The sequence below is a fragment of the Paenibacillus sp. 1001270B_150601_E10 genome, from assembly GCF_015558675.1.
Classification (GTDB): Bacteria; Bacillota; Bacilli; order Paenibacillales; family Paenibacillaceae; genus Paenibacillus_B.
Window position 1 is genome coordinate 298,157 of the sequence record NZ_JADMOL010000004.1, and the last position, 57,671, is coordinate 355,827.

Here is a 57,671-nt window from a genome sequence, read left to right on the forward strand (position 1 = left end):
TGTGCCTCCAGCGCTCGTCCTAACAGACGCCAAGCTTGTAAGTGCTAAGAGCGACGGTGTGGTACTTGTAGCGAGAGCGGAGAAGACGAAGTCCCACATGATTCTGAAGACGAAGATTCAGCTTGAGCAGATCAAAAATAATGTGATGGGCGTTGTCCTGAACCATAAGCGCATTCGCAATAAACATATTTTAAATGGCTATTACTAAGAGATTATAGAAACCGGCAACGGTCGCATTTCTTATAAATCGAGAGTTTATAGGAAGACAAGGTCATGTCTACTGTACCTTTATCATGGTAGGCACTCGGCTGCACTGTGGGCGTCAGGGACGCCTTAGACGTAAATCGTCAAGGGTGCGGCGTGAGGGAGGGTTAAATGCCCTGGATTCTTTCATTTTTTCTTTTCTAAGAGTGTGCAACGGCAAGGTTGTGCCCTGTTCGAAAGGAAGATGATGAGATGTTAAAGCAGATTATTCTATATTTTTTCTCGCATGGGATACCAGGTGTAATCACCTTTTTGAGTGTCGCCGTATATTCCCGGTACATGCTGCCGGAGGAATATGGCGTCTTTGCTCTAGCCATGACCGTGGTAAGCTTTATGAACTCTGTCATGTTCCAATGGCTGAGACTCGGATTCCTGCGCTTCCTACCGAGGGATATTGAGACAGGCGACATCAGCCGATCCATATCAACCGTTACAGCAGCGTTCTTGGTTACCGCTGGATTAACGGCTACATTGGGGAGCATCGGCTATGCCTTTATGGGAGACGCTTCGAGCCTAAGCGGATTATGGCTGTTAAGCCTGCTGGTTGGTTGGGCTCAGGCCTGGTTCGAGCTTCAGCTCACCTTCTTTCGCTCCCGCATGCAGGGCGTAAAATACGGGATTCTATCTCTCATTCGAGCGGTGCTCGTCTTTGTATTCAGCCTTATCGCGATCAGCTACGGGTTCGGTGCGTACGGCTTGCTTGGAGGCTTGCTTGCGGGCTTGCTTCTTTCTGCCAGCTTTCCGACCGTTGCAATTTGGATGAAGCAGCTGCGAATTCGAAGCATCGATCGAAAGCTGCTTAAGGAATTGCTTAGCTACGGTTTGCCGCTAACGCTTACCTTCGCGTTAAGCACGATCATCCATATTACAGACCGAATTGTCATCGGCAATGTCCTTGGATTGGATGAAGCGGGAGCATATGCGATGTCCTTTGACTTTACGGAGAATTCGCTAACGACTATCTTCATGATCATTAATTTGGGGGCTTTGCCGCTTGTGATCCGAACGATGGAGCAGAGTGGGAAGGATGAGGCCTCGTTATCGATCGGGATGAACATCGGTTGGCTGTTCAGTATTGGACTACCTGCTGCAGTGGGCTTGTCCGTGCTTGCCCCGGGTCTTGTTCATACGATGTTTGGCGCCCAATATCGCGATATCGCCGTGTCAATCATTCCGATCGTTGCGTTTACAGGCTTCATTCGCTGCATGAAGATGTATGGGGTTGACGTCGTGTTTCAAACGATGAAATCAACCAAGAAGCAGCTGCTTCCAACAGCGATTGCCGCAATTGTGAACTTGGTGCTTAATCTATGGCTTGTCCCCATTCTCGGAATTCACGGTTCCTTAATCGGGACGTCAGTCGCCTACTTGATAGGCATCGGCTATGGCTGGGTCATTGCCTATCAATTGCTTCCTGTGAAGCTGCCGCTAAGAGAGATGGGCAAGGCCCTCATAGCAGCGTTGGTGATGGCTCTATTGATATGGCCATTAAGAGCTCATACCGGTGTGGGATGGGTCGTGGCCTCTGTCGTGATCGGCGTTGTCGTTTTTACAGCATGCTGCCTTATTCTGAATGTATTTGAGTTGAGGCAAATGATGAAGAGCTATTTATTTAAGGGAAAAGTGAAGGAACAAGTGAAGGAACAAGTGAATGGTTAATCCGCCACTTGAAATAAAACAACTATGCAGGGGAGGCCATAACGTTGATACAGGAGGCTGTATATGAAGGGATCTATCGCTTAGGCAGCGCGATAAAAGGCTGGAATGTGTGGGAGATCCTTAATCGACAGCGGGAGATGCAGTGGCAAAGTGCAGATGATATGAATCGGTACAAGGAGGACAAGCTGCACCGTTTGCTAAAGCATGCCGAACGGCACAACCCTTACTATCGCCGTCTTTTTCTTGCGCAAGGAATAACATGGGATCAATTCTCATGGGAGACATTTAAGCGGATTCCGTTATTAACAAAGCATGAATTGCATGATTATTCCGAGCAGCTGTGCAGCGAGGGAAGCTATCTGAATGCGAGATGGAACAGCTCCGGCGGCTCGACAGGCCAGATGGCTAGACTGCTTCAGGACGAGAACTTCCGCAATCACTCCAGAGCGAACAAGCTGCTGTTTGATGAATGGACAAATACGAGGCTGGGGCAGCGCAAGCTTACCTTATGGGGAGCACAGCGAGATATTAAAAAGAGCAAGATAGCGCTGTTGAATAAGCTCGGCAGCATGGTGCATCGCAGAATGACCTTAAGCTCCTATCAAATGAATCATGACATTATGGTTGATTACGTGAATGAAATCAATCGGTACAAGCCAGAGTTCATCCTAGCTTATGCACACAGCATTTATGAGCTCGCCCTGCTGCTTGAGAAGGGAGGGTGCCGGCTCATTCATCGCCCCCGTGCGATCATGACTTCAGCCGGAACGCTATTTCCAGAGATGAGAGCGAAGATTGAGGAGCAGTTTGGTGCTCCTGTGTTCAATCGCTACGGCTCAAGAGAGGTAGGCGATATTGCATGCGAATGCAGCCATCACCAAGGGCTGCATATCAGCGGGACGACTCATATGGTTGAAATTATCCGCGAGGATGGCAGTCATGCTGAGCCTGGTGAAGTTGGCGAGATCGTGGTTACCCTGCTTACGAACAAAGCAATGCCTTTGATTCGCTATCAGATTGGTGATCGCGGAGCCTTGGCGAAGGAGCCCTGCGCATGCGGGCGTGGGTGGCCGCTTATTCAACAAATCCAAGGGCGTTCACAAGATTATTTATACTTGGAGGACGGCTCTAAGGTTGATGGGGCCTGCTTTATGCTGGAGATTATCCCATGCAAATGGATTCGGCGGTTTCAGATCATTCAGGAGGAGCGGGGCGTAGCTGACTTGTACTGTATCCCCGAGAACATGGATTCTGCCCAGGTCGCGCTGGAATGTGAACAGCTAAAGCAAAGGCTTGATTCTTTAGTCGAGCAGCAGATGCGGATCAATGTGCATCTTGTTGATGAGATTCAAGAAACGATTACGGGAAAGCATCGATACATTATAAATAGGGTGAGCGCTCCATGAGAAAAGTTGTATTTCCTCATTCAGGCATTCAGGTTGGAGGATCGATTATATCGGCCTCGTTAATTATCGATCATTTGAATCATTCGCCGCAGTGGGAGGCAGTAGCTATCTACCCAGGTGAAGGGCCGGCAGTAGAGCTGTACCGGGAGCTTAATCTTAAGACGAGCATTCTATCGATTCACGAGAAATCAATTCGCAATATTCATCATTCCGCCGGATGGAAGGGCAAGCTTCGTGCCTTGAGGGCGTATTGGGAGTCGTACGTGACGGCAAAAGCTTATTTGCAGCGTGAGCGTCCAGATCTGGTCCATCTTAACGACGATACCTCGATTCTCACTTGGGGGGTGGCAGCTAAGCAGCTTGGCATTCCTGTCATCTGGCACATTAGACAGGAGAAAGGCAATCATTGGTTGGATTCTTTGCGGCTGCGCTACGCGAATTACCTGATTTATATCGCCAAGAATACGTCCCACCGGTTCGAGCGCCAATCCAGAACGCCAGCAAGCCGGATCATTTATAACGGCGTGAACCTGTCCACGTATTGGAGCCCACGCTCCAAGGCGGAGATTAAGCAGAGCCTTGGCCTGCAGCCAGCCAGGCTTCTCGTTGGCTTTGTCGGCAACTTGAAGCGGGCGAAGCGTCCTGAATGGTTTATCCAAGCCTGCATTCAAGCGCTGCAGGAAGGTCTTGACTTTGATGCGGTTGTCATTGGAGAAGATTATGAGGGCGGGGCCTACAAGAGAGAACTTCAGCAGCAAATCGATGCTGCAGGCTGTTCAACTCGCATCAAGCTGCGAGGCTATGAGGCCCATCCCGAACGCTGGATGAGAGCGATGGATGTGTTTGGGTTAACCTCGGTCTCAGAGCCCTTTGGCCGAGTCGTGATTGAGGCGATGGCCTCGCGCGCTGCGGTGGTGGCAACGGCAGCTGGCGGTGTCCCGGAGATCATTGCGGATGGGCGAGATGGACTCCTTTCCGATCCGCAAGACCAAGCGCATTTTTATGAGCAGCTCAAGAGGCTTATTCAAGATGCCAAGCAGCGCGAACAGCTTACACGCGAAGCGTTGTCTACGGTTCATCGCAAGTTCAGCGCAGAGGAGACCTCTAAGCAAATTCAAGCCATCTATGATGAAATACTGCAGTCGCCAAAAGTCCAAGCGAATAGGAGATCTTCATGATGAATCGTCTGAATGGGACGCTCATGTTCTTTATTGCGGCGCTGATGTACAACGAACCCATACAAGAAATGCTGAGGCTGCCCTCCTTTATTCGGCCGCTGGATATGCTGATTGTTGTATGGATTGCCTATACGCTAAAGAAAGGGGTAAAGCTCCCGGAAAGGCGCTCCACACAGTCCATTCAAGGTGTGATGGTTCTCTTTCTCATGCTCACATGCTTAGTGCCTTTCTTAGGCCTCACGCTCAAGCCCTATACGTTGAGCGAACTGCTAGGCGGGGTATTGCCCAGCCTTCGAACCGTTCTTTACGCGACTGCGTTTTGGCTGTTCTACCATGCATCCATGAGAGGCATTGTCCGATACAAGGAGCTGGTCAGCGCCTATGTATGGGTAAGCCTGCCTCACTTTCTGTATGGTTTGCTGCAGTTTATTTCAATTAACACGTCATGGCTGCCATACAGCAGCCTGCCGTGGCAGCCCGTTCGCGTTCGCGGGAATGGGGAGACGGAGGTCATGAACTACGTGGTAACTGGGCTGACCGAAGCACCGTTTAGCCTTGCAACCTGGGGATCAACCTCAGCCATTGTCTGCTTTGTCCTGCTGATGCAATTTCCAAGGAAATTAAGAAGTCTTTCCCAAGAAGGCTATAGTCACGCACATGCAGCGCTGCCAAGCACTGCTATCCAGTGGATCGGTCTTATAACGGGACTTGGCATGGTGATTATGTCCATGAGACGAACCACCTTACTGGCGCTATTGGGGGGAATGCTGGCTGTGATGGTGCTTAAAGTCGTGCTAAGCCGACAGCATCGCTTTGCGGGTACAGGGGTATTCTGGAAGACGATTATTGTAGCGGGAATCCTGCTTGCAGTGGGCGCATTCTATTCCCCATCCATTCAACAGAGAATTACCTCAATCGTGAGTTTGGCTCAAGGGGATGTTAACGATCCTTCCCTTCGCAATCTGCATGGTCGCTCGGAGGAAACATGGGGCTACTGGATCGATTTTTTCTTCCAGAACCCATACGGAATCGGCTTGTATCCGCCAGAAATTATGAAAGTATCGTCGGATAATACGTATCTTACTTATCTAGCGCAAGGAGGCTTGGTGTATTCACTAGGCTACATTGCCTTGCTTCTGGCACTTACCTTGTTTGCCTTTTATTTATTTCGCAATCCTCAACGTTTGCTTTCCGCTTACGGATTAAGCTTGTTTGGCATCATGATCATTATCTGGGTGTCCGGAGTGGGTACAGGCGGTTCGATGGCATCGCTTGTATGGGCGTATCGATGGGCTTTCTTAGGCTGCTTGTGTGCAGAGTATATGCAGGCTGTCTCCATAGAGGCTATGGAAGGTTCCCTGCGACGCCAGTTTACCTAACTAATCGTTAAGTGGTGATGGATTTGAAACAACGAGTTGTCGTTCAATTTATCTCAGGGCTATATATGGGCGGAGCAGAGATGATGCTTTATCATACTGCAAAGCATTTGAATATGGAGAAATACCGTACGGTGGTCATATCCATGCTGCCCAATGGTAAAGTAGCCGACATGCTTCGAAGTGAGAATATCGAAGTGCATTGCTTGACGGTCAAGCACAAATGGCTGCTGCCATTAAGCTTTATTAAGCTTTTCAACCACATCCGTAAGCTTAAGCCAGATATCATTCATTCTTATATGTTTCATGCTGATATTGTAGGCCGTGTCATTGGAAAGCTGCTCAACATTCCCGTGGTTATCTCCTCGATCCGAAATGAATATATCGGGGGCTGGCATCGGGAACGCCTGCTTAAAATGACAGATATGTTCACAGATTGCGTCACGGTCGTATGCGAGAAGGCCGGGATGGTCCAAGTGAACAAGGGGACCATTAAGGAAGATAAGATGAAGGTTATTTATAACGGCATTGATCTGGGCCGCTTCAAGCCGATATCGGTGGAGAGCCGCTTGCAGATTCGACAAAGTTGGGGGGCTAATCAGACGGACCTCGTATTTATTTGCGTAGGTCGGCTTGAGACGCAAAAGAATCATCGAATGCTTATTTCAGCTTTTCATAAGCTGGCGATGATCCATGATCAAGTGAAGCTGATTCTGATTGGCGATGGCTCGCTTAGAGAAGAGCTTGAGCAGTATTGCAAGGATCTTAAGCTTACAGACAAGGTTCAATTTAAAGGAATCTGCTCGAACGTCCATGAACTGCTTCAAGCAGCCGATATGTTTGTTCTTGCCTCGCAATGGGAGGGGCTGCCGAATGTCGTGCTGGAAGCAATGGCTTCGGGTACGCCTGTCATTGCCACATCTGTAGGGGGAACACCTGAGGTTGTGGTTGATCAAGAGACCGGCCTTCTGGTGGAATCAGGAGATGAAAAGGGACTTCTTCATGCCATGAAGGTCCTTATTGAGATTGGCGATGCAGGCAGACAGATGTTCCGCGAACACGCGAAGGAGAGAGTGCGCAAACACTTTACGATCGGCCAAACGATTGCGGAGACAGAGTCTTTGTATGAGGAACTGCTTCTAAAAACGCAAAAAGGAAGCAAGCATCACGCGGAGCGGCAGAACAATACCGTTCTCCAGGATGAAAGAGCCTAGTATGTCGGAGGGGCGAGCCTTATCATTAAAACGCAACATCTCATGGACGATGCTTGGAAACGGCATGTATGCCGCCTGTCAGTGGGGCATTCTCATTCTCATAGCCAGGTTCGGTAATTCGGAGATGTTAGGAATGTATACCTATGCCCTATCTATTACGGCTCCCATCATCTTGACTCTGAATATGCAGCTTAAAAGTGCACAGACCGTTAATGCCAATCCCGCTCATACCTTCAGCCATTATATGTGGATAAGGTCGCTCGGCTGCATCATGGCGGTGGGTATACTCTCTGTCCTTTTGCTGTTTCAGCAGCACACGATTCAGGTGTGGACCATTGTGTATCTCATTTTATTAAGCAAGGTATTTGAATCTCTAAGTGATCTGGCCTATGGCGTCTTTCAAAAGCATCGCAGAATGGACTATATCGGGAGATCCCAGCTTGTGAAAGGAGGCCTACTGCTCGCTTCAGTAAGCATCGGCATTCTTGTCACGGGTCGCTTGGAAGCGGGATTGCTGCTGCTTGTGCTGGTATGGGGCCTGCGCTTTATCGGATACGATCTCAAGCATGCCAAGCGATTTGAGTCTTTGAAATGGAAATGCGACCTTAAAGGCATGGGGGAAATTGTGAAAAAGTGCTTTCCGCTTGGCATCGTCGCAGGGCTTGGCTCATTCAATACCAATATCCCGCGCTATGTGCTGGAGCATGCTCATGGCATGGAAACGCTTGGACTTCTGTCAGCCATGACCTACATGATGGTAGCTGGCAATGTAGTGTTTCATTCGATCGGGCAATCCATGCTTCCTCGTCTTGCAAGCCATTACAGGCAAGGCCAGCTTCAGGTTCTGGATCAAAGCATGCTGAAGCTGTGCGGGATGACGCTCATCATCGGTGCAGCAGCTGTTGCAGTCGCGACATTATGGTCGAAGCCGATCCTTACGCTGTTGTATGGAGCGGAGTATGCGCAGTACCCGCTTGCCTTTGTGCTCATTATCGTAAGTGCGGTTCTTGGGTATGTGCAATCGTTCTTTGGCTTTGGCCTTCTTGCTTCACAATCATTTTACCATCAACTGTTCATCTCCATGTTTACGATGGGCTCCACGCTGGTTCTCTCTTGGATTCTCATCCCGAATAATGGATTGTTAGGGGCGGCAAGCACATTGCTGATGATGAATATCGTTTCATTGATAGCATCCTTTATTGCATATCAGGCGGCAAGAAAGCGGCTGGTGCAGAACAAGATGGCCGTAACGCAATCGTAAACCGCCCATGACATCTTAACGCTAGGGAGAGATCACAGGATATGAGTTTGCGTACGACTCAAGTCAGTTGGAACCGTAAAGTTAAGCAGCTGTACGGTCTTAAATATCGAGCTTTAGCAGATCGCTTCTGGTCGATGTCGAAGGATGAATGGATGGATTATCAGCGCAATCGATTCCTAGAAATCTATGAATATGCAAGGAATTTCATCCCCTACTATAAGATGAGAGGCGCGCTGTACCCCGAACTGCATCCTGGGGGCAGGTCGCTTGAGGAGCTTCTTTTAGAGCTGCCTATCTTGAAGAAGGAGACCGTGAAGAAGCATAATGAGCAGTTTTTCAGTACGCGATCTTCTTTCAACACCGTACGGCATACAACGAGCGGCTCAACTGGCAATCCTCTGCGCTTGCAAGCCACGATGCAGGAAAAAGGAATGCAGCAGGCGATCTTTGATACATGGAAGAGAAGAATAGTCGGGACCAGCTCGCCACGAACCATTTATTTGCTAGGCTCCATAAAGGAGGAGGGCGAACAGTGGCTGTCCCGTGCTTACGGCACCAATGAGGTGTACATCTCCATCTACCAATTAAGACAGAAACATAAGCACGAGATCATTCAATTCCTTCATGCATTCGATCCTGCTTTTATTCAAGGCTACCCCTCAGCTGTCTTTCAGCTGGCCCAGCTTGCAGGAGACTCTTTGCTGCATCGCAAAAATCGAACTTACGCTATGGTCACCTCAGAGACGCTGCTTCCCCAATGGAAGTCTGTCATTGAGGAGAAGCTGTGCCATAAAGTTTATGATTTCTACAGCTCTCAGGAAGGAGCGCACGGTGCATTCGAAGGGGATTGCGGAAGCATGCACATTCATCCGATGTTTGGTTCCGTGGAGCTCATAAAGGAGGATGGGAACAGAGCTGATATAGGAGAATCGGGCTTGATCGTGGTGACGGGACTGATTCGCAAGAGCATGCCGCTGATTCGCTACGAGATTGGCGATCACGCGGTTAAGGGCTCGTATCATTCCTCTTGCTCATGTTCCTCTTCATGGGATTCGCTGCAGAAGATAGAAGGAAGACTTGGAGACCAACTGCTTCTTGAAGATGGTAGGAGAATCAGCATGCTTGTGCTTAATCATTTGTTTCACGGCTTGGATGGCGTAGAGGTGAATGGGGCCCAGTTAATCCAGCATTCTACGCACAGGTTTGAGTTTCTAATCGTCATGAAGGAGCGGGATCAAGGAAGCCGCAAATTTGTGCAGCAGCGCTTTCAACAGCGATTTATAAAGCTTGTTAATCCTCCATCCAACGTTGATCTAGCGTTTACGTTTGTATCAGAGATTCCCCGCGGGGCAAATGGGAAGATAAAGTTAGTGGATGTCAGGCTATGAGGCCATTATCGATCGTGACTGATCAAAGGAAACCTGCTCAACTATCCATTAGTTTGCTCTTTATATGCACCTTTGCCATCTATGCAAGTTGTCTTTGGCTGTTAAAGAGTGCCGATATATATGGGGCTTTCTTGCTGTCTACTTGCCTCATCATCTTAATCCTGCCGTTATGGCTGACAAAGGATACGTTCCATCCTTTTATCCTATATATCGGGATGCCGTTCTTCTCTTGGATCAATTATTCGGATAAGCTGCTGAATGGATACAGCATACGATACTCGCTTGATGACTCCGGCGGTGCAAAGACCTACATTGAGCTATCCATTCTTATGTTTGCGGTTTGGCTTGGCTGCATGCTGCTTGGGTATGTGCTGTCCAATCTAGCCGCAGCAAGAAAGTCTGCGCCTATTCGCGCAGGAGAACATGAAGAACGGCGCTATGCAGGGCAGTATAACTTTCTTTATCCTAAAGGATTGGCAGCGATTCTATTAGCAATCAGCATCGCCTCTTTTGGTTATATCTTCATGCTGCAGGGCGGCATGGATGCGATGCTTGCTGCAATGGTGAACCGGCGAGAGGAGTATGAAGGCCTCGCATATATTCGCAATATGGTATCGCTAGGAGGCGTGTCGGCACTCCTTTTTTTATTTGGAGGAGCACCAAAACGCGGCATTGCAGCAGCCGTGCTGACCACAGCGATGATGATGCTGTTTGGAGGAAGAGGCGCAGCCTTGCTTGGAGTGCTTTTGCCGTTTGGAATTGTCTATCACTATTTCATTCGAAGACTATCTTTTGCCTTGCTGGCACCTGTCGCAGCAGGTGTGCTCCTCATTGCCCTCATGTGGGGGAATATGCGGATGGAAGGCGAGATGAACCTTAGTGTGTCGGGGCTTGGCGAGCTGATGTTCAAAGCCGGGAATCAATTGCAGACAGCAGACATCGTTCCCGCGATTGTCTCTGGAGTGGATTCGGGCTTAATCGCTTTTACCTACGGAGAACCGATTACGCGCATTTTTTATGCGCCGATTCCACGTTCAATCTGGCCGAACAAGCCGATAACCGATGAAACAGGCGTAGTCGGATACACCTTAATGGGACCAGACTATTGGGGACTACCTGCTGGCAATTATGGTTGGGCTTATTTTAATTTTGGCTGGCTTGGCGTCATTGTATTGGGAGTACTAACAGGAGCATGTGTGTGGATTTGGAAAAGGCAGCTGTTAGAAAAAAGAAGGTCTCACCTGACGATGGTTCTTTATGCCTCTACGATCGTATACATTTCTCAAATATTTGCAGCTTCGGCTCAGATCAAGGTGCTATGGATGTGCGGAATATGCTTATTGCTCCTAGGGCTTGATCAGATCCTAAAGCTTCTGTTCAAAGGAAAGCATGGCAAGCATCTTCGAATGAATTCTGTGATCGATGAGGGGTCAAGACATGGAAAAGAGAATACTATTCGTAGAATCCCGATATAACTCCTACTACGGTGCTCAGCAAAGCATGGTCAAGTTGATGGGCGTACTCTCAAGAGGCTTTCACTGTGAAGTGCTGACCACAAACAAGGGACGGCTCGCTGAAGAGCTGGAGCGCAACCATATTCCGGTCAAAATTATTAAGCTAGGGTCTAGAAGCAATGTGTTTAATGGAAGAGTGCTTCAATACAATTGGTTGAATAAGCTTCGAGTGGCAGCTGAACTCTTCACATTTAATTGCAGGGTGCTTCATTATATTTATCAGCATCACATTCGAATTATTTATGTGAACGATGCTCGTTCCCTTGTCTATGTCGGCATGGCGGCAAAGCTGCTCCGCTGCAAGGTTATTTATTACGTTCGGGCAGATATTGAGCACAACTGGATGACCCGGTTGTGCTTTTTATTGTCCAATAAAGTGATTACGATTGCCGAAGGCGTTTTAAGAAGGCTCCCAACCTCCTTTCTAGCACGCTACGCGCACAAGACTTCCAATATCTACACCGGCTTTGATTTTGATCAGGAGGATACGGAGGTTGATGCTGCAGCACTTAAGAACAGGTATGGGATTGAGGAACAGCGATTCGTCATTGGTTATGTAGGCTCCATCCATCCCCGTAAAGGCCTTGATGTTCTTGCCAATGTGCTTGGGAAGATCGGAGGCGGCCATGAACTGGCTTTGTTGATGGCAGGAGATCCAAGTGATGGGCAGAGTGAGTATTGGAAAGGGCTGTATGAGCGGTTAATGCAAAGCAAGGTTCAAGTGATTCAGCTTGGCTATCAGCGGAAGCTTCAGCCCGTGTACGCCGTGATGGACGTGCTTGTACTGCCGTCACGCTCCGAGGGGCTTCCGAGAACGGTTATTGAGGCCATGTCCTTTGGTGTTCCTGTCATTGCGACAGACGTAGGCGGAGTGAAGGAGATCATTCCGAATGCTGATTATGGGATGGTGATCCCCCATGATGATGAAGAAGCCCTTACCCAAGCAATTGAAGCGATGAAGACCTCTCCAGACTACCGACGAACCCTTCATTCCAGCACCAAGCTGTATGTGAGAGAGAAGTTCAATCAAGAGCGATTTGAGCATGAGGTCCTTTCGCTATTTACAAAGATGAGTTGAAAACTTTAGTTCTAGGGAGTGCGATGAGATGACGATTCTGGTTACAGGTGCATCAGGATTTATTGGGTACTATGTAAGTCAGCAGTTGCTGCAAAGAGGCTATGAGGTAACGGGTGTCGATGCCATGAATGATTATTATGACCCTGCCCTGAAAGAAGCAAGGCTTGAGCAACTGCTTCAGCATCCTAACTTTACCTTCCACAAGCTTCAGCTGGAGGATCGAGCGAGTGTGGATCAGTTGTTCAATGATAAAAAGTATGATCGAGTGATTCATTTGGCAGCACAAGCGGGCGTAAGGTACAGCCTTATTAATCCTTACAGCTACGTGCAATCGAATCTCGTTGCATTCGGCAACGTGCTGGAGGCCTGCCGGCATCATCGAATTGAACATTTGGTGTACGCATCGTCAAGCTCTGTATATGGCGCAAATGTAAAGGTGCCTTTCTCGGTTCAAGACCCTGTGAACCATCCCGTAAGCCTGTATGCTGCAACGAAAAAAGCCAACGAACTGATGGCTCATTCCTATAGTCATCTGTACGGCATTCCAACCACGGGGCTGCGCTTTTTTACTGTATATGGACCATGGGGCAGACCAGATATGGCTTACTACAGCTTTACGAAGCGGATCATGGCGAATGAACCCATCCAGTTGTTCAATTACGGCAACATGAAGAGAGACTTTACCTATATTGACGATATCGTAGAGGGAATTGTCCGCGTGATGGATCATATCCCAGCAGCGGACCCAACATGGAATGCGCTTCAGCCCGATCCAGGAACGAGCCATGCACCGTATCGCGTATATAACATTGGCAACCATAACCCGGTTGAATTGACCTCCTTTATCAGTATTCTGGAGAAGCTGATTGGGAAGAAAGCGATCGTTGAGCTTCTGCCGATGCAAGATGGAGATGTAGAGGCGACCTTTGCGGATGTAGAGGACTTATTTGAGGCGGTATCCTTCAGACCAAGCACTTCGCTGGAAGTGGGATTAAGTCGGTTTGTAGAGTGGTATTCCAGCTATTATCAAGAAGCTGCTGTTCCTTCTCTTACTCTGTCGTAATCAATTTTAATTCATAAACTGAGGTGTTTGGTATGAAGGTAGGTCACGTGTGTACATCCGCGCTGATGCACAAGCTTCTTGTGGATAAACTGTCCTTAATGCAGGAAAAAGGCTATGACATCCATCTGATCTCCTCAAGAGAAGGATTCAATGAAACATTGGTCGCAGGTTATCCGCTCGAGTTTCGCTTTGTCCCAATGAATCGCAGCATTCATCCCTTCCAAGATATCGTATCCATCTTTCGCTTGATGCACCTGATTATGAAGGAGAAATACGACATCATTCATACGCACAATGCAAAAGCTGGCGTCATCGGCCGAATCGCAGCATGGTTATGCAGAACGCCTGTCATTATCCATACCACGCATGGCCTTCCTTTCTATCAAGGACAAAGCGGAACCACTTACCATATGTATCGCTGGATGGAGAAGATAGGCTCATGGTTCTGTCATGGCATTGCTTCTCAAAATAAAGAGGACATGGATAAAATAAAGGAATACGCGCCGAATAAGCCTGTTCTCTATGAAGGCAATGGAGTCGACTTAGGGCGTATGGACGCTTACAAGTCCGAAGCCAATACGGACGTTATTCGCAAGCTAAGGAGCAAACATCATATTCCAGATACCCACAAAGTGATTTTGGTCGGTGCAAGATTTGAGCCGGTTAAAAATCACTTTTTTTTGTTGGATGCTCTTGTCTTGCTTAAGCAGCAATCATCGACTCCTTTCGTCTGCCTGCTGGCAGGGCAGGGGCCGCTTGAAGCGGAGATTATCAATCGAATCAAGGAGCTGAACCTGGAGGAGCAGGTTATTCTCGTTGGCTATCAGACCAATATCTATCCCTATATTCAAATGGCCGATGTCGTGTCGCTAACCTCTGAGAAGGAGGGGATTCCAAGGATCGTGATGGAATCGATGGCCTTTGCAAAGCCCGTCATTGCAAGCGATGTTCTTGGCACTCGCGAGCTTGTGCAGCATGAGGTGAGCGGTGTGCTTGTTCCATATCCGGATGCCTCGGAGCTCGCTAAGCAATATGCGAGAGTGCTGGAGGACGATGCTTTAGCCGCGGTCTTAGGGATGAACGGGCGAAAGATCATTGAGGAGCAATTTACGGAGCAGATCGTCATCAACCGCATCCATGAGTACTATCGCAAGATGCGAAAAGACGATTTTTTCAATAAGAAGCAGATGGAGTTTCCCATTTCTTAATCAGAGATAAAAAGTTAAGCAGATAAAGGAGAAATTGAAGATGAAAGTAACGAAAGCGATTATTCCAGCGGCAGGCTTGGGAACACGTTTCCTGCCTGCAACCAAAGCAACCCCGAAAGAAATGCTTCCGATTGTAGACAAACCTACGATTCAATACATTATCGAGGAGGCGGTCGCTTCAGGGATTGAAGATATCATCATCATTAGCGGTCGCGGCAAAAGAGCGATTGAGGATCATTTTGACCGTTCCATTGAACTGGAAGAAACGCTTGAGGAAAAAGGAAAATGGGCGGAGCTTTCCTCCATTCGCCAAATCAGCGAGCTTGTGAATCTGCACTATGTAAGGCAAGGGCAGCCTAAGGGACTCGGGCATGCGATCTGGTGCGCACGCTCCTTTATCGGAGATGAGCCGTTCGCTGTATTGCTCGGGGATGATATCGTGCAGGCAGAGGTTCCGGCCTTGAAGCAACTGCTGCAGGTGTATGACAAGTATGAGCGTTCTGTCGTTGGCGTGCAGGCGGTGGGTGATGATGATGTGGAGAAGTATGGCATCATTGCTCCGATTCCGTTCCCAGTGGAGCCTAAGGTGAAGCGGGTATCTGCCTTTGTAGAGAAGCCTAAGCGCGGAGAAGCGCCTTCGAATTATGCGATTATGGGACGTTATGTATTTACTCCTGACATCTTCGCTCATTTGAGAGATCTGCCTCCGAGCACAGGCGGGGAAATTCAGTTGACGGATGCGATCCGACTTCTAAATGAGCATGAGGAGGTTCTTGCGTACAGCTTTGATGGCGTTCGCTATGATGTGGGAGATAAATTCGGCTTTATTAAAGCGACGATTGATTTTGCTATGGAACGTGACGAATTCAAGGCGCCACTCATGAATTATTTGAGAGCGTTGGTTGAAAAAAATTATGCCCGTGCGGGGAGGTTGTAGGCATGCGTCGTCTTGCAGTCATTGGAACAGGATATGTGGGTTTGGTTACAGGTTCATGCTTCGCGGATATTGGCAATCAGGTCATATGCTGCGATATCGACGAGACGAAGATTCAAAAGCTTACTCAAGGCATTATTCCCATCTATGAGCCCGGCTTGCAGGAGATGGTGATCCGTAATCAGCAGGAAGGACGCCTGCAATTTACGACCAATCTAGCAGAAGCTGTGCAGTTTGCTGAAATTATTTACATTGCGGTTGGGACACCGATGTCTCCGCATGGCGAAGCGGATCTGTCTTACATCTATGCCGCAGCGAAGAGCATTGCAGAATCGATGCAGGAGTATAAGATCATTGTGATCAAGAGCACCGTGCCAGTGGGGACCGGGCGCAGCGTACAACAGCTGATCTCCGAGCATACAACGCATCCTTTCGACATGGTCAGCAATCCGGAGTTTCTGCGTGAAGGCTCTGCAATCGCAGATTGCATGAAGATGGAGCGGGCAGTGATCGGAGCTACACATCCGTCAGCTGCGGATGTGATTGAAGAGCTGCATGCTCCGTTTCGAACGCTTGTCTATCGGACAAGTGTAGAGAGTGCGGAGATGATTAAATATGCGGCGAATGCGTTCTTGGCAACGAAGATCTCGTTTATAAATGAGATTGCGAATCTCTGCGAGGAGACAGGGGCGAATGTGTCTGAGGTATCGACAGGCATCGGGCTAGACAGCCGTATCGGCAGCCAATTCCTTCAGGCGGGCATTGGCTACGGCGGTTCATGCTTCCCGAAGGATACGGAAGCCCTGCGATTCATCTGCTCGAAGTCAGGCGTGTCCTCCCGTCTTATTAATGCGGTCATCGAGACGAATGCCAAGCAGCGCTATGTTGTCTTGAACAAGCTTCAGCACGTCCTTGGCCATCTGCAGGGCAAAACGATTGCTGTCTTGGGGCTTGCATTCAAGCCAAATACAGATGACATGCGTTATGCTCCTTCTGTCGATCTGATTCCTGAGCTGGTTCAGCGAGGAGCTGCCATTAAAGCTTATGATCCCATTGCAATAGATGAAGCGAGGAAGTGGATTCCAAGCGATATCCTCTACACGACGGATCTTTACGAAGCTGTTGAGGGCTGTGATGCCTGCCTCATTCTAACCGATTGGGAACAGGTCAAATCAATGGATTTAGAGCGTCTTCATTCGCTTATGCGGCAAGCGGTGGTTGTTGATGGACGCAACTGCTTCTCTCTAGAGGAAATGAAGGCGCATGGCTTTTACTATTCCAGCATCGGAAGAGCCGTCGTTCATTCCCAGCTAGAGGTTGGAATTGGATAGATGATGATGAAGCTTCGAATCGGAGTAGCCGCCATCGTCGTCGTAGCAGGAGTTGTCCTAGGCTTAATGATTAAAGCCATGGCCGCACAGGATGTTGAAACCGATATGGTTGTTTCCGATGCTCCAACGCCCATCAAAGTCGTAAGCCCAGCCCAGCTAGATTATCTAGATGGGCTGGCTGACAATCTAAAGAAGATCAATACAACCTGCAAGCAAAAGTGCATCAACGCGAAAAAGCGCGGAGTTGCTGCAAATGGAAAAGATATGCGTGCATCCCTGCAAAAATTGATTGATGAAGCAAGCAAAACGTCCAGCACGGTCTATCTGTCGTCAGGAACCTACAGCATCAAAGGGGTGCTTCACCTTCGCAGCAATGTGACGTTGATTGGCGATGGAGACAAGACGGTGCTTCGACAGATGCAGGCGAATAAAGAGCTGATCTCGATCGAGAATGTAAGAAATGTGACCCTTTACAATATCAAATTGGATCAATCGAAAGTCAAGCATACGACTCGGGAGTCTAATCATACGGTTCGGATCATGAACGCTGCTTCTGTTCAATTAAACAAACTAGTGATTAAAGGCTCAGTCTCAAAGTCCGAGGATGAATACGGAGATGCGATTTACGTTGCGCAAAAGAAGCTCTACTCCCGAAAGACGGAGCAAATTATTGCGAAGGATATTATTATTGACGGGGCTTCCCGCAACGGGATTGCCGTGGTAGGCGGGCAAAACATGCTTTTCTCCGATATCACACTGAAAAACATGAATCACAGACTGAATGCAGCGCTTGATATCGAGCCTGACAGTGGTGCAGAGGTTCGCAACATCAAGTTTCAAAATGTTGAAGTGAACAATGAGAATATTCATGTTTGGACGGAAACAGGCAGCATCTCGAACATTATTCTGGATAGGGTTCGAGCGCTGAATGGAAGACTCGTGATTAAGGGCAAAGTCAACAACGTGCTGTTCAGCAATGGTTCAGCGCCTTACGTCACGATTGAGGTAGAAAAGGATGAGCGTTTAAGACCTAAAAATATCAAGCTCTTAAATTCTACTTTTTCGAACACGAAGCTAAAAGAAGTTGTCTTTATGTCCGGGGAAAACATTGCGATTGAGAACTGCATCATTAAAGGCGGAACCGAGTATGGTGTCCGTGATGTAGGCATGAAAGGCTATTTTGTGTTGAAGAACAGTCAGGTCTATAACAGCAAGGGCAATGGCGTCTTTCTATACCGTGCTCCTCAGATCGAGCTGATCGGCAATCAAGTGTCGGATAACAATAACTACGGCGTGATGCTTGGCAATACGAGCAAGGCTACGGTGGATACCGTCGTTATCTCAGGGAAAAATCAATTCTATAATAACGGCCGAGACAATATCCAAATTAGACTTCCAAAGTCCAAGATCTATATCGGTCCCGAAGAACAAATCGAAGGCTTTTAACCAAATCGTTCTTATCCGAGGTGAATGCATTTGAAAGATCAAGAGCTGTCTTTACCATCTGGACAAGCAAATATTATTCCACAAGCATCTCCAGAACCGATATGGATGAAGCAAATATCAAGAAGACATCTGATAACGGCTCTTGGTGTTGCCGGCTTAGGCGCTGTAACGGGCGGATTGTGGAGCAGGGAGCCGAATGATCCGAAGTTCAACGCCGCGACGACGGACGTGGCCACGACGGCAGAACGTAAGCCAGAGAAGACGGTTAAGGATTACGGCGCGAAGGGGGATGGCGTGAGCAACGATATGCCAGCCATTCTAGCTGCTATTAAGAAGGAAGATACGATTTACTTTCCGAAAGGACAATACGGCATTCAGGGTACCCTGCTCTTGGAAGGGCTGAAGAATAAAGTATTCTCTTTCCATCCTGAGGCAAGGCTTGTCCACCTCAAGACAGCTAAAGATCGGCTGCTTCATCTGAAAGAATGCAAGAACCTTACCTTTTACAATCTTTCAGTGCATTCTCTTAGTTCAAGGACGACCAATACAATCAATGTAGGACGCTGTGATCATTTGTATTTTCTAGGAATAACCAAGATTGGGTATTCGCCTTCGCTCTCCTTTGTATTAAGAGGGGCTTCGCATACGATCGTCATCGAGACGCTGATCGTGGATCATCCGGAGACGAGGGACGGTCTTTCACTTATGAACTGCTATAACGTAACGGTAGGTACTGTAATAGGACGGGGGAACAGTGACGATCTTGTTGTGATTAAGGCGATTAAGGATGAAGGAGAAGCGGGAGGCTCCACTCATAACATTCAGATTCAGCATATTCATGCTTATGGCTCGTTTGGAGCATTCTCCATCGGCTCTGAAATCTACGACGGGGATGTCTACAATGTCTCCGTCGGCCAAATTGTCTGTCATAACGTAAAGCGCGGGCTATATTTCAAAATGTGGGACACCAACGACGAAGGAATCACGCATACGCGGCGCGGAGAGGTATACCAGATCTATATTGACAGCTTTGTACTCAACAATGACTTGCCCGATTCCGGAGGAGTCCCGATCGAATTTGATATTCGACATGATGATTATCTGTACAAGTATCATGATATTACGATCGGATCGGCTTGGATACGCGGAGCGTTCCGCAAGGACTTCGTTGTTATCGAAAAGGTGGAGCGCGTTCATATTAAACACTTGACGACGTTGTCCTATGTTTCAAGCAAAGAGCCCCGCCCTGAAGTGAATCTGAGAGCGGTGTATATCAAAGAGAAGGCAAGAAATTGTACGATTGGCGGGGGATACCTCGAAGCCACCTTAACGCCGGTATTGATTGAATCCGGAGCACAGCGAAATATCATTGAGGGTGTGCAGCCAGTCGTATTAGACCGAAAGCGAAAGATCCAATATGATAAGACCCTAGTCTCTATAAAAAAAGCTCCCCATAATATCATTCGATATGGATGGTATGACCCAGCCTATAAGGAAGGGATTCGAATAGAGGACTCGGACAATATCCAGTTGGATAAGCTTCAGATGAGGCATGACACAAGAACCTCTCCACCTACATCGGGGTATTGGTATGCAGGTGAGCGTATTGAGCATCGATCACCTGCGCCAGGTCAGCCTGTTGGATGGATCTGTACGTCAGAAGGGGAGCCTGGAGTCTGGAAAGGCTACGGTACAATTGAGTCTTAGCACTCTATAGGACTTCCGTATTCGAATTCGTAGGCAGGAAAGTGGTTGTCACCTTGCCTTTATTGTCCCTGCGATAGATCGAAGTTGTCTTGCTGTAAGGGTTCAATAGGGCAATATTATTACTCCGTATATAAATATTGCTGCTTGTGGATAGATTGGTGATGAAGAAAGAGGTTTGTTTCTTGTTGGAAACGGGCTTGTTCTGGAAGATGGAGTTGGATTCGAAGACGATATAGTCTTGGAAGTTGTTGTGTCCATCTAGGACAATGGCTGAGGCGTAGGAATAGGAAGGGGACTCCTTCCAGTCCATAATATGATTCTGCTTGAATGTCACGTGCTTATGAAGCCCGTAGACCATAATGGCAACACCGCAATCGGTAATGAGATTATCGGTGCACTGGATCTCTTGGGTGCCGTTGTCTTCGGGATCGTAGAGGCGAATGCCGATGTCGCTGTTCATAATGATATTATGGCTTACGATGCCTTTGCTTGCCTGATAGTACATCGTGATGCCGTAGCCACGCCCGCCTTTGCAGGTGTTGCCAGAAATAATAAAGCTTTCAAGCGGCTGACTGACACCACGGACGCTGCCAAATCCTTGTGCCGTAATATCGGCGTTGCCATTGTCTTCAAGCGTATTGTTGACAACAGTGGTGCGCGTGGAGCCGCAAATGCGAATTCCATGCTCATAACTATTTTTAACCATGCAGCCATCGACAAGCGTATCTATAGCCTTGATCACTTCAATGCCTGATCCGCCTGTTGTCTTCTCTACCTCACAGTGCAGGACTTGACAGTACATGGAAGAGCCCGTGGAGTCATCGTAGCCGATCCGAATGCCGGAATCATCAGAGTTGTATACCTTGCAGTGCTCGATTGTGCAGTACTTGGATGCATGCACACGAATGGCGCGGCTCTCGGCTCCACCTGGGTTGACAATATCTCTGACCTGCAAATGACGAATGGATACGTACTCCGCATTATTGATCTGAATGCCATCCTTGCCTATAACATTCATTCGAAGAATGCTAGATTCCTTTCCTTCACCATACAAGGTTTGATTCGATTTCACCTTGATCGTGTTACTGATAACGTACGTTCCAGCTGGGAAAAAGATCGTACCCCCCTGCGAAGCGTTAATCGCATTCTGGATCGCCTGCGTATCATCATGGACATTGTCTCCATAGGCACCATAATCTTTCACGTTTATACCAATACTCGTACTCATTCTAATCACCTCTCTCATGATGAAGTAGGGAAATAGTTTCACCTTATATTATGTTGAAGGCAAGATATCGGTTCTCAGCTAGGATGGATTGGGAGGGACAGATGTGAGGAAATTTTGGTCAAAAAGAAAAAAATGGGAAAAAACTGTAGTCGTAAGTCTACTATTATTTACAGGAATCGTAGTAGGGTGTGTGGGCTTTTTCGTCTATAAATTGCAGCATACGGCAGAAGCCATCTATGAACCTCTCCCGCCTAGCGATTATCGAGTGAAGGTAGGAACGATTAAACCCTTGTCAACCACTGGCGATACGGATACGACAGCTCTCGCTAATACGTTGACGACGCCTAATCTAAGGTCAGGTGATCCTTTCACTTTATTGCTCATCGGTGTAGATGAGAGAGGCCGCGACTCTGGCCGAAGCGATACGTTGATCTTGGCTGTTATCAATCCTAGCACGCCTGCTGCTACGCTGATCAGCATTCCTCGCGATACGATGACAAGCATCGCAGGAAAGAATAAGGAAGATAAGATTAATCATGCCTATGCCTTCGGAGGCGTTCCGATGGCTGTAGCCACGGTTGAGCAGATGCTGCAGATCCCGATCGACCACTATATTAAAACGAATATGCAGGGCTTTGAGGAAATTATCGATGCTCTAGGCGGTGTGGATATTAACAACAAGCGATCCTTTTCGCTTGATGACCAGTACTTTGAGGAAGGGCCGCTTCATCTAAGCGGGGAAAAAGCACTTGCTTATGTTCGGATGCGCAAGGCGGACCCTAAGGGAGACTTTGGGCGCATGGACAGGCAGCAGGAGGTGCTCTCCAGCTTGTCTAAAAAAGCCTTAACCTTTGAAGGGGCCTTGCAATGGGTAGAGGTGATCGACAAGCTCAGCATGTATGTAAAAACAAGCATTCCTTCATCGGAATGGACGAAGATTATGCAAAATTACAACAAAGCGCTATCACATATAGAGCGTGAATCGTTAAACGGCACCGGCTTCCGAAAAGATGGAATCTATTACTGGCAGCTCGAACAAGGAGAAAAAGAACGCGTTCATGAGCTGATTGTTGAAAAGCTTGGTGTGAAGCCGAATTGATTCATAACGATGAAACGTACGCTGCTGTGGCAGAAGATCCTATTGAATGTGCAGCTCGTGAAAGTGGGCAGGTTAGAACGTGTATCTCTCTAGCGGAATCCAACTGAGCGATGTGAATATCACTAGGATCTGACTGCCCACCTTTTTTACCTCTTCATTATTATCCTCATTATCCTCTTATAGTTCCTATTCCTGTTATCCACCTCTTCTCTTCTCTTTTCTCTTTTTCCTTATTTATCATGCAAAATGAACATTTCTTGTATCGACACTCCCCGCAATGAAACTGTGGAAAATGCAGGCTGCAGTTACGGAGGTCTTCCCCGCAAAAAGCAGAATACTCATGACAATAACGTTCAGTCAACGTCATGTCCACATGGTTTGAATAATGGCAGGCATTCGCACTCAACCTCGCTCATATGCTACATACATAGGGTGTTGTGATAAGGCATAGGTAGGAGTTGAGATGCTTGCAAAGACATGATACAGGTTTGGATGGTGTGTTTATCCTTGAACCAAAGGTCTTCTCCGATCCTCGGGGATTTTTTATGGAGAGCTATCATCTTGCTCGATTTGGCGAGCTTGGCATAGACACTGCATTTGTACAGGATAATCATTCGCGATCCATGCAGGAAGGCACGATACGCGGACTTCAGTATCAGGAGGAGCCGAGCGCCCAGACGAAGCTGATTCGAGTGCTCACAGGCGCCATTTGGGATGTTGCCGTAGATATTCGTCCCGATTCGCCAAGCTTTGGCCGTTGGGTGGGCGTGACGCTTAGTGCTGAGAACAAGAAGCAGCTTTACATTCCAAAGGGGTTTGCCCATGGCTTCTGCACCTTGGAGCCGAATACAGAGGTGCTGTACAAGGTTGATGCCTATTACGATCCTGCACGGGACAGGGGCATCCGCTGGGATGATCCGACACTTGCCATACCTTGGCCTCGTCAAGACGTTCTGTTGTCCGAGAAGGATAAGCAACTTCCCTATCTAAGTGATCTTCGTTAATCCATATAGAGAAAGTGGGGAGCGAATGATGTCTAGACCGCTAGTAGTGGCTGTTACAGGGGCAAATGGACAGCTTGGCCAGGATGTTATGCATGCATTGAAGAAGCGGGGCTTGCAGGGGATTCCACTTACACGAGCGAAAGTGGATATTGTGGATCAAGCACAGGTAATGAGCACCTTCTTGAAGCTGAAGCCGGATGTCATTATCCATACCGCTGCCTATACACAGGTCGATCAAGCGGAATCAGAGCGGGACCTAGCCTATCAGGTTAATGCTTATGGCGCGAGAAATGTAGCCTGTGCGGCAGCAGCTATATCGGCAAAGCTTATTCATCTCAGCACGGATTATGTGTTCGACGGCAGGGCGAATAAGCCCTATGACGAGTATACGCGAGTCCGTCCAGTGAATGTGTATGGAGCTTCCAAGCGTGTAGGGGAAGAGCTCGTAACGCAGTGCCATAACAAGACGTTCATCGTTCGAACATCATGGGTGTTCGGCAAGCACGGCAGCAACTTTGTCAAGACGATGCTTAGACTTGCAAAGTCGCAATCCGAACTTAAGGTCGTTCATGACCAGATTGGCAGCCCGACGTATACCGCCGATCTAGCAGATCGTCTCATGGATATGCTTCATACGGAGTGCTACGGCGTGTATCATATTACAAACAGCGGCCATTGCTCCTGGTATGAATTTGCGTGTGCCATTATGGAAGAAAAGGGACTTCAAGTAAAGGTTCGTTCCGTGCCAACCTCGCAGTTTCCTAGGCCAGCACGCAGGCCTTCCTATTCCGTGCTGGAGGGAATGGCTATGCGGCTTCAGGGCTTTGCACCGCTTCGCCCGTGGCGTGAGGCGCTAAGAGACATGCTTCAAGGTGAATAAGCTAGATAGAGAAAGCATTAAACGACACGTATAAACGATATACCGAGAATGATGTTAAAGCCTTTGCAAAGGAGAGGTTAGGGGGAAGTCGATGCGGTGTGCCATTATAGGGGCCTTGGCTCCAGCGCTTGCTATTGCGATGAGGTTGGCTAAGCTGAAGCATGATTGCTGGCTAGTCGTACAAGAGCCTGAGGTGGCAAGCCATATCCGACAAGAGGAAGAGCGAATTCTCTGTACGGTGAATGCTGCTTATGCGGTTAAGCGGGCTGATCTTGTCATTCTTGCCGATGGCATCCTACCACCTCTTAACAAGCAGCCTTTTATGGAGAGAGGAGAAGTGAGTACGAAGTCATCCTTCCTCTTCCCTACCACTTCCCATCTTGCATTATGGCTTAGCCCCAAGCTGTCACAGTCACATATGATTATGCTCAGCGCTTCCTTAAATGTTGGAGTCACAGCAGAGCTTAGATCAAAGCTTGATGCCAGGGTTGCATACGTGCTGCCTTGGATGTTCCATCACCCGCTGCCGATTGTAGTCGGCACTTGGGATGGACAGGCTGTGCCATCTATTGAGGCGTGCTTTTATGGGATAAAGCGAGAGTTCTATTGGATGAAGGATGAAGAGGCTGAAGCGGTCCAGCAGCAGCTTCATCTTGGTAGACAACACGCTGCTATTGGCCCTTCCTTCCACCGTGTGAAGGAGAGATCCTACAGCCTTCTATCCTCCTACCTGTCGCCAGCCATGGCTGAACGTTATGCGGAATGGAGATATTTAGACTGAACGCATCTGATGATTTGAAATGTTTATGACAATAAGAAGAAAAAGGATTGACACAACTCAAGAAATCGCTTACATTATGGATACGTTTTGTAACTCTTATGCAGCGATTCATCACAAATGGCGAGTAAGGGGGATTAACTTCACTCATGAATGCTTGTAATCCGATCTACCATCCTTCGTTAAGTCCGGTTTATTGCATCGGCTGCTCCACACAGATGACGAGAGAACAGAGCAAGCTGTTGTTCCGTACAGGTTACGTTCGCGTCGGCATGCCGCTTGGTGCTTGCGAGAGCTGCATCGAGAAGTATGAAAAGCTGAGCATGCTGTGGACTTCCGTATCAACTGGCACCTCCTATGATTTGCTTCTAATCGAGAAGCACGCGTAATCCATTCCTCTTTTTACCTAAGCTTCGTTTTCCATTCATCGATATGAAGAACATGCCTCCATCCAGCACCTATAGATATCACACTCTTGTCCCTATCAAAAAAAGAAGCAAGCGTGTATTATCCCGCTTGCTTCTCACTGCGACTAGTCGCTGATTCCACCTCAGCTGTAAATGCAGCAGCATTTCCGCGCTTCAAAGCCTGATCCTTTCGCTCTGTGAGGCTGGTGCCGTTCAATATTCCGCCTTCTTGAATGATGATCCATTGCGATTCACAGTTTCCATTTAAGGTGCCCGTTGAGGTAATCGTAAGCTTGCCCTCGCATCGAATCTCCCCGTTCATGACCCCAGAGATAATGATATCGTTTGCGCTCACTTTGGCATGGACATCGCCTTGTTCCCCAATTACGATCGTACCCTTGCAGCTAATATCCCCATGGAAGCTTCCATCAATTCGCAGATTGGATGGGACATTTAATTGGCCTTCAACATGTGTTCCGTTGCTGATTAAGGTGTCATTCGGTGTTGATTTGGCAGTGTGCTTGGTTCTTTTACGCATAGGGATAACCTCCTCTTATAGACAAGACTTTATGAATACAGAAAGCACAAGCGCCATCAAATCTGCTATCAAATCTTAGCTTTAGCAAGAAAGCGCCAAAGACTATGAGCGGTTTCGATTGCTCACGGATTGGGACTCGCGCTTAGCTGATGTTGAGTTGAGGTAGGGGTAGGGATCAATCGGACTGCCCTGCTGGACAATCTGAAAATGCAGGTGAGGACCTGTGCTTCTTCCAGTTGTACCAAGCTTGCCTATCCGTGCACCTTGGGTGATTGATTCGCCCACCGTGACCTCTGCCTCGCTAAGGTGCATATACCAGCTCTCAAGACCATTGATGTGGCGGAGAATGATATAGTTGCCGCGAGCATAATGGAATCCAGACTCGATGACTTTGCCCTCCGCTGCTGCGTATACCGGATCTCCAATCTCGCCGCCGATGTCAAGGCCTGCATGAAAAGCGGCATGTCCAGTCATCGGATCGGTTCGATATCCGAAGCTTGATGTAATGCGCTTTGACTTCGTCGGCCAGAAGGAAGGTGTACCGACAATACGTTTTTGATGTTCTTTCGCGAGGTTCAGCATCTGAGGAGCTCTCTGTTCCATGGAGGTGAGCATCTGCTGCACACGCTTTAAGTTGAAGCTAGATTGCTCTGCAAGGGTAATCAAGGCTTCGGTATCTCCGTCCTGATCCTCCTGAAGGAAGGAGGCCAGGGCAGCAGATGAGCTTGCTTTGGCTTCCGGCGTATCCTTGCCGATATGATGCTGTACGAACTGCTCGAGCTCATTTTCAAGGTCGTTCATCTGTTCAACCTGATGCTGCACCGTTTCCGTCTCTTGGGCCAAGCGAACCACTTCGTCCTGCAGTCTCCGAATAACTTCATCTTTATCGCTGACGGTTATCTCTAATGATTCCTTTTGCTGGTCCAGCATGGCTTCAAGCTCATGAATGTGCTGCTGGGATGTCAGCTGCATGCTGAGAATAAGACCAGAGACCGACATTAAAGCTGCAATCGGGACAGATACGACAAGCATTTTCGGGACGCGAACCTGCTTTACAGCTTGTTCAGCCTCTCGGATGACCAGCACCGTCATCGAGTTGCTTCGCCATCGCTGCTTCATCTCATCACCTCGCAGTGTGTTAGTCATGTCCTTACTCTTTAAGAACACTCTATTCGAACCTTCCATGAAACATGACCGCCCTTTTGTTTCGTCTCTTTCTTTTTTGGTCCAATTACGTTATAACGATAAGATGAATGAAGCATAGGGTGGATGGGAAAGGCTGTATGTATTGCCCGTCTATTGAATTGGGGGAACGAGTGCATGACTTGGATCGTATTTGGCGTCATCCTATATATTTTTCAACTGCTTACGATCGTTATTATTGAGCATAAGCATCCATCTAAGACCGTTGCTTGGCTGATTATTTCCTTTTGCGTGCCGATTATCGGCTTTGTTCTGTATTACTTCATGGCGCAGGACTATACGGCAAGGCGTAGAGTGCGCAAGCGCTGGTTTGTGGAAAATATGCTTGAGCAATTGCAAATTGTACATATCGTAAAGCATGTCAAAGAGCTTCGGAATACGGAGATGCATCAGCAGACGAGATTGTTTGAATTGCTCACTTCCTTATCGGACAGTCCGATTACAGGCAACAATAAGACGGAAGTGCTGACAAACGGACGGGCAACATACGATGCGATTTTTGAAGCGGTGCGAGAGGCAAAGCACCATATCCATGTGGAATTTTACATATTAAAAGATGATGTAATCGGACGAATGTTCCAAAAGCTGTTGATCGAGAAAGCCAAGGAAGGCGTAAAAGTTCGCGTAATCGCGGATGGGGTAGGCAGCATCGAGCTGAAGCGAAGCTACTTGAAGCGATTTGAGGATGCGGGCATCGACTTCCATTGGTTTCTGCCCTTATGGGTCTCTTTCTTCCGCAGACGCTTGAACTATCGCAATCATCGCAAGATTGTCGTTGTCGATGGCAGGGTTGGATTTGTGGGCGGTATTAATATTGGCGATGAGTATTTAGGCGGAGATCCGAAGACGGGCTTTTGGCGCGATACTCACTTGAAGCTTGAGGGGGATTCCGTCTATGTCCTGCAAGCCGTATTTCTGCATGACTGGGCATTTACCTCGAAGGAGAGACTGCTGTCACGGGAGCTGTTCCCGCCTCAGCCTACCGTTGGGGACGAACAGGTTAAGATCGTTGCGAGCGGTCCCGATACAAGCTGGGATGCCATTCAAGAGCTGTACTTCGGTGCGCTGAGCAGCGCGAAGGAGCGGGTCTGGATCATTACACCTTACTTTATCCCGGATGCAGGCAATTTATTGGCGTTAAAAACAGCAGCTGTAAGCGGTATTGATGTTCGAATCATTATTCCGCATAAGTCTGATTCCAAAATTGTCGATTGGGCATGCCGCTCTTACATTGAAGAGCTCCTTCAATCAGGGGTGCGCTTTTTTGAATATTACCGGGGCTTCCCGCATGCGAAGGCGATGATTATGGATCGCTCCATTGCCTGTGTCGGCACGGCGAATATGGACATGCGGAGCTTCTTCTACAACTTTGAGCTGAATGCACTCATGTTTAATGAAGAGGCTATTGATCGTCTGGAGCAAGACTTCATTCAGGACTTTAAGGACAGCAAGGAGATGGACTATCAGGAATTTATGCTGCGCTCTAAAATGCAGCGAGGGCTTGAAGCCTTATTCCGCTTGCTCTCGCCGCTTCTTTAGCCATTTTTTATTTTTGTACCTGCAAAAAGGAATGGATGATCGGCTGAAGCTGCTGGGTTGGAAATGCAGCAAGCAGATCCCCCGTTCGCTGAAGCCGCTCAGAAGCATTAAGCAGCGTAAAGTCCTTGGGGCTTGGATGCATGGCGACTTCGTCCCAATATAGCGGCATGGAGAGCGACGCATAAGGCGTTGCTCTTGGCGTATAAGCAGAGGCTATCGTTCTTCCGATATCGTGCTGCATATAATCGATGTAGATGCGGTCACCGCGATCCTTCTTCATACGCTCGATCGTAAACAGCTCTGGATGCTGTTCGCACAAGTATTGCCCGATGAAGCGTCCGAATTGCTTTAGTTCTTCCCAGGTAGGACCCGGCTGCAGCTTGATGATGAGCTGAACCCCAGTAGCGCCAGACGTCTTCGGAAGGCTTTCAATGCCTAATGTACGAAGAAGCCCGCCTACCTTCAATGCTGCATCCATGATCCTTGGCTCTTCCTTCACGGATGGATCGAGATCGATGATCCATTGAATCGGGAGCGCGGCAGAATGAATCAGCTCAAGCGACGGGTGAAACTCCAAGCAAGCAAGATTGCCGAGCCATACGAGCGTAGCAAGCTTGTCTAGCACAACATAGCGATGATCGCCTTGTACAGCCGTCGTCGCGAATTCGGGAATCGGTTCCGGGCAATTTTTCTGATAAAAGGCTTCGCCATTCGTTCCATCAGGAAAGCGAATGGTCGTAAGAAAGCGCTGATTGCAGGCGGGGATCAGATAAGGGGCGAGCTCAATCAGGCATTTGATATACATAAGCTTCGTAATCTTCGCATCTGTCCACAAGAGCTTATTTGGATTGCTGATTTGAATAACGTAGCCATCGATGGGCAGCTTAACTCCCTTGCTCATGCTCGATCCTCCTCTCTATGCCACATATTGATCCTGCCGATCTTAATAACGTTTGATCCTTTAAACCTCACACTCTACTGAGATATCGTATTTGTCCGCGCTGGGAGCGACACAAGCTTCGGGTGACGAAGTACGCCTGCGTCCGTCCATTCCAAGGCCGTTACCTCGATTGGAATCGGCTTCTTGAACCAGATCACTCGCTCTTTCCGCAAATCAGACGGGAGCTGTCCTCCGAATGGGGAAGCAATGACGCCCTCGCTTCTGCACCAGGCTTGAAGCAAGGACCGATGCTGCTCATTAAGGCCAATGCTGACGCGGCCTACATAAGAGCCGTCGCACTGCGAGATGACGAGGCTTGCCACTCTACCTTCCCGTTCGATATAGCCTATAGCAAGCACTTGAAGCTCAAGTGATTTCTTGTGCTTGAACCAATCTTGATGCCGCTTTGCCTCCTGATAAAAAGAATGTCTCCGCTTGCTTACAACCCCTTCCCACTCATGCGTTTCTACCCAAGCCCATAAAGCTTCACCATCCTCGAACGCATCCGTCACAAGCAGATACTCGGTTTGGTCGGGAAACAGCTCTAAGAGGAGCTGATGTCGTTCCTCGTAAGGCACTTGGCGAAGATCCTCGCCATTCCAATGCAGAATGTCAAAGACCACATAGATCGCCTCGTCCCGTTGACTGATGGCGCTGGTGGTTCGCTGACGCTTTAAGATCAGCGGGAAAGAGGGACGCTTCAGCACAGGGTCCATCACGATAGCTTCGCCGTCCAGCACGAAGCGCTGCTCACGAAGGGATGGATGTTGAAGCAAAGCTTGCTGGATCGTGTAAAAGGAAGCTGTACGCTCTTCCATTTTCCGCGTATACAGCTCAAGCTTCTCTTGCCCGTCGGCTTCCGCCAATAGCCGGATGCCGTCCCATTTCAATTGATGCAGCCATTCCTTGCCTTCTGGAATGGCTGCAATGGAGATAGGGGCCATCGGGGTGAAGGATGGCCCCAGCAGAGGCGGAAGCTGCTTCATCATGGAGAAGCAGGCTTCCTGCCGCGTCGTTTCGGTGCAGCAGGGGCTTCCGTGCTGCCCGTAAAGGCTTCGCCTGCTGCCGCGCCAACCGTCTCGGACGGCCGCGTGCGCTTGCGGCGCGGCCTTGCGGTGCGAGCGGCATCTGCCTCTTGGGCAGGCAGAGCCGCAGGCTGTGGCACTGCAGCGCTTGGCACAGGCTCCGCTGGCGCCGCATTCTTCCGCGGACGGCCGCGTCGCTTGACCGGCGCTGCGGGAATACCGCCTGGCGCTGCCGATGCGGCGCCAGCGACTCCAGGTGCTGGAGCCGCTGCGTCCGGTGCACCAGGCATCGCTCCAGCGGCCCCAGGGAATGGGCCGCTTGCGGCTTGTCCAGGGCGCATGCCGGGATCTGTCATGACAGGCTGCATCGCTTGAATACTCGCCTGAAGCGCCGCCATAAGGTCTGCGATCGGCGCTTCGTTTGCTGCTTCGGGAGCACGCTTGATCTCTTTGCCTGCAATTTTCTCCTGAATGCGATTCAGCATCCGCTCGCGATGCTCATCGATATATTTTTCAGGCTGGAAGGCAGCAGACAGCTGGTTGATCAGCATTTGAGCGAGCTCGAGCTCTCTTGGATTTATCTGCACCTGCGCTGGAATATTAGGAACCTGACTGACAGCGCGAATCTCGTCTGGATAATACATGGTCTCCATGACCAAGCAGTTCTCCAGAACACGTATGGCCGCCAAGCTGCTCTTATCGCGAAGGGTTACCTTTGCAATTCCGATCTTGTTCGTGGAATGAAGTGCCTCGCGAAGCAGCTGATAGGCATTGCCTCCTGCCTGATCGGGAGACAGGTAGTATGTTTTCTGATAATAAACAGGGTCAATATCAGACAAATCGACAAAGTCCAGTATCGTGATCGTTCGGTTGCCCTCATCCTCCATGGCCTGCAGCTCTTCCTTCGTGAAGATGACAAAGTGCCCCTTCTCGTATTCATAGCCTTTTACAATATCCGACCAAGGAACCTCAACATTGCAAACGGGACATTCACGTACGTAGCGAAGCGGGCTTCCGCATGCTTCGTGAATCATACGGAGAGAAATATCCTTGTCCTGTGCGGCGGTATGCATCTTAACAGGTACATGGACAAGCCCAAAGCTTATTGCGCCTTTCCATACGGTATGCATGGGGAACGCCTCCTGCCTTTTGATGGATTAGGTATAATATGCGCTTTCAGATTGCTTTTACCCATGAGAGAGAACACCAAGGATGCATGAAGTTGGAAGAAATGTGCCATCTTATGTTTAGGCAAGAGCATTAGTTTTCATAAGATTAGATGCGTAAGGAGGCATGGAAAAATGGATGCAGAACGTGCGAAGCAGATTTATGAAATGAAAGATACCGTCCCCGTCCTATTGGATGGCGAGCAATCCGTGTGGATTGAGAACGTAGATATAGCGAATAGAATGGCTACGGTGCAAGTCGGTACTCGACCAACGAATACGGAGACGGTATCCGTTGAACGATTGCAGGAGGGTTAAATACTAGAGAGCGAAGATCAAAGAGCTGATCAACGCTCCTTTAATCCATTCCTATTTCATGTATGAAGGCAGGGCTCTTGAACCTTAAGGAAGTCCTGCTTTAACCTTACTTAAGCAGGTGTAAGACATGTTCAAATCAGCTTTTGGCGTACTTCAAAAGGTAGGAAAGGCGCTTATGCTGCCTGTAGCGATCCTGCCAGCAGCGGGGATTCTTCTTGGAGTCGGCAACGCGCTTCAAAACCCTGATATGATCGAACGATTGCCGTGGCTAGCCAACGGCACCGTCAGCATCATTACGAGTGTAATGGAGAATGCAGGCGGGATCGTTTTTGACAATCTATCCTTATTGTTTGCTGTTGGCGTGGCGATCGGGCTTGCAGGAGGAGATGGAGTTGCGGGCCTTGCCGCCATTATCGGGTATTTTGTTATGAACGTGACGATGAAGGTCATGATGAACGTGACCCCAGAGACGGTAGCGGCCAATTCGGCTTATGCCGTTCTGCAAGGAATTCCAACCTTACAGACGGGAGTATTCGGCGGTATTATCATCGGTATCGTGGCGGCGGTGCTGTATAAACGCTTCTTTACGATTGAACTTCCTTCTTATCTCGGCTTCTTTGCCGGCAAGCGGTTTGTACCGATTATTACAGCTGTCACCTCCCTTATTATCGGGATTCTCATGGTATTTATTTGGCCGCCGATTCAACATGGCTTAAATACATTCTCGCATTCACTTATTGATTCCAATCGTGCACTGGCAGCATTTATTTTTGGCATATGTGAGCGAGCTCTAATTCCATTTGGACTCCATCATATTTTTTATGCTCCCTTCTGGTTTGAATTCGGCGAGTATGTGAACAAAGCGGGTACAATCGTTCGCGGTGACCAAAAAATATTTTTTGAGCAGCTAAAAGATGGCGTCGAGCTAACGGCGGGGACCTTTATGACGGGAAAGTTTCCGTTTATGATGTTTGGCCTCCCAGCGGCGGCTCTTGCTATCTATCACGAAGCACGCAAAGAGAATAAAGCGGTTGTTGCAGGGCTTATGGGCTCTGCCGCACTGACTTCCTTTTTGACAGGGATTACGGAGCCGCTTGAATTTTCTTTTCTGTTTGTGGCTCCTCTGTTGTTCGTCGTGCATGTCCTATTTGCTGGATTGTCATTCCTAACCATGCATCTGCTCGGGGTTAAGATCGGAATGACGTTCTCCGGCGGGATTATTGACTATTTGCTGTTCGGTGTGCTCCAGAATCGAACGCCTTACTGGCTTGTTATTCCGGTGGGGCTGGTGCTGGCAGTCATTTATTACGTTGGATTTCGCTTTGCGATTCGGAAGTTTAACTTGCGAACTCCAGGCAGAGAAGTCGTTGTTGCTTCTACATCGCCATCACGCTCAGTAGGCTCCTCTGAGCTTCCGCGAGGCATTCTGGATGCCCTTGGAGGCAAAAACAATATTGCTTCGCTGGATGCCTGTATTACACGATTACGGGTTCAAGTCAATCATGCTGAAGAGGTGAATAAGGAGCGCTTGAAGGAGCTTGGGGCTTCAGGGGTGCTTGAAGTTGGTAACAGCGTCCAAGCCATATTTGGAACAAGATCAGAAACGATTAAGCATCAGATCAATGAGCTCATTACACAAGAGTCGATGGATCTGACGAATCCTGTTGATAGCGTAGACGATACTCGAGCGAAAGAGGATAGAAAGGATTAAATCATTCTTCTTGATTGATGAAGTCGCGAAGGAAGGCAAGAAGGCTGCTCGCAGCGTCATAACAGATGGCGGGGGCAGCCTTTTTTATATCAAAGAAACACGCTGCAATTTTTGTCATTCTTGGTGAAATGGAGCTTCAACTGATGAGCGACTGGCCATTGAGATGTGAAGGGAGAAACCTCTGATAAGCTGGGCTTTTTCTAAGACCAAACGAATGCCTCCTTTGTGACGAAGCTTATCTCTCAAATCCTGCTTGGCTTAGTCGGGACGGCATTCGGCGGCATTTCGATCGGGTGCTCAGCCGCGGCAGTCAACCTGATCTGGAGAGAGGTCGGTTTGTTCTTCTTTTTGGACGTGGACCTTGTGATTCGTTCCATTCTACCTATTCGTGTTGCCATTCATGCTGTCCGGAATCTGAAAAAAGCTAAAAGAGTAATCCCTTCATACATTTTGTTTCGAAACGTTAACCTGATGTGCCCCTTGCTCTGGACCATAGACGCTTATGAAGCTGTATATGCAGCATATGGCGTGTGTGTCATGCTGAGCCAGGAGACGGCAGGTTTTTTATGCTGCGTATCTATAAGCCTGGTACAAAAGTTGGAGTGGAATTCAAGTTGTTTCCATGTAAAATGGAATTTATCACCACACACTTGATGCTTCTGATCAGCATACATCCGTATGAGAAGAGGGGACATGAATGGCATTCATGAAGGTTAACCGCATGTGGAAAAGCAGCATGACCCGAAGAAGTGTTTTTTTCACCATCTTTTTATCCTATCTCTCCATTGTTCTGATCCCGGTATCCATCGGTGGAATCTTCTATCATCAGGTGGAGCAGTCCATGGTGCAGAATGCAATACGCACGAATACGGGCCTCATGGAGCAGTTTAGGCAAATCACCGAATCAAGACTTAAAGACATCGATCAGCTTACCAATCAAATTGCCATCGATCCTACCGTCAATTGGCTGCTGAACAATGCAGGTAAGGATACAATCGAGCAGCGGCTGAAAGTTATCGATACCTTAAAGGAGCTTAAAAAGTACAAAAGCACAAGCAGCTTTATTGATGATTTCTTCATTTATTTCCAGGGGAATGATACCGTCGTATCTCCGGAAATGAAGGCTGACGCCAGCCTATACTTCACCTCAATCCTATCTTACCCAAACCAATCCAACACTTGGGTTAGAGAACACATCCTAAAGGGTCTTCATCATCAAGTATTTTTGCCATCCGAGACCATTAATGAGCCTAGCTCGAATACACGGGCCATCACGTACGTCCAATCCTTGCCTTACAATGATATATCCGACATCAAAGGCCAATTGGTCGTGCTGATTCAAGAAGATCGTCTTCGTCAGATGCTGACTCAGATTGAAGGGGTTAGCGACGGTTCCTTTGCAATCTTGAATCAGCAGGGTCATGTTCTGATGTCCACGCTTAATCGTCAGATGAACTGGGATTTGGTGAAGAAGCTGAATCAAGGAGGAAGCTATCATGAGCTGCAATTAAGCGGAGAATCGATGATCGTGAGCGAGGTGAAAGGGAGCAACGGCTGGCGCTATTTATCCGTCATTCCGAAGACGATCGTCTTAAAGGATGTACTGGTATTTAAAAAATGGACCATGGTTGTGATCAGCATCGGCCTTATTATTGGCCTGCTGTTATCCTATACAATGGCTTATCGCTATTATCAGCCGATTCGAGATGTTATTGCAGTGCTTGCTCACCGAGCGCCGAAGGAGATGCGTTATCGCGATGAATATGAATTAATAAAGCAGTCCGTAATGCATACGATGGATGAGGAAGAGAAGCTTAGGCAGACGCTTGCAGATCAATCGCCTGTTCTTAAAGCCAATTTCTTATCGCGGCTTATTCGAGGACATGTCGATCTTACCCACGGAGTTCCGGAGACATTTCGTTTCATGGGGGTACAGCTGGACCATCCCTATTATTGTGTCATCCTGATTGATATTATCGATTGCTCAGGCTTCATTACAGGAGATACGGAGCGGGAATGGGGGCTTGCCAGATTTGTGCTGACGAATCTTGGCCAGGAGCTTCTACATGGGCAGGGATACATGGTCGAGCTGGAACGAGATCGGCTTGCTGTGTTATTGAATTTGCCGGATGCTCATGAATCCATGGAGCGAATGAAGCAGGATTTCCTTATGAATATGCAAAAAGCGGTGCAGGAGCGCTTTCGCATGTCAATCGCAATAGGTGTAAGCTCTGTTCAACAAGGCAGCGAGAAGATTGGAACCGCGCACGGTGAAGCCATGACGGCGCTTGATTATTGGATTGTGCATGGCACCTCATCTTTAATTTATTTTGAAGAGATTCATGCGGTAAAGTCTTCCTATTATCACTATCCGATCGAAACTGAAATTCAGTTGATGAATCTCGTTAAAAGCGGAGAGGGAGAACAGGTCGAGAAGCTGCTTCGCCAAATCTTCGAGGCCAACTGGCAGCAGGAGGTGATTACGCCTGCTCGGGTGAAATGCTTAACGATCGATCTGATTACAACGATTATGAAGATTCTAAATAGTCTTCAAATCGAGGATCATCAAGTATTTGGGGAGACTATCGACCCGTCTAAGGTCGATCAGCGTCAAGCATCGGCAGATGTTATGAGGGAGCATATCATTCATCGTTATCTAACGCTGAGCACCTTCATTGCAGGAGAGAGAACGGATCATCACGACCGATTGTATCAACGCATGAAGCTCTATATTCAACAGCATTATGAACATCCGAATCTAAGCTTGAATACGATGGCGGCTGAGTTCAATATGACCCCGCCTTATGTGTCGGCCTTTTTTAAAAAGTACAGTGGGATTAATATTACGGAATACATTGCAGCCCTTCGAATGGAGAAATCAAAGGAAATGCTGGCAGATGGAAGCTTAACCTTATCGGAAATCGCGGCTCGAATCGGATACTCAAGCGACGTCGGCTTTCACCGTTTTTTTAAGAAAAACGAAGGGATAACCCCCGGTCAGTATCGAGAAATGCTGGAGCAGAATAAGGGATCTTAAGATTGGTAAATCGATCTTAAATCTGGTTAGCCTTTGATCGTATAGGCGGTAAAGGAATGTTGAAAACGTTTACTTTCACGAATGGAGGCAGCTCGATATATTGAAATCAGGTTCACGCGGATGATGGATCCGATGGCCAAAATCATATGGGGGGTCATGTCATTGAAACGAAATTCGTGGCGTCAATTATGTATTCTTACCATCTCCATGGTGATGATGTTGAGCATGTTTGCTGCGTGTAGTCCGAATAAGACCGCAGATCCAGCATCCACTACAAACAAAGATAACACGGCTAAGGTGTCGCCAGATGAGGTGCCATATCCAGAATCCCTTACCTATTGGGCACAGCTTGGCAACGCCAATACGGTCTTAAAAGATTTTAGCGAGATGGGCGCATATCAAGAGCTCGAGAAGATCACGAAGACGAAGGTGACGTTCCAGCATCCGCCTGCAGGCAATGGTGTTGCAGACCAGTTCAATCTTATGCTCGCTTCTGGAACGCTTCCGGATGTGATTGAATACACGTGGAGCGGTGTTGCGAAAGGACCTGACCAAGCGATCAAGGACAAGCGCATCCTTCGTTTGAATGAGCTTATTGAGCAGTACGCACCGAATTTGACCAAAGTATTGAATGACCGTCCAGACTTGAAAAAGATGATTACAACAGATGAAGGAAATATCTATGTGTTTCCTTTCCTAAGACCAGACGAAGAACTGCTAACCTTTATGGGACCTGCGATTCGTCAGGATTGGCTGGATAAACTCGGACTGCAAGTGCCAACGACGATGGAAGAATGGGAAAAGGTGCTGACCGCATTCCGTGATGGAGATCCAAATGGCAACGGCAAGAAGGACGAGATTCCATTCTTGATGCGTGACATGAATGTCGCCTTCTATGGCTCCTATGGCGTGATGGACGGCTTCTATCAGGAAGACAATGTGGTAAAGTACGGTCCGCTTGAGCCTGGCTACAAGGAATTCCTGACAACGTTCGCCCGCTGGTACAAGGAGGGCTTGATCGACAAGGACTATGCAACGACCGACGGCAAGCTGCAGGATGCGAAGATGACAGGCGATATCTTAGGCTCCTTAGTTACTTACAATGGCTCAGGTGTAGGTCGGTATATGAGCTTGATGAAAGAGAAGGATTCGAAGTTCAAGCTGGTCGGCACACCTTACCCAATGGGGGTTCCGGGTCAGAAATCACTTGGTCAGCAGGACCCTCCATTCCAAGGTGTAGGGGCTGCCATTAGCGCATCCGCACCGAATCCAGAGCAAATCGTTAAGTGGCTTGATTATAAGTACAGCGAAGAAGGGCATATGCTCTTTAACTTCGGCATCGAAGGCAAGAGCTATACGATGAAGGACGGATATCCGACGTACACGGATGATGTGACAAACAACCTTCAAGGTCTGCCTATGGCACAGGCATTAAGCAAATACATGCCGGTCAGCTGGTCCGGACCATTCGTTCAAGACAAACGATACATCGAGCAATACGTTGCCCTTCCAGAGCAGAAGGAAGCGATGAAGAACTGGCTGGATGCGGATCACAGCAAGACACTGCCGCCAATCACGCCAACTTCAGAAGAAAGCTCCACTTATGCTTCGATCATGACGGATATCGATACGTACAAGAGCGAGATGGTCAACAAATTCATTATGGGTGCTGAACCGATGGAGAACTACGACAAGTTCGTAGAGACGCTCAAGTCCATGGGCATTGAAGAGGCGATCAAGATTCGTCAAGCGGGCTTGGACCGTTACAACAAGCGCTAAGACCCCTGCGAGATGACCGTTTAAGCCCTACGATCGATGAAGCGTGTCGGGAGCTGTGCTAACTGTTTCCGGCACGCGAATTCTTCAATTCTAGAAGAATGGCTTCTTCTTCTTCTTCTCTAAGGAGGTTCAACTGATGCCAGCACTCGAGAAAGCAGCACCGCCGCAGGCTCCTGTGAAAGAGATTCGGGACAAGACCTTGATGCAGCGAATATGGCGCGATGCCAAAATGAATAAATATATTTATCTCATGCTGCTGCCGGTTGTTTTGTACTATGCCGTATTTCACTACGGCCCGATGTACGGGATCCAGATTGCATTTAAGGATTACTCTTCTGCTCTAGGCTTCGCAGGCAGTCCGTGGGTTGGATTCAAATATTTCGAGGAATTTTTCAATAGCTTTTTCTTCTGGCGCATCGTGCGCAATACGCTGCTGTTAAGCTTATACGAGCTTCTCTTTGCTTTCCCGGCACCGATTATCCTTGCGCTATTGATGAATGAGATCCGTCAGCATTTCTTTAAACGTGCGGTACAGACCATCACATATATTCCGCATTTTATCTCGATCGTCGTTATTGTAGGGATGTTGGTTGATTTCTTGTCACGCGATGGACTGATCAACAATATCCTTGGCATGTTCGGCGTTGAAGCCGTTGCTTATCTAAGAGAGCCGGAATGGTTCAGAACGATCTATATCACATCAGGAATCTGGCAGGGTGTAGGCTGGGGGACGATCATTTATCTCGCAGCGATCTCCAATATCGATCCTTCGCTCTATGAAGCGGCTAAGGTAGATGGGGCAAACAAATGGAGACAAGTCCTCCATATTACGATTCCAGGGATTACGTCGACGATTATCATTTTATTAATCTTGCAAATGGGCAGCATCATGTCGGTCAGTTCGGACAAGATTCTGTTGATGTATAACTCGTCTACCTATGAGACTGCAGACGTTATCGGTACCTATGTTTATCGCAAAGGTTTATTGGAATCCAATTACAGCTACAGCACAGCGATTGGCGTCTTCAACTCGATCATTAACTTTACCCTTCTGATTCTTGCCAACCGAGTGAGCCGGCGATTAAGCGAGACGAAGCTATGGTGAGTTCAGAGCGGAAAAGGAATAATGAGGGAGGGTGTCCATCGTGAATAAATTAACCTTAGGAGAGCGAGTTTTCGAGGTCTTTAACATTCTTTTTATGATCATGCTGTGTATCGTAACGCTGTATCCCTTTTATTATGTGCTCGTAGCCTCTTTAAGCGATCCATCCTGGATCGTGCAGCAGCGCGGCTTGATCTGGTATCCTGAGGGAATCAATATAGAGGCGTATATTCGTGTGCTGGATAATCCGATGATTCTGCAGGGCTATCTTAATACGCTATTCGTTGTCACAGTGGGAACCCTAATTAACGTCTTTATGACGGCGCTTGGGGCATATGGTCTCTCTAGACAGAATGTTATGTGGAAGAATCCGATTATGTTCTTTATTGTGTTCACCATGTTCTTCTCTGGCGGATTGATTCCGAACTACTTGCTCGTAGCAGAGCTTGGCATGCTGGACTCGCTCTGGGCGCTTATCATTCCAGGGGCGATCAGTGCGTTTAATCTGATCATCATGAGAACGGCCTTCCACGGCGTCCCGATCAGCTTGGAAGAGTCTGCAAAGCTTGACGGTGCGAACGACTTTACCGTACTGTTCCGCATCATCATTCCATTATCACTGCCGGTTATTGCGGTAATGATCTTGTTCTATGGTGTAGGTCACTGGAACTCATGGTTCAGTGCACTGATCTATTTGCGTGACCGAGAGTTGTATCCGCTTCAATTGGTGCTTCGCGAGATCTTGATTACGAACAGTACGGACAGCATGATGACTGGCACGAATGCAGCAGATACGATGCCAATCGGAGAGACGATCAAATATGCGACGATCATTGTAGCGACAGTGCCTATCCTTGTACTGTATCCCTTCTTGCAAAAATACTTCGTGAAGGGTGTTATGATTGGCGCGATAAAAGAATAGGTTCGCATAGCCTGATGATGAGCTTGCATCGTCAGGTTTTTTCTTGTAAGGATGAAGATGAGGAAAGAACGACAACACAAGTGAATAGCCCTTCCTATATCGTGTACATGATGTATGATATAATGAGTTGTTAACGAGACTTCTTGAGTCAGCTGTATCGTGATAATCGATACGGCCATGAAGGAGGAAATGAAAGTTGCTATCAGCAAAGCATGCGGTTCGCTCAATGAGTGAGCAGGATACCGAACAGATTGCCGCATTTGTGGCAAAGCGTTGCGTACCTGGTACGGTGATTGCGCTTGATGGAGATCTTGGTGCTGGAAAGACACGGTTCTCTCAGGCGCTTGCGAAAGAGCTTGGTGTTTCGGACGTGGTGAACAGTCCAACCTTCACGATTATTAAGGAATATGAAGGCGATAAGCTGCCTTTTTATCATATGGATGTATATCGTATCAGCATGAATGAAGCGGATGATTTAGGGCTCGACGAATACTTTTTTGGGGACGGCGTATCGGTGGTAGAATGGTCGAGCATCATTACGCCGCTCTTGCCTACTCAATATCTCCATCTGTTTATCCAATATGAAGGTGAAACGGAGCGGGTTATTCGCATTACCGCTTATGGGGAGCCCTATGTATCTTGGGTGAATGAATGGAAACGGAGTGGAATGGCATGAGTGAACGGAATATCTCACAGCAACGACTTCTTGCAATGGATACGTCTACGAAGACGCTGGCTAGCGCTATATTAGAGGGCGGACAGGTTGTACAGGCTTCTCATTCTGCAGCAGAGCGCAATCATGCGCTTAAGCTGCTTCCTGTTATTCAGGAGATGCTTGCCGCACAGAAGCTTCAGCCGAAGGAACTGGACGGCATTGCCGTAGGGATCGGTCCAGGCTCTTATACAGGTGTCCGTGTAGGTGTAACAGCTGCGAAGACGCTGGCATGGTCGCTTAACAAGCCTGTGCTTGGCGTCTCAAGCTTATATGCCTTGGCGCTTAATGGCGTTGAACAGGCAGCGTCGATCTTGAAGCAAGCTGACGAAGCGGCAAGATTCAACGTCTACCCGCTAATGGATGCGAGACGCGGTCAGGTGTATACAGGAGGATTCTCGGGGCATGCGAAGGAGCTTCTCGTTATGCTTGAACAGAAGGACAACCTTGACGCTCTAGAGCGTGGGCTTGCTCGGGACAGCATGGATGAAATTATATTGTTTGAAAAGGTTGCGGAACAAGCCAAGGGGCAGCTTCATGCGGATTCCGCTTGTCATATTGTCTTTGCGGGCGAGACAGTGCCGCAGTTGAAAGCAATGGAACAGCTCGCAGCCACCTATTCGGAGCGCGTTCACATCTTATCCTGCGAGATCGATGCGGGATGGGTAGGTCGTGCAGGCTTATTGATGCTGGAGAAGGGGAAAGCAACCCCAGTTCATCAGCTTGAGCCGAATTACACTCAGTTGACTGAGGCTGAGACGAAGCTAAAGGCAAGGGAGCAGGAAGCTTCCCAGCGATCCTAAGGAGGGTGGTCGGATGGAACAAGCGAAGCAAAGCGTATCGTCTGATATGGCGGTCATTCGTCAGATGAGGATACAGGATATTCCGCAGGTGATGAACGTTGAGCATGCGTCCTTCACGGTCCCTTGGACCAGCGAGGCATTTACGAATGAGCTGAACAACAATCGGTTCGCGTGCTATCTCGTGCTTGAGATGGACAGACGCATTGCTGGCTATGCCGGAATGTGGACGATTGTAGACGAAGCACATGTTACCAACATCGCCATTCATCCAGATTACCGTGGACAGGGACTGGGTGAGAAGCTGCTTGCGGCGCTTGTGAAGCAGGCGATGTCGCTTGGCACGCAGAAGATGACCTTAGAGGTGCGTGAATCGAACGAGATCGCACAGCGGCTGTACCGGAAGTTCGGCTTTGAGCCGGCTGGGGTGCGAAAGGGCTATTACACCGACAATCAGGAAGATGCTGTCATTATGTGGTCGGATTTATTAAAATGGTCGGCTCATTTGTCCTAGTCGTTCCGTTTGATCTGTAGCCCTTGAATCAATGGTCGGTAGACCAATCCTTGAAATGAAAATTGCAGGTGAATAGACGTGACAACGATAAATGACACTTCAGCTGCTTTGTCAGCGACAGACCGTGAGCATAGCCTCATCCTAGCAATCGAGACAAGCTGTGATGAGACTTCTGTTGCGGTCATTCGTGATGGCAAAGAGGTGCTGAGCAATATGGTATCGAGCCAGATTGACGTCCATCGTCGATTTGGCGGTGTTGTACCCGAGATTGCTTCGAGAAAGCATGTAGAAACGATAACGATCATGATCGAGCAGGCAGTTGAAGAAGCCGGCATTAAGCTGGATGAGCTTCATGCAATTGCCGTTACGCAAGGTCCTGGACTTGTGGGAGCCCTTATTGTGGGGATCATGGCGGCGAAGTCGCTATCGCTGGCATTAGGCATCCCGATTATTGGCACCCATCACATCGCCGGTCATATTTATGCGAATCGACTTGTGACGGAACTGCAATATCCATGCATGGCCTTGGTTGTGTCTGGCGGGCATACCGAGATTGTATATATGGAAGCAGAAGGGAGCTTCCAGCTTGTCGGCAGAACGCGTGACGATGCTGTCGGCGAGGCGTATGACAAAGTCGCACGCGCTATCGGGCTTCCTTATCCAGGCGGTCCGCATGTCGACCGACTTGCGATGGAAGCAAGCAAGGCAGTGGAACTGCCCCGCTCATGGCTTGGGCCGGATTCCTATGACTTTAGTTTCAGCGGCTTAAAGTCCGCTGTGCTGAACGCACTCAACCAAAGCAAGATGAAGGGCGAGGAGCTTGATCACGGCGAGCTTGCGCGCGGCTTCCAGGAGTCGGTTATCGACGTGCTGGTGGAGAAGTCGATGCGCGCGGTGAAGGAATATGGGGCGAAGCAGCTGCTCTTATGCGGCGGTGTTGCAGCCAACAAAGGTCTTCGTGCAGCGCTGACAGCGAGAAGCGAAGCTGAAGGCGTAGAGCTTGTCATTCCTCCGTTCCAATACTGCACGGATAATGCAGCCATGATTGGAGCGGCCGCTCATTTGAAGTGGAAGCAGGGAGCATTTAATGCTCTTGATTTCAATGTTCATCCTTCTTTCTCCTTGGAAAAGTGGATGAATCCGATTATGGAGAGCAAGAGCGAATAGTTGGCATTATAGGAACGTGTTGCAGATCTAGAGCTGCTGTATCTTTCTTTGTCTTGTGACGAAGAGGGGTGCAGCAGCTTTTTTGATGAGTTTGATCTGTCATTTTATTTTTATAGACGCGGAAAATACAGATAAATTTCTCATTGGCATAGGTCGAAGGTCCTCGGAGGATGTCTAACCTTGTTGACAAAAGTTATCCACATATCCCGATAAAAATGTGGATTAACCGCTTACATTCCTTTCCTGTACGATTTCGGTTTTACATGAAAAAGGGGATAGATTTTTCATTTTTACTTGTGTAATCTGTGGATAGTGTGCATAATTTAGTGGATAATGTTGGTTTTTATGCAAAAGTCCTTTTGTAGAGCCGATAATTTATGAAAATGTAGCAATTTTTGTTTTCATTATAGAATGAACATTGTGGATAATTCGACAGCGTTTTTACGACTTTATTCGACAATATTCTATCTTCGTCTTATCTAGTATTACTCTTTGGCTGCAAGAGGAGCTGTACACTACATGATAGAGGGATTAAACACGCTTCTATTCAAATAAAACGATAATCCAATCTAATGCAGAGACAAAAGAGCCCCTCTTCGGTTCAAAAAGTATCTGAACTGAGAAGGACTCTATATCTTAAGGATACGATCTATTATGAAGGATCCATGCAGGATTCCCATTCTGCATAAGTCTCTTCCAATTGCTTTCGCTGCTCATCTAATTTTTGTTGTATTTTCTGCAGCTGCATGTAATCATTGTAAATTGCTGGATCGGCAAGCTGTGCTTCCTGCTCTTCAATTGCGGCTTCCAGATCTGCAATTTGCTCCTCAAGCTGCTCGATGCGGCGCTGTCTTGCTCGCTCCTCGCGCTTTGCCTGCTTTTCCAATTCGAATTGTTCCGCACCTGAGACGGTTTTATCTTCGACTGAAGTTTGTGCCCCAGCTTTCGAGAATGCAGTCGGGCCGCCAGCAGCAGTAATTTGGCGATTGCGAAGCTCCTCGTCTTCGGTAAGCTCCTGTTTTTTCACGACATAGTCATCGTAATTGCCCAGATAAGCCGTCGTCCCTTTAGGGCCCAACTCAATCACACGCTCGGCCATCTTATTAAGGAAGTAACGGTCATGGGAGATGAAGAAGACAGTTCCTTCATAATCCATTAAAGCTGACTCCAGCACTTCCTTACTGAATAGATCCAAGTGGTTGGTCGGCTCATCCAAGATGAGTACATTCGCTTGCTGAAGCATTAGCTTTGCGAGTGCCACACGTGCTTTCTCTCCACCGCTTAGGGAGCTGACCTTCTTCTGTACGTCATCTCCGCTGAAGAGGAAGTTGCCGAGTACCGTTCGGATTCGAACCTCATCCATATTCGGATAGGTCGACCACAGCTCCTCAAGCACCGTGAGATTGGAGTTCAAATTGGTCTGCTCTTGATCATAGTATCCGATCGAGACATGCGTGCCCCATTCAAAGGAGCCTGCTGCTAATGGATGTTTGTTGATCAAGGTGCGGAGCATCGTTGACTTGCCAATCCCATTCGGTCCGATAAGGGCAACCATTTCTCCGCGGTACAGGTCCAAGTTGGCATGCTGGAACAATGGCGGCTCTTCATCGTAAGCGACCGATAACTCGCGCGCGTGAAGCACATCGTGTCCAGTAGGTCTTGTGATCTCAAAGGAGAATCTCGCCTTCTTCAGTTCGCCAAGCGGCTTGTCGATTCGTTCCATCTTCTCAAGCGCCTTGCGGCGGCTTTGGGCGCGCTTTGTTGTGGAGGCACGGACAATATTGCGCTGGATGAAGTCCTCCATCTTCGCGATATCCTCCTGCTGCTTCTCGTATAACTTCAGCTGCTGCTCATACTCCAGCGCTTTAAGCTCCATGTACTTCGTATAGTTGCCGGTATAGCGCTTCGCCTGATGACGCTCAATCTCAACAATGGACGTTACCATTGCATCGAGGAAGTAACGGTCATGGGATACGACCAATACGCCGCCAGGATAAGCTCGCAGGTACTGCTCTAGCCAGGTCAGCGTCTCGATGTCCAGATGGTTCGTCGGCTCATCGAGGAGCAGCAGATCGGGCTCTTGAAGCAGCATACGCGCTAAGGCGAGTCGGGTCTTCTGGCCCCCGCTCAACGTCTGGACAGGGGTGTCAGGGCTCATCTCGCCAAATCCCATACCGCTTAATATGCCTCGTACTTTAGCTTCCATGGCATAGCCGCCCTGCTCGCGGAACCATTCTGAACGTGACGCATACTTCGCAAGCACTTCTTCATAGCGCGAAGTGTCTTCAGCGACCTTCGGGTCAGCGATCTGCCGCTCAAGTTCGCGAAGCTCTTTTTCCACATCAACAAGGTGAGCAAAGACCTGCATCAGCTCGTCCCATAGGGATCGGTCGGACTGAAGGCCTGTATTTTGGGCCAGATAACCGATTTCTGTTTCTTTTGATTTGTATATCATTCCTGAATCTGCAGTCAGTTCGCCGGATATAATTTTGAGCAGGGTGGATTTCCCAGCGCCGTTAACACCGACAAGACCAATCCGCTCGCGCTCATTCATATGAAACGATATATTAGTCAATACAGGGGTAATCCCGTAATGTTTGGATACATTATTGACTTGAAGCAGCAAAGATATCTCCTCCATTTTGGTCAAACTATCCCTAGTTTACATGAAAACAAGCGTTTAGGCGATGCTAGCGCGCATAAAATGACCATAACAGTGGCAGGAAAGCATTAACGATGGTAAACTTAAGTTGAAAATCATGAAAAATTGTGAAAGTTAGTTGTGAAAGTCAAAAGTAAGGTGGCGATGGGAATGAATAAGGAGCAACTCACGCATCATACATCCGTAAAGGTGAAGAAGCAGGAGCTAAGATCGCAATTAAAGCGTGCTCGTCAGGATATCGAACCATCGAAGCGGCTCCAAGCAAGCGAGGCTGCATGTGCCCGGGCGTCACAACTATTAGAAGTGCTGCGTCAAGATACAGCCAAGCGGCTGACCCTATGCGCGTATATGCCGTATGGACCAGAGTTAGACATTATTCCCCTTATGGAAGCTTGCTTATCAAGAGGGGACCTCATATATATACCTCGTACAATGCGTGAGAATCATACGCTCCAGTGGATGGAGTGGAATGCGGATACACCGCTTGAGACCGGCGTATTTGGGATTCGTGAACCATCCCAAGAAGCTAAAGCTTTATCCATGGAGACGATGAAGACTATCGATGCCGTTCTTGTTCCAGGTCTCGGCTTTGATCGAAGCGGCGGTCGACTTGGGATGGGAGCCGGCTATTATGATCGGTTTTTATCAATGTGGCAGAATGCTGAGGATGGTGAGAAGCCATGCTTGATCAGTGTTTGCTTTGAAGAACAGCTAGTTGAGCAAGTGCCCGTAGAGCCTCACGATGAAGTGATTGATGTGCTGATTACGCCAGAGCAAGTGATTTGGACGGACAAAAGATGAACGCGGATACCTTAATTTAGATAAATACAACGGCGATGTGGATTGAAAGGAGGATTTCAACAGTGAGATGGAAGGTAGCGATACTTACAGCAAGCGATAAAGGTTCGCGAGGAGAACGAGAGGATACGAGCGCGCAGGTGCTTCGTGAATTAGTGGAAGAAGAGATTAATGGTGAGATTGTCGAGTATCGCATTGTACCGGATGAAATGAATGAGATCACGGCAGCGCTTATTGAGATGGCCGACTACTTTAAAGCGGATCTTATCTTGACAACGGGCGGAACAGGACTTGCGCCAAGGGATGTCACACCAGAGGCAACCTTGAAGGTTGTCGATCGCGTCGTTCCAGGAATTGCTGAAGCGATGCGTTATTTCTCGATGCAGAAGACAAGGCGCGCGATGCTCTCAAGAGGCGTCTGCGGGATTCGCAACCGTACGCTGATCATCAATCTGCCTGGCAGCCCCAAGGGTGTGCATGAGAACATTATGGCGGTCATAGATCAACTGCCCCATGCGCTTGAAGTGGCAAGTGGGCGATATCACGATCACGATATAAGCTAATTCTTTGTATCGATCCAAATGCTAGAATGAATAGAGTATAAATTTGCGGCAGACACCTTCATAGGAATTGTGTATTTTTTCAAAATTTTGTGAGACTTCTTGGTATTTTGTGGATGGGTTATGATATGATAATAATCACATTGGTGAAAACATATGAACCCTTCCTCAATCGAAAGGAGTCGATAGTGATGTTCTCAGGAATCGGTGCTACAGGAGTGCTGTTAATCCTCCTCATTGCTCTATTGTTGTTCGGACCGAATAAGCTGCCTGAACTTGGACGTGCCTTCGGCAGAACGCTGCGCGAGTTCAAGGCAGGTGCAAGAGATATGATGGACGATGAGGATTCCAAGAGCTCCTCACGCAAGGAAATTGTGCAGGAAGAAGTTGTTTCCAAGACGTCAGCCCTTAATCAGAACGAGCAGTCTCGCAGACTTCCAGAGTAAGGATTCAAGCTACGAGCCACGACAAGGAGCGAGGATTCGAATCATATGATCGACAGGTTGTGAACTCTCGCTTCGAGCCGTCATTCTGCAAGGACAGGTTGGTGTGATGTTAGGATGTCGCAATGGGATGAGGAACAAATGACTTTTATCGAGCACTTTACAGAGCTTCGAAAGCGCATTATTTACATTCTTATTGTTCTTGTCGTCGGATTGGTTGGCGGCTTTATTGTCGCAGACCCGATCTATCAATATATTATTAAACAACCCCCAGCTAATGGCTTTACTTTCCACAGCTTTTCGTTATGGGACGGCGTTAGCATTTACATGAAGTTCTCGCTTATTGTGGCGATTGCGATCGCTCTTCCGTTTACGATGTATCAACTATGGGCATTTGTGAGTCCAGGCCTTCGCTCCGTTGAGAGGAAGGCTACACTAAAGTACATTCCCTTTGTCTTTTTATTATTTTTAGTCGGATTAGCGTTCGGCTACTTTGTTGTGTTTCCAATGGCCTATCAGTTTACGACAAATATCAACCAGTACTTGCATCTCGAAGAGACCTACGGGATTACACAATATCTGACGTTCATGTTCAACATTCTGCTGCCAATGTCGATTTTGTTCGAATTACCGCTTGTTATTATGTTTTTGACAGGTATTCGACTTTTGAATCCGCTCAGGCTGCGCAAGATGAGACGAATTGCTTATTTTGCACTTGTTGTGATCGGGGTTACCTTATCGCCGCCGGATGTTATGTCAGATATACTTGTTACCATCCCGCTTCTGGTCCTATATGAGTTCAGTGTATTTATGTCTTCTATTGTGTATCGGAAGCAGCTGAAACAGCAGATGGAGTGGGAAAAACAGTTTGATGCTGAAGGCAGTGAAGCCTCCAGTGCATAGTGTTGCATATCAAAGCGACTTCGTGAATGAATGCTGATGGCGTTTGTGAACCAAGTTGCTTTTTTGTGACTTCGCCCTTTATCATTTTTTCATTTCAAAGCACTTGCAAACTGAATCGGATTTAAGTATCATATAAATTGTTATTAGCACTAACCTGACCCGAGTGCTAATAATCCACTTTTGTTAAAGACGGGGTAAGCGAATATCGCTTAATCCCCACTTATATTTACTCTTTTGATTAAGGAGGCTGTTTTTCATGATCAAACCTTTAGGTGAACGCGTATTGATTGAAGCAATCGCGAAGGAAGAAACAACTGCTTTTGGTATCGTATTGCCTGAGACAGCTAAGGAAAAGCCACAAGAAGGTAAAGTTATCGCTGTTGGTAGTGGCGTATGGAAAGACGGACAACGTGTTCCTTTGGAAATCAAAGAAGGCGATCGTGTGATCTTCTCCAAGTACGCTGGAACTGAAATCAAGTTCGAAGGTAAAGAGTATTTGATTATGAAAGAAAGCGATATTCATGCAATCGTTGGCTAATGAAGGCCGCTTGCTGAATCGTTGATTTCAAACATACCGCGTTCCGCAGTGTATGCGGAAGCGATGCACGTATACATGATATATGATTATTGAGGAGGTTTTTTCTAATGGCAAAAGATATTTTGTTCTCTGAAGAAGCTCGTCGTTCTATGCTCCGTGGTGTAGACGCACTTGCAAATGCAGTTAAAGTAACACTTGGACCAAAAGGCCGCAACGTGGTATTGGAGAAGAAATTCGGTTCTCCGCTCATCACAAATGACGGTGTAACCATCGCTAAAGAAATCGAGCTTGAAGATGCATTCGAAAACATGGGTGCTCAACTCGTTAAAGAAGTTGCAACCAAAACAAACGATGTTGCTGGTGACGGTACAACAACGGCTACTGTTCTTGCTCAAGCAATGGTACGCGAAGGCTTGAAGAACGTAACAGCTGGCGCTAACCCTATGGTCGTTCGCAAAGGTATCGACAAAGCGGTTCGTGCTGCTGTTGAGAAGCTTCATGAGATCGCGAAGCCAATCGAAGGCAAGCAAAACATCGCTCAAGTTGCTTCCATCTCCGCTGCGGATGAAGAAGTAGGCGACTTGATCGCTGAAGCTATGGAGAAAGTCGGCAAAGACGGCGTTATCACGGTAGAAGAGTCCAAAGGCTTTAATACAGAGCTAGAAGTGGTTGAAGGTATGCAATTCGACCGCGGCTACATCTCTCCATACATGATCACTGACACTGACAAGATGGAAGCTGTCCTCGACAACCCTTACATCTTGATCGTTGACAAGAAGATCTCCAACATCCAAGAGATCCTTCCTGTTCTTGAAAAAGTGGTTCAACAAGGCAAGCAATTGCTTATCATTGCTGAGGATGTTGAAGGTGAAGCTCAAGCGACATTGATCGTGAACAAACTTCGCGGAACATTCACTTGCGTAGCGGTTAAAGCTCCTGGCTTCGGTGACCGTCGTAAAGCAATGCTTCAAGATATCGCTGCATTGACTGGCGGCCAAGTGATTACAGAAGAGCTTGGACTTGACTTGAAGTCCACTACGGTTGATCAATTGGGTACAGCTCGTCAAATCCGTGTTACGAAAGAAAACACAATCATCGTTGACGGTGCTGGCAACAAAGAGGATATCGATGCTCGCATTAAGCAAATTCGCACTCAATTGGAAGAAACAACTTCCGAATTCGATAAAGAAAAACTCCAAGAGCGTCTTGCTAAATTGGCTGGTGGCGTAGCTGTAATCAAAGTGGGTGCAGCAACAGAAACTGAGCTTAAAGAGCGCAAGCTTCGCATCGAGGATGCATTGAACGCAACTCGCGCTGCTGTTGAAGAAGGTATCGTTGCAGGTGGTGGTACAGCGTTGATGAACGTATACCAAGCGGTTGCAGCTGTTACAGCTTCTGACGACGAGCAAACAGGCGTGAACATCGTATTGAAAGCTCTTGAAGCTCCAGTACGCACAATCGCTGACAACGCTGGTCAAGAAGGCTCCGTTATCGTTGAGCGCTTGAAAGGCGAAAAAGTTGGCGTAGGCTACAACGCAGCTACTGGTGAGTGGGTAGACATGATCGCAGTAGGTATCGTTGACCCTGCGAAAGTAACTCGCTCTGCGCTTCAAAACGCAGCTTCCGTAGCAGCAATGTTCTTGACTACAGAAGCAGTTATCGCTGATAAGCCAGAAAAAGATAAGCCAGCTATGCCAGACATGGGCGGCATGGGTGGAATGGGCGGCATGATGTAATCATTGCCCGATATAAAGAAAAAGGCTCCGATTCGGGGCCTTTTTCCTATTTTATTTCTTTGTCGAAGCATAGTTCTTTGCTGCGATGCAGACGTAATAGCTAAGGCCTGTTTGCTGTGCTTCCAGCATAGTGCGATGGAATTCATCGGATAGGTAAAATCGTGACTGGTGAGCGAAGCTTCTGGCATCGATATCTTGATCTTGCCCCAAAAATTGTACGTGCTGTTCAATAGCTTTCAGTACTTTGTCATCGTTGACACTCACGTTGTCTTTCAAAGCGGTAGCCATGAACTGCAAAAAGGCCGCAGCTTCTTCTGCCTTTTTGTTCATTTCAATTGGATCCAAGTGCTCTGTATCCAATTGATAGTTATAGTTCTCTTGTAAATGCTCGTTTTGTGCCTCTAAAGCCCGCTCCCATTCCTCTTTATTCAATCCTTCAAACATCTTTGCAGCATCCATCCTTGTTCTCTTCCTTTCATGTGAAATGGTGTCTTCCAAGGTGTGCATGATACTATCCTGCCGTTCCCGCAATAACTCTTGCTGCTCCAGCAAGCATTGAAGTCGTTCCGGCTCTTGATCTAAAGCTGTTTTGATCCCTCCAAGGAAACATCAAGCTCGCGATAAAACAAGATTTGCTGCAGCCGCTCTAGTTCGTGAACACCGTAGTATCGGTATCCATTCTCCATGACTATAGCAGACAGGAGTAGGCCGATTTTTTGATAGTGGTATAGGGTTTTGATCGTTGTTCCCGATAGCTTAGCTACTTCATGAACGGTGTATAGCATTCATGTCACCCCCGGATTTGAGTATGAGGTCTGACCTTAGGTAGGAGTCAAGTGTTATATCATTAGCACTGAGACGTAGTAAGAGAGAAACAGGAAAGTATCATTTCTAAGATATAACTAAAGATATGGAAGGATAGAATGATTGGGAAATGAGGCATAAAGGCAATGAGAGCTTCTTGCTGAATGATGATGTTCACAACTGTGATATGAACTGTAATTACGATCTGAACAACTGCGATACAACTGTGTGATGAATAACTGTGATGTGAACGACGGTAAGGTCGGGACGACAACCAGATGTCTTTTCTTGTGCATCGCGCTCTTCGAAAAGGTTGAGAGGATAACAGATATCAACGTTTAAAGACTCAACTCATTCTAAACGTTTTCTGGACAACCATAAGTCCCTCTAGTCCGTTGACCTTAGAGAGACTATGGTTTCCAAGTGAATGACTAATTACCGAGGAGAAAGGTTTACTTCAAGGCTTGAATCTCCGCCTTCAACTGTTCAATGCATTCCTCCACGGACATGCTGCCAAGGTCGCCAGCCTCTCGGCTGCGCAGGGAGACCATTGAACGGCTTCGCTCTTGCTCACCGAGCACAAGCATATATGGGATCTTTTCGAGCTGTGCTTCTCTAACCCGATAACCAAGCTTCTCATTGCGTGCATCCACTTCGACGCGGATGCCAGCATCAGCAAGATCTGCTTTGACCTTATACGCATAATCCGCGTAGTGTTCGGATACAGGCAGTAGCTTCGCTTGTACAGGTGCCAGCCATAGCGGAAATGCACCTGCATAATGCTCTGTAAGGATGCCGATGAATCGGTCAACGGAGCCGTATACAGCACGGTGGATGACGATCGGACGGTATTTAAGGCCGTCCTCACCCATGTACGATAAATCGAATTTCTCAGGCATCTGGTAATCCAGTTGGATCGTTCCGCACTGCCAGCTTCGCTTCAAAGCGTCAAGAATGTGAAAATCAATCTTCGGTCCATAGAACGCACCGTCTCCTTCGTTGATTCGATAGGGAAGCCCGCGCGCTTCAAGGACACGCTGCAGTGCTTGCTCGGCTTGATCCCACAGCTCGTCACTGCCCATGCGATCTTCCGGGCGAGTGGACAATTCCACCTTGTATTCAAACCCGAAGATGCTGTATACATGGCTGAGCAGATCAAGAATGCGTCCGATTTCTTCTTCGATCTGTGCTGCCGTTACGAAGATATGCGCATCGTCTTGGCAGAAGGTGCGAACCCGCATCATTCCATTTAGCGCCCCAGAGAATTCATGGCGGTGTACTTGGCCGAACTCGCATATGCGAATCGGCAGCTCACGATAGGAGCGCAGTGCATGCTTGAAGATCAGCATATGACCAGGACAGTTCATGGGCTTTAGGGCGAAGCTAGTTTGATCGACGTTCGTAAAGTACATGTTGTCCTTGTAATGATCCCAATGCCCGGATTGCTCCCAAAGGCGAGTGTTCATCATTAGCGGTGTACGTACTTCCTCGTAATCCCGCTGTCTTTGCAGCTCGCGGGCCAGGTTCTCCAGTTCCGTCCGAATCGTCATTCCCTTAGGAAGATAAAAGGGCATGCCAGGCGCTTCCTCAGAGAACATGAACAGCTCCAACTCTTTTCCCAGCTTGCGGTGATCGCGCTTCTTCGCTTCCTCCAGCAGATGCAAATGTTCATCCAGCTGCGCTTTGCTAGGGAACGAAGTCCCATAGATCCGCTGCAGCATCTGATTGTCCGAGCTGCCCCGCCAATAAGCGCCGGCTACATTTTGCAGTGCAAACGCCTTGATAGTTCCCGTGGATGGAAGATGCGGTCCGCGGCACAAATCCACAAATTCTCCTTGCTCATAGATCGAGATGACCGCATCATCAGGCAAATCGTGGATCAGCTCCAGCTTCAGATGCTCTTCCTTCTGTTCAAAAAGGTGAATAGCTTCAGCACGAGAGATCTCGCGGCGAACGATAGGGAGATTCTCCTGTACAATGCGCGCCATTTCCTTCTGGATCGCTTCAAGGTCGTTAGTAGACAAGGAATGATCCAGCTCCATGTCATAATAAAAGCCATCCTCGATCACAGGTCCTATTCCCAGCTTGACGGCGTGATTGCCATAAAGGCGTTTAACCGCTTGGGCCAATACATGGGCTGTACTGTGCCGTAAAATACTAAGGCCCTCTTTATGATCAAGCGTTACAATCTCAACTAGGCTGTCATGGTTGATCGCTTGATGAAGATCGACTAGCACGCCGTCTATTTTGCCTGCAATCGCTTTTTTCTTCAGACTTATGCTGATGATGCCAGCGACTTGTTCGATGGTCGTTCCTTGCTGCACCTCCTTTATTGTTCCATCTGACAATGTAATCTTGATCATCTCCATGACTAACTCCTCCATTTCCTAATTGATATTGAACGCAAAAAAACGCATCTCGTTCCATCAAGGGACGAGTGCGTTCAGCTCGTGGTTCCACCCTAATTCCACCTGATCCATTCTGTAGCGTGCTGTGACGGCAGAAGAATAAACCAAGCTCTCATTAGCATCCTATAACGTGGATGAGACGGTATCATATACTACCATGAGATGGATCAATATAGATCGCCTCCTCATGGATTCAACGATACGGCTACAAAGGGGTAATTTCACAACCGTTACGGAAGAAGCTTGCAGCTGATGCTTCTCTCTCTGGGCAGAACGCATTGGAAATCATGTCTTTGGTCAAGGCTTAATTTTATAAAAAAGATGTTGGGAGCAATATTACACATTAAGATGCTTGTTGTCAACAGGCGAATATCTTCATGACTTATTTGTCCCTTGTTCCACCTATATTCGTACCGTTATGAAAATTTAATTAAAATCAAAGTCCACCCTAGGCAATCATGACAATGATAACTATAATAAAATTTACTAATTTTGGAGGTGTTTGTGATGAGAGTCTGCTCGATGGACATGAGGATGAAAGATACAAAGCAGGGAAGAGGACGTTCATCGAGTTGACGATTCGTTGTCGATATCGAGTATAACTTCAACCGATGTGGCGCATCGTCTCCCGTGAAGGGTGGATAACAAAAAGTGAAGGAATTGCGTGCGTCACAAGTATACATCATCATGATGGTGGTCACGGCATTGGCGAACAGCACCATGTTTACGACCTATGCCATCTATTATGTAACAGAGCTGGGGCTGAATCCTTTTCAACTGGTGCTGATTGGAACCGTGCTTGAGCTTGCCGTACTTGTGTTTGAAGGGATTACAGGCGTTGTTGCAGATACGTACAGCCGGAGAATGTCGGTCATCATCGGCATGCTGGTGATGGGAATTGGGTTCGTTCTAGAGGGCAGTGTGATTTGGATTATCGAGTGGAGCACGCTGCTTCCCGTATTCATATGGATGCTTATTGCCCAATTGTTTTTTGGTATTGGCGCTACCTTTGTCAGCGGAGCGGACACCGCGTGGATCGTAGATGAGATCGGCGAGGACAAGGTCGGGACGCTGTTCATGCGCTCACAGCGCCTTGCTTTATTCGCAACCTTGATCGGAATCGGGCTCAGTGTTGGTTTTTCTACGATTGCCCCTAATCTACCGTACATTGTTGGCGGCATTTTATACGGAGGGTTAGGCATCTTTCTTCTCTTTTTTATGAAGGAGACGAACTTTACTCCTCAGCCGAAGGAAGAGCATGCGTCACCTTTACAAGCAATGGCAGATACCTGGATGTCTGGCTTTAAGGTTGTCCGAGGACAGCCGCTGCTAATCATGCTGATTGTTGTTACGATCTTCATCGGCGCTGCTTCAGAAGGCTACGATCGATTAAGGGAGACATTCTTGATCAATGAGATTGGTTTTCCACAGCATATTCCTTTCTCTATGGCGGTCTGGTTCGGTATTCTATCGGCTGTGTCTACGATCCTAGGCCTAGTCGTTGTAAGAGTGATGGAACGGAAGCTCGATATGAGCGATAAGCGCTCTGTTACCGCAGCGATGCTGCTGTTATTTGCTGCCCGGATTGCAGCCTTGATCTCCATTGCCGTCTCTACCAGCTTTGTATGGGCGATGATAGGGATATTATTGATCAGCGTGATCGGAATACTGAGTCAGCCAGTGTACAATACGTGGCTCAACATGAATATGGAGAGCAAGACCCGGGCGACGGTCCTGTCAATGGTCAGTCAGGCAGATGCATTCGGACAGACCGGAGGCGGGCCTGTAATCGGCTGGGTAGGCAGCCGATTCTCCCTGCGTGCTTCCTTTATACTGGCAGGTGTGTTTATCATGCCGGTGTTGGTGGTTTTAAAGCGATTTATGCGGATTAAAAATAAGTAATGTTGTGAAGGCATTCTCCAAGATGGGAGAGTGCCTCTTTTAAAATTAAATCCTTTATTGCATCTATGTGCAGACTGATATAGGGAATGCAGGAATGAGTTGATAGATTGCTGATAGAAATTTTCAATTTTAGTATATTGACTCTATAATTCTTAGATTTAATCGTATAAAATGATTCTGATTCCCATTTTACCAAAAAAAGGAGCGCGATGTTATGCGTCATACCGCAAAAAGCAAGGTGTTGAGTACTTTCCTTGTTGTAAGCTTGATGCTTCCCACATCGAATGTCATCTATGGGGCTTCGAATTCTTCGCCGAATGTTTCGGCAACCTTTCCTGATGTTGAAGAGCATTGGGCGAAGAAGGTTCTTGATGATTGGGTCGGTAAAGGCTGGGCAAAAGGATATCAAGACGGGGAGTTCAAGCCGGATAAAGTCATCACGCGTGCGGAATTCATGGCGTTAATGAACCAATCATTTGGTTTTACCGACATGTCGGACGTATCGTTTACAGATCTGAAGGCTTCACACTGGGCTTTGAACGAAGTGAAGAAAGCGGTCCAAGCAGGCTACATAAGCGGTTATCAGGATGAGACAATACGTCCCGATCAGCCAATAACAAGACAAGAAGCAGCCGTCATCATGGCGAAACTTCTTCGAGTAACTTCAGCGTCTGCGGGTCAGCTGACCTTTAGCGATGTGAATAAGATTCCTGCATGGAGCAAGTCGGGCATTGATGCGATGGTGAACTATCGCATCATGAATGGGTATGAGGACCATACGTTCAAGGCGACTGCGCCATTAACCAGAGCGGAAGCGATCGTGACCATCAATCAAGCACGCCCATCCTATTTTCAAGTGTATGATCAGCCAGGAACCTTTGGTCCAAGCTCGGGCAGCCAGACAATCATAGGACCGGTTGTAATCGCCTCTGAAGGTGTAATCTTGCAAAATGTAGTGGTGGAGGGGGGACTCACCCTTAAGGGAAGTGTGCAAGACGGTGCGGTTTCGTTGAAAAATGTA

Annotated in this window: 49 protein-coding genes and 1 pseudogene (1 of these 50 cut by a window edge); 40 read left to right on the plus strand and 10 right to left on the minus strand. The window is 47.9% G+C overall.

Features of this window, described 5'->3' with window-relative positions; all coding sequences use genetic code 11:
* The 16 genes and pseudogenes from I2H74_RS12595 to I2H74_RS12670 form a co-directional block, all read left to right on the plus strand.
* Nucleotides 1-208, plus strand: a pseudogene (locus tag I2H74_RS12595) (CpsD/CapB family tyrosine-protein kinase); the annotation flags it as partial.
* A 248-nt stretch (nt 209-456) separates the two neighbouring features.
* Entirely contained in the window at nt 457-1,923 is a 1,467-nt protein-coding gene (locus I2H74_RS12600; RefSeq protein WP_195574313.1) for a lipopolysaccharide biosynthesis protein, read from the plus strand.
* A gap of 44 nt (nt 1,924-1,967) precedes the next feature.
* Nucleotides 1,968-3,329 (plus strand): phenylacetate--CoA ligase family protein, encoded by a 1,362-nt coding sequence (locus I2H74_RS12605; RefSeq protein ID WP_195574314.1) that lies wholly within the window; start codon nt 1,968-1,970, stop codon nt 3,327-3,329.
* On the plus strand, nt 3,326-4,507 hold the full coding sequence (locus tag I2H74_RS12610; protein ID WP_195574315.1) for a glycosyltransferase family 4 protein: 1,182 nt from the start codon (nt 3,326-3,328) through the stop codon (nt 4,505-4,507). The genes I2H74_RS12605 and I2H74_RS12610 overlap by 4 nt, the downstream gene beginning before the upstream one ends.
* On the plus strand, nt 4,504-5,886 hold the full coding sequence (locus I2H74_RS12615) for a hypothetical protein (protein ID WP_195574316.1): 1,383 nt from the start codon (nt 4,504-4,506) through the stop codon (nt 5,884-5,886). The genes I2H74_RS12610 and I2H74_RS12615 overlap by 4 nt, the downstream gene beginning before the upstream one ends.
* A 23-nt stretch (nt 5,887-5,909) precedes the next feature.
* Complete coding sequence (locus I2H74_RS12620) at nt 5,910-7,097, plus strand: glycosyltransferase (protein WP_195574317.1); 1,188 nt, start codon at nt 5,910-5,912, stop codon at nt 7,095-7,097.
* 1 nt (nt 7,098) lies between these two features.
* Nucleotides 7,099-8,358, plus strand: coding sequence for a lipopolysaccharide biosynthesis protein (locus tag I2H74_RS12625; RefSeq protein ID WP_229106606.1), 1,260 nt, complete (start codon nt 7,099-7,101; stop codon nt 8,356-8,358).
* 41 nt (nt 8,359-8,399) lie between these two features.
* Nucleotides 8,400-9,746: a phenylacetate--CoA ligase family protein gene (locus tag I2H74_RS12630; protein ID WP_195574319.1), complete on the plus strand. Its 1,347-nt coding sequence runs from the start codon at nt 8,400-8,402 to the stop codon at nt 9,744-9,746.
* Nucleotides 9,747-9,760: 14 nt separating this feature from the next.
* Nucleotides 9,761-11,221, plus strand: coding sequence for an O-antigen polymerase (locus I2H74_RS12635; protein WP_195574320.1), 1,461 nt, complete (start codon nt 9,761-9,763; stop codon nt 11,219-11,221).
* Complete coding sequence (locus I2H74_RS12640) at nt 11,184-12,338, plus strand: glycosyltransferase family 4 protein (protein WP_195574321.1); 1,155 nt, start codon at nt 11,184-11,186, stop codon at nt 12,336-12,338. Before I2H74_RS12635 ends, I2H74_RS12640 begins: the two co-directional genes overlap by 38 nt.
* Nucleotides 12,339-12,366: 28 nt before the next feature.
* Nucleotides 12,367-13,401 carry an NAD-dependent epimerase gene (locus I2H74_RS12645; RefSeq protein WP_195574322.1) on the plus strand — a complete coding sequence of 345 codons (1,035 nt, stop codon included), beginning with the start codon at nt 12,367-12,369 and terminating at the stop codon, nt 13,399-13,401.
* Between the two features lie 32 nt (nt 13,402-13,433).
* Nucleotides 13,434-14,609 carry a glycosyltransferase family 4 protein gene (locus I2H74_RS12650; protein ID WP_195574323.1) on the plus strand — a complete coding sequence of 392 codons (1,176 nt, stop codon included), beginning with the start codon at nt 13,434-13,436 and terminating at the stop codon, nt 14,607-14,609.
* Nucleotides 14,610-14,649: 40 nt separating this feature from the next.
* Nucleotides 14,650-15,546 carry a UTP--glucose-1-phosphate uridylyltransferase GalU gene (gene galU, locus I2H74_RS12655; RefSeq protein ID WP_195574324.1) on the plus strand — a complete coding sequence of 299 codons (897 nt, stop codon included), beginning with the start codon at nt 14,650-14,652 and terminating at the stop codon, nt 15,544-15,546.
* A 2-nt stretch (nt 15,547-15,548) separates the two neighbouring features.
* Nucleotides 15,549-16,874, plus strand: coding sequence for a UDP-glucose 6-dehydrogenase TuaD (tuaD, locus tag I2H74_RS12660; protein ID WP_195574325.1), 1,326 nt, complete (start codon nt 15,549-15,551; stop codon nt 16,872-16,874).
* Entirely contained in the window at nt 16,875-18,320 is a 1,446-nt protein-coding gene (locus I2H74_RS12665) for a right-handed parallel beta-helix repeat-containing protein (protein WP_195574326.1), read from the plus strand.
* Nucleotides 18,321-18,350: 30 nt separating this feature from the next.
* Entirely contained in the window at nt 18,351-20,027 is a 1,677-nt protein-coding gene (locus I2H74_RS12670; protein ID WP_195574327.1) for a glycosyl hydrolase family 28-related protein, read from the plus strand.
* A 4-nt stretch (nt 20,028-20,031) separates the two neighbouring features.
* Here the strand turns inward: I2H74_RS12670 and I2H74_RS12675 are convergent, their stop codons facing one another.
* Nucleotides 20,032-21,255: a glycosyl hydrolase family 28-related protein gene (locus I2H74_RS12675; RefSeq protein WP_229106608.1), complete on the minus strand. Its 1,224-nt coding sequence runs from the start codon at nt 21,253-21,255 to the stop codon at nt 20,032-20,034.
* A gap of 103 nt (nt 21,256-21,358) precedes the next feature.
* On the opposite strand from I2H74_RS12675, the gene I2H74_RS12680 reads away from it, so the two are divergent.
* The 5 genes from I2H74_RS12680 (at nt 21,359) to I2H74_RS12700 (ending at nt 25,405) form a co-directional block, all read left to right on the plus strand.
* Nucleotides 21,359-22,354: an LCP family protein gene (locus I2H74_RS12680; protein ID WP_195574329.1), complete on the plus strand. Its 996-nt coding sequence runs from the start codon at nt 21,359-21,361 to the stop codon at nt 22,352-22,354.
* Between the two features lie 467 nt (nt 22,355-22,821).
* Complete coding sequence (gene rfbC / locus I2H74_RS12685) at nt 22,822-23,358, plus strand: dTDP-4-dehydrorhamnose 3,5-epimerase (RefSeq protein WP_195574330.1); 537 nt, start codon at nt 22,822-22,824, stop codon at nt 23,356-23,358.
* A gap of 25 nt (nt 23,359-23,383) precedes the next feature.
* Complete coding sequence (gene rfbD, locus I2H74_RS12690; RefSeq protein ID WP_324254063.1) at nt 23,384-24,238, plus strand: dTDP-4-dehydrorhamnose reductase; 855 nt, start codon at nt 23,384-23,386, stop codon at nt 24,236-24,238.
* A gap of 91 nt (nt 24,239-24,329) precedes the next feature.
* Nucleotides 24,330-25,019, plus strand: a complete 690-nt coding sequence (locus tag I2H74_RS12695; protein WP_195574331.1) for an NAD(P)-binding domain-containing protein — start codon at nt 24,330-24,332, stop codon at nt 25,017-25,019.
* A gap of 146 nt (nt 25,020-25,165) precedes the next feature.
* On the plus strand, nt 25,166-25,405 hold the full coding sequence (locus tag I2H74_RS12700) for a hypothetical protein (RefSeq protein ID WP_195574332.1): 240 nt from the start codon (nt 25,166-25,168) through the stop codon (nt 25,403-25,405).
* Nucleotides 25,406-25,523: 118 nt separating this feature from the next.
* Here I2H74_RS12700 and I2H74_RS12705 read toward each other — a convergent pair whose 3' ends face one another.
* Nucleotides 25,524-25,961 (minus strand): bactofilin family protein, encoded by a 438-nt coding sequence (locus tag I2H74_RS12705; RefSeq protein ID WP_195574333.1) that lies wholly within the window; start codon nt 25,959-25,961, stop codon nt 25,524-25,526.
* A gap of 102 nt (nt 25,962-26,063) precedes the next feature.
* Complete coding sequence (locus tag I2H74_RS12710) at nt 26,064-27,107, minus strand: M23 family metallopeptidase (protein ID WP_195574334.1); 1,044 nt, start codon at nt 27,105-27,107, stop codon at nt 26,064-26,066.
* A 174-nt stretch (nt 27,108-27,281) separates the two neighbouring features.
* Here I2H74_RS12710 and cls point away from each other — a divergent pair, with 174 nt between their 5' ends.
* Nucleotides 27,282-28,703 carry a cardiolipin synthase gene (cls, locus tag I2H74_RS12715; RefSeq protein ID WP_195574335.1) on the plus strand — a complete coding sequence of 474 codons (1,422 nt, stop codon included), beginning with the start codon at nt 27,282-27,284 and terminating at the stop codon, nt 28,701-28,703.
* Between the two features lie 7 nt (nt 28,704-28,710).
* Here the strand turns inward: cls and ligD are convergent, their stop codons facing one another.
* The 3 genes from ligD to I2H74_RS12730 form a co-directional block, all read right to left on the minus strand.
* Entirely contained in the window at nt 28,711-29,604 is an 894-nt protein-coding gene (gene ligD / locus I2H74_RS12720; RefSeq protein ID WP_195574336.1) for a non-homologous end-joining DNA ligase, read from the minus strand.
* Nucleotides 29,605-29,678: 74 nt separating this feature from the next.
* Nucleotides 29,679-30,632 (minus strand): RNA ligase family protein, encoded by a 954-nt coding sequence (locus I2H74_RS12725; protein WP_195574337.1) that lies wholly within the window; start codon nt 30,630-30,632, stop codon nt 29,679-29,681.
* Complete coding sequence (locus tag I2H74_RS12730; RefSeq protein WP_195574338.1) at nt 30,629-31,798, minus strand: Ku protein; 1,170 nt, start codon at nt 31,796-31,798, stop codon at nt 30,629-30,631. Before I2H74_RS12730 ends, I2H74_RS12725 begins: the two co-directional genes overlap by 4 nt.
* Before the next feature lie 171 nt (nt 31,799-31,969).
* Between I2H74_RS12730 and I2H74_RS12735 the strand changes: the two genes are divergently transcribed.
* The 10 genes from I2H74_RS12735 (at nt 31,970) to tsaD (ending at nt 43,896) form a co-directional block, all read left to right on the plus strand.
* Nucleotides 31,970-32,152 carry an H-type small acid-soluble spore protein gene (locus I2H74_RS12735; protein WP_195574339.1) on the plus strand — a complete coding sequence of 61 codons (183 nt, stop codon included), beginning with the start codon at nt 31,970-31,972 and terminating at the stop codon, nt 32,150-32,152.
* 127 nt (nt 32,153-32,279) lie between these two features.
* Nucleotides 32,280-33,863 (plus strand): glucose-specific PTS transporter subunit IIBC, encoded by a 1,584-nt coding sequence (ptsG, locus tag I2H74_RS12740; protein ID WP_195574340.1) that lies wholly within the window; start codon nt 32,280-32,282, stop codon nt 33,861-33,863.
* 697 nt (nt 33,864-34,560) lie between these two features.
* Complete coding sequence (locus tag I2H74_RS12750; protein ID WP_195574342.1) at nt 34,561-36,900, plus strand: helix-turn-helix domain-containing protein; 2,340 nt, start codon at nt 34,561-34,563, stop codon at nt 36,898-36,900.
* Nucleotides 36,901-37,056: 156 nt separating this feature from the next.
* Nucleotides 37,057-38,679 carry an extracellular solute-binding protein gene (locus tag I2H74_RS12755; RefSeq protein WP_229106609.1) on the plus strand — a complete coding sequence of 541 codons (1,623 nt, stop codon included), beginning with the start codon at nt 37,057-37,059 and terminating at the stop codon, nt 38,677-38,679.
* Between the two features lie 136 nt (nt 38,680-38,815).
* Complete coding sequence (locus I2H74_RS12760; RefSeq protein WP_195574344.1) at nt 38,816-39,784, plus strand: ABC transporter permease; 969 nt, start codon at nt 38,816-38,818, stop codon at nt 39,782-39,784.
* A gap of 94 nt (nt 39,785-39,878) precedes the next feature.
* Nucleotides 39,879-40,703: a carbohydrate ABC transporter permease gene (locus tag I2H74_RS12765; protein ID WP_195574446.1), complete on the plus strand. Its 825-nt coding sequence runs from the start codon at nt 39,879-39,881 to the stop codon at nt 40,701-40,703.
* 226 nt (nt 40,704-40,929) lie between these two features.
* A complete protein-coding gene (gene tsaE, locus I2H74_RS12770) occupies nt 40,930-41,379 on the plus strand; it encodes a tRNA (adenosine(37)-N6)-threonylcarbamoyltransferase complex ATPase subunit type 1 TsaE (protein ID WP_195574447.1) in 450 nt (149 codons plus the stop codon).
* Entirely contained in the window at nt 41,376-42,218 is an 843-nt protein-coding gene (gene tsaB / locus I2H74_RS12775) for a tRNA (adenosine(37)-N6)-threonylcarbamoyltransferase complex dimerization subunit type 1 TsaB (RefSeq protein WP_229106610.1), read from the plus strand. Before tsaE ends, tsaB begins: the two co-directional genes overlap by 4 nt.
* 13 nt (nt 42,219-42,231) lie before the next feature.
* A complete protein-coding gene (gene rimI / locus I2H74_RS12780; protein ID WP_195574345.1) occupies nt 42,232-42,729 on the plus strand; it encodes a ribosomal protein S18-alanine N-acetyltransferase in 498 nt (165 codons plus the stop codon).
* 87 nt (nt 42,730-42,816) lie between these two features.
* Complete coding sequence (tsaD, locus tag I2H74_RS12785) at nt 42,817-43,896, plus strand: tRNA (adenosine(37)-N6)-threonylcarbamoyltransferase complex transferase subunit TsaD (RefSeq protein WP_324254068.1); 1,080 nt, start codon at nt 42,817-42,819, stop codon at nt 43,894-43,896.
* A gap of 652 nt (nt 43,897-44,548) precedes the next feature.
* Here tsaD and I2H74_RS12790 read toward each other — a convergent pair.
* Nucleotides 44,549-46,522 (minus strand): ABC-F family ATP-binding cassette domain-containing protein, encoded by a 1,974-nt coding sequence (locus tag I2H74_RS12790; RefSeq protein ID WP_195574346.1) that lies wholly within the window; start codon nt 46,520-46,522, stop codon nt 44,549-44,551.
* A 186-nt stretch (nt 46,523-46,708) separates the two neighbouring features.
* On the opposite strand from I2H74_RS12790, the gene I2H74_RS12795 reads away from it, so the two are divergent.
* The 6 genes from I2H74_RS12795 (at nt 46,709) to groL (ending at nt 51,536) form a co-directional block, all read left to right on the plus strand.
* Complete coding sequence (locus I2H74_RS12795; RefSeq protein WP_195574347.1) at nt 46,709-47,359, plus strand: 5-formyltetrahydrofolate cyclo-ligase; 651 nt, start codon at nt 46,709-46,711, stop codon at nt 47,357-47,359.
* A gap of 62 nt (nt 47,360-47,421) precedes the next feature.
* On the plus strand, nt 47,422-47,919 hold the full coding sequence (locus I2H74_RS12800; RefSeq protein ID WP_195574348.1) for a MogA/MoaB family molybdenum cofactor biosynthesis protein: 498 nt from the start codon (nt 47,422-47,424) through the stop codon (nt 47,917-47,919).
* A 188-nt stretch (nt 47,920-48,107) separates the two neighbouring features.
* Complete coding sequence (locus I2H74_RS12805) at nt 48,108-48,362, plus strand: twin-arginine translocase TatA/TatE family subunit (protein WP_195574349.1); 255 nt, start codon at nt 48,108-48,110, stop codon at nt 48,360-48,362.
* 114 nt (nt 48,363-48,476) lie between these two features.
* Entirely contained in the window at nt 48,477-49,262 is a 786-nt protein-coding gene (tatC, locus tag I2H74_RS12810; protein ID WP_195574350.1) for a twin-arginine translocase subunit TatC, read from the plus strand.
* A gap of 256 nt (nt 49,263-49,518) precedes the next feature.
* Nucleotides 49,519-49,800, plus strand: coding sequence for a co-chaperone GroES (groES, locus tag I2H74_RS12815; RefSeq protein ID WP_085494383.1), 282 nt, complete (start codon nt 49,519-49,521; stop codon nt 49,798-49,800).
* Between the two features lie 107 nt (nt 49,801-49,907).
* Complete coding sequence (gene groL, locus I2H74_RS12820; protein WP_195574351.1) at nt 49,908-51,536, plus strand: chaperonin GroEL; 1,629 nt, start codon at nt 49,908-49,910, stop codon at nt 51,534-51,536.
* Between the two features lie 51 nt (nt 51,537-51,587).
* Here groL and I2H74_RS12825 read toward each other — a convergent pair whose 3' ends face one another.
* The 3 genes from I2H74_RS12825 to thrS form a co-directional block, all read right to left on the minus strand.
* Complete coding sequence (locus I2H74_RS12825; RefSeq protein WP_229106612.1) at nt 51,588-52,088, minus strand: TipAS antibiotic-recognition domain-containing protein; 501 nt, start codon at nt 52,086-52,088, stop codon at nt 51,588-51,590.
* 26 nt (nt 52,089-52,114) lie between these two features.
* Complete coding sequence (locus tag I2H74_RS24620) at nt 52,115-52,321, minus strand: MerR family transcriptional regulator (protein WP_229106613.1); 207 nt, start codon at nt 52,319-52,321, stop codon at nt 52,115-52,117.
* A gap of 471 nt (nt 52,322-52,792) precedes the next feature.
* Nucleotides 52,793-54,709, minus strand: coding sequence for a threonine--tRNA ligase (gene thrS, locus I2H74_RS12830; RefSeq protein ID WP_195574352.1), 1,917 nt, complete (start codon nt 54,707-54,709; stop codon nt 52,793-52,795).
* A 690-nt stretch (nt 54,710-55,399) separates the two neighbouring features.
* Here thrS and I2H74_RS12835 point away from each other — a divergent pair.
* Nucleotides 55,400-56,650 (plus strand): MFS transporter, encoded by a 1,251-nt coding sequence (locus I2H74_RS12835; protein ID WP_324254065.1) that lies wholly within the window; start codon nt 55,400-55,402, stop codon nt 56,648-56,650.
* A 214-nt stretch (nt 56,651-56,864) separates the two neighbouring features.
* A protein-coding gene (locus tag I2H74_RS12840; RefSeq protein ID WP_195574353.1) for an S-layer homology domain-containing protein crosses the window boundary here: on the plus strand, nt 56,865-57,671 show its beginning. 3,417 nt of this gene lie beyond the right edge of the window; 807 of the gene's 4,224 nt are visible here — the first part of the coding sequence; the start codon lies at nt 56,865-56,867; its stop codon lies beyond the right edge, outside the window.

What these genes read in the sequence shown, in the direction of transcription:
- I2H74_RS12600 (WP_195574313.1), top strand. Translation starts at nt 457, where the DNA reads ATGTTAAAGCAGATTATTCTATATTTTTTCTCGCATGGGATACCAGGT.
- I2H74_RS12610 (WP_195574315.1), top strand. Translation starts at nt 3,326, where the DNA reads ATGAGAAAAGTTGTATTTCCTCATTCAGGCATTCAGGTTGGAGGATCG.
- I2H74_RS12615 (WP_195574316.1), top strand. Translation starts at nt 4,504, where the DNA reads ATGATGAATCGTCTGAATGGGACGCTCATGTTCTTTATTGCGGCGCTG.
- I2H74_RS12625 (WP_229106606.1), top strand. Translation starts at nt 7,099, where the DNA reads ATGTCGGAGGGGCGAGCCTTATCATTAAAACGCAACATCTCATGGACG.
- I2H74_RS12630 (WP_195574319.1), top strand. Translation starts at nt 8,400, where the DNA reads ATGAGTTTGCGTACGACTCAAGTCAGTTGGAACCGTAAAGTTAAGCAG.
- I2H74_RS12640 (WP_195574321.1), top strand. Translation starts at nt 11,184, where the DNA reads ATGGAAAAGAGAATACTATTCGTAGAATCCCGATATAACTCCTACTAC.
- I2H74_RS12645 (WP_195574322.1), top strand. Translation starts at nt 12,367, where the DNA reads ATGACGATTCTGGTTACAGGTGCATCAGGATTTATTGGGTACTATGTA.
- I2H74_RS12650 (WP_195574323.1), top strand. Translation starts at nt 13,434, where the DNA reads ATGAAGGTAGGTCACGTGTGTACATCCGCGCTGATGCACAAGCTTCTT.
- galU (WP_195574324.1), top strand. Translation starts at nt 14,650, where the DNA reads ATGAAAGTAACGAAAGCGATTATTCCAGCGGCAGGCTTGGGAACACGT.
- tuaD (WP_195574325.1), top strand. Translation starts at nt 15,549, where the DNA reads ATGCGTCGTCTTGCAGTCATTGGAACAGGATATGTGGGTTTGGTTACA.
- I2H74_RS12665 (WP_195574326.1), top strand. Translation starts at nt 16,875, where the DNA reads ATGATGATGAAGCTTCGAATCGGAGTAGCCGCCATCGTCGTCGTAGCA.
- I2H74_RS12675 (WP_229106608.1), bottom strand. Translation starts at nt 21,255, where the DNA reads ATGAGTACGAGTATTGGTATAAACGTGAAAGATTATGGTGCCTATGGA.
- rfbD (WP_324254063.1), top strand. Translation starts at nt 23,384, where the DNA reads ATGATGTCTAGACCGCTAGTAGTGGCTGTTACAGGGGCAAATGGACAG.
- I2H74_RS12695 (WP_195574331.1), top strand. Translation starts at nt 24,330, where the DNA reads ATGCGGTGTGCCATTATAGGGGCCTTGGCTCCAGCGCTTGCTATTGCG.
- I2H74_RS12700 (WP_195574332.1), top strand. Translation starts at nt 25,166, where the DNA reads ATGAATGCTTGTAATCCGATCTACCATCCTTCGTTAAGTCCGGTTTAT.
- I2H74_RS12705 (WP_195574333.1), bottom strand. Translation starts at nt 25,961, where the DNA reads ATGCGTAAAAGAACCAAGCACACTGCCAAATCAACACCGAATGACACC.
- I2H74_RS12710 (WP_195574334.1), bottom strand. Translation starts at nt 27,107, where the DNA reads ATGACTAACACACTGCGAGGTGATGAGATGAAGCAGCGATGGCGAAGC.
- cls (WP_195574335.1), top strand. Translation starts at nt 27,282, where the DNA reads ATGACTTGGATCGTATTTGGCGTCATCCTATATATTTTTCAACTGCTT.
- ligD (WP_195574336.1), bottom strand. Translation starts at nt 29,604, where the DNA reads ATGAGCAAGGGAGTTAAGCTGCCCATCGATGGCTACGTTATTCAAATC.
- I2H74_RS12725 (WP_195574337.1), bottom strand. Translation starts at nt 30,632, where the DNA reads ATGATGAAGCAGCTTCCGCCTCTGCTGGGGCCATCCTTCACCCCGATG.
- I2H74_RS12730 (WP_195574338.1), bottom strand. Translation starts at nt 31,798, where the DNA reads ATGCATACCGTATGGAAAGGCGCAATAAGCTTTGGGCTTGTCCATGTA.
- I2H74_RS12735 (WP_195574339.1), top strand. Translation starts at nt 31,970, where the DNA reads ATGGATGCAGAACGTGCGAAGCAGATTTATGAAATGAAAGATACCGTC.
- ptsG (WP_195574340.1), top strand. Translation starts at nt 32,280, where the DNA reads ATGTTCAAATCAGCTTTTGGCGTACTTCAAAAGGTAGGAAAGGCGCTT.
- I2H74_RS12750 (WP_195574342.1), top strand. Translation starts at nt 34,561, where the DNA reads ATGGCATTCATGAAGGTTAACCGCATGTGGAAAAGCAGCATGACCCGA.
- I2H74_RS12755 (WP_229106609.1), top strand. Translation starts at nt 37,057, where the DNA reads ATGTCATTGAAACGAAATTCGTGGCGTCAATTATGTATTCTTACCATC.
- I2H74_RS12760 (WP_195574344.1), top strand. Translation starts at nt 38,816, where the DNA reads ATGCCAGCACTCGAGAAAGCAGCACCGCCGCAGGCTCCTGTGAAAGAG.
- I2H74_RS12765 (WP_195574446.1), top strand. Translation starts at nt 39,879, where the DNA reads ATGATCATGCTGTGTATCGTAACGCTGTATCCCTTTTATTATGTGCTC.
- tsaE (WP_195574447.1), top strand. Translation starts at nt 40,930, where the DNA reads ATGAGTGAGCAGGATACCGAACAGATTGCCGCATTTGTGGCAAAGCGT.
- tsaB (WP_229106610.1), top strand. Translation starts at nt 41,376, where the DNA reads ATGAGTGAACGGAATATCTCACAGCAACGACTTCTTGCAATGGATACG.
- rimI (WP_195574345.1), top strand. Translation starts at nt 42,232, where the DNA reads ATGGAACAAGCGAAGCAAAGCGTATCGTCTGATATGGCGGTCATTCGT.
- I2H74_RS12795 (WP_195574347.1), top strand. Translation starts at nt 46,709, where the DNA reads ATGAATAAGGAGCAACTCACGCATCATACATCCGTAAAGGTGAAGAAG.
- I2H74_RS12805 (WP_195574349.1), top strand. Translation starts at nt 48,108, where the DNA reads ATGTTCTCAGGAATCGGTGCTACAGGAGTGCTGTTAATCCTCCTCATT.
- tatC (WP_195574350.1), top strand. Translation starts at nt 48,477, where the DNA reads ATGTCGCAATGGGATGAGGAACAAATGACTTTTATCGAGCACTTTACA.
- groES (WP_085494383.1), top strand. Translation starts at nt 49,519, where the DNA reads ATGATCAAACCTTTAGGTGAACGCGTATTGATTGAAGCAATCGCGAAG.
- groL (WP_195574351.1), top strand. Translation starts at nt 49,908, where the DNA reads ATGGCAAAAGATATTTTGTTCTCTGAAGAAGCTCGTCGTTCTATGCTC.
- I2H74_RS24620 (WP_229106613.1), bottom strand. Translation starts at nt 52,321, where the DNA reads ATGCTATACACCGTTCATGAAGTAGCTAAGCTATCGGGAACAACGATC.
- thrS (WP_195574352.1), bottom strand. Translation starts at nt 54,709, where the DNA reads ATGGAGATGATCAAGATTACATTGTCAGATGGAACAATAAAGGAGGTG.